Raw genomic sequence first — 57,671 nt, 5'->3', positions numbered from 1 at the left:
TTCCATGGCTTGAAAATCCCCGAGTCATCCTGCTTTTCCTTCGGATCGATGTCCGGCAGTCCGGAACGTTCGTACAATCGGGCATGGATATCGTAATTGTCAGCGATCATCATGCGTCCTTTATTTTCGTCCGACAGCTCGATTAATGTTTCCAATCCTTCATCAAGTGTCATGCCGTGAAGCTCCGCTCCGTGGCGATTACCGCCGGGCAGCGTATCCGCCCCGAAATAGATGCTTTCCTTTGACGGGTCGAACGGCTCAGATAGCTTGGCCTGTAAATACAGGTAGCCTTCGTCATGCGTGGCCCAAATCTCCTCAAAGCCAGGAGCTTGCACATCAAGCTTCGTCTTATCCTTCAGCTTGTTCCAATCCGAGGCATCCCCATCGATGAAGAGTTTATTGTCTTTACTCGGGAACATCCCGAGTACCCCGAAAAAGGACTCGTTCGTCAGCGTGTTATACCAATACGCCCGGCGATCCGCTTCGTCGTAGCGTTGCGTGTTCCACGTCTTTTTGAACCATTCGTCCTGCCACGTGAATAAAATCGCCCCAGCATAGCCAGACCCATGAATCTGCTGCAGTAAATCTGCATCAATCTCTCCCTGCTGCTTCTCGCTATGACCGCCTTGATCGCGGCCGAGTGTGCCCAAATGGGCTACGCCTACGGATGCCGGCACACCATATTCCGTAACCATGACCGGCAGATTGGGATGTGCTGCTTTTAACTTATTCAGGTAGGTGAGGTAACTATCTGGTTCTCCTCTGCTGTTGGTCATTTCCTGGAATGACTTATCAAAGGCAAAGAAATCCGGATAATACGGGTACACATGATACGAGGCAAAGTAGCCCGCCTCCCAATTCACTGCCTCAATATGCGTTGGATCGACACTAACCATGTCCTCTTCAACCAACGGCTCGCCTGGATGCGCAATCGGATCCGTCGTCACCCAATTGGCAAAAGCCATCGGATGCTGCCAGCCATACTGAATTTCTGTTTGCGCCGCTGTGTCGACCATCAGGGCCAGCCACTTTTCAAAAGCGTTCGCCCCCGGCTTATTGCGGAAATATTTCCCCACATAGTCTGGGGTATCCTTGTGCAAATCATTGGTCCCCTTCACCATCTTCGGATCCCATTCCGTCCCGACGATCCAGCCCATCAGATACGGACCTGCATTATATTTGTAGGTACCTCCTGCTTTACCCGAGTGAGGCTCGGGTGTGAGCGTCGTCTGGCCATAAACCGCCGCAACCGCGTCTTTAATCTCTTGCTCGAATTTCTCCTTAATCTTGGGATCATAGGCATCTTGCCCTTCAATCAGCTGTTCCTCGGGACTCCATATGCCCTGAAGGAAGAAAAGCGGATTTTCCTGATGCTTCATATTGTATTTGTTGAGCGCCTCGTAAAACTCGGGCATCATGATCGTATACACCCGGATCACATTCGCTCCCATGTCCTGAATCATGCCGAACCATCTCTCATATTCGTCCTCCGAAACGGCCAGTTCACCAGGAAAATGTCCAGGGATCGTCGCCCCCATATTAATCCCCTTGGCAAAATAGGGCTGCCAGGCTTCATTCGTGTATTCTTCGACATTCATTCCTTGTGTCCTAAACTTCACATGTATGCCGTCAGCCAACGTCGTGCTTTCAATTCTGACCAACAACGGCCGCAGCCAATAATAAAAAGCACCGGCTACAATTGCGATGATAAGTCCTATCTTTATCAATAATTTCGGCCATGAGCGCATCCTATTCACCTTCGATAATTTGCTAAGTTCTGCTGTCTATTGCCATGGTACGACAGGAAAGTGCAATTGTCTGTTTTCAAAGTGTTAAACATTGTGAGCAAATTAAGGGCATTGTGTTCGATATTTGAAATGTGTTATCGGTTGTTTAGAAGATTGTGAGAGGATTGTTAACAGGGGTTGAGATTGTGTAAATTGGGGCTAAAAAGTAAAAAGCACCTGATTTGGGCATCAGGTGTTCTTCGAACTAAACTATTCATTTCGTATTTAATGAAGCAACTCTCCGTACCCGCTCCGTGCTACCTTTCCCCCACATCATGATTTGAGGAAATTAATTGGAATGCAAAGTGGCGCTGAGTAGATCGGCTTGCAGCTGCAACTCGTTGAGCTTGTGCTCGAGGATCCCCTTTTCGAACCTGACGTGGAGCAGCTCCGTGTCTAGATCCTGTGCCATCGTGTGGATTGTCGTGACGATATCCTCGGCAGTGAGGATGTGAATAGAATCGGCGTGACGGGAGATATATTCAAGTAGGATGTCGATGCAATCTTTGCAGAGAGAGATTCTTTGCGTGAGCGTGGCTTCTTCTTGGATGATGTTTTGGAGTTGGGTTTGGATGGGGTGCATGGGATCGCCTCCGGGTACTTATTAGATAATGTTTAATTTACTTCATTTGTGTACACCATAAAAGGTGTATTGTTAACACATTTAACTTATAAGTGTAATTATGAATATTATACACTCAAGTAGGTCTGTTTGCTATATGAATTAAAACCTACTCTATTAATGAGGTGGTTAGTTTGGGGAACTTACGGAGCTTGGTCGGTAAACAAATTAGAATGATACGAAAACAAAGAGGACTTTCTCAAGAGAAACTCGGAGAATTGGCACAATTAAAGAATTCGTATATTGGGGATGTCGAAAGGGGCGCCCGAAACATCTCTCTTGATTCATTGGAGAAGATAGTTGCTGCACTTGATACAGATCTCGGGGCTTTCTTCAAATTTAACGAGATTGATATTACATCGGATGATATCGATAAAATGGAAGCTTTAGAAGTTCATAAACAATTTCTTGAGGATCGAACAATTGATGAGATTAAACTTATACATAAGATAACAAAAGATATTCTCCAGAAAAAATAAAGAACGACTTCGGAGATTTCGAGGTCGTTCTTTATTTTTTCCAATTAATTAAATTACACATGTACTGTATGCGGAAACATAGGCTATTTGGTTTATATCTGCCACTGTACCCCAAAGTCTTGATTTATAAGGGTTTTCTCGAATCGAGTATGGTTTTGTTTGTTTGCCGTTCGATAGAAAATGACTGCCTTCGTCCCCATTCCGTCCCCAAATAATCAATCTGTTTATTCTTTTATAAATCTAAATAAGTTGGGTTTGGAATATAACCGATTGTAGTGAACATCTGAAACGCTGTTTCGTATATTTTATGATCGTAGTTGAGAACTTTCACAGAATTATTAATAAACTCACCTAAACCTTGCAAGGTGATACCCTTGATCTTTATCGCTGGGGTATCACCTTGCAAAGAATACTATGATCGTTCCTGTTGCTCCTAGACTTCTTCGTCCTTACAATTTTTAATTTCCTCGATAGTTTGTTCTACTACTTCCTCGACTATGCTCATGTCCCACCGATCAATGAATGGTGTTTCAAAATATTCCTTCATGTTACTTAGCAGGCGATTTTCAATTTCTTCAGGACTAATGTGCGTTAAAATCTTTTCTATTTGGTTTACGCATGTTTCATAAAAGGCTACCGGAAATTGTAAGTAAACTTCGTCCTGTTCGCATATATTTTCGATAATATCTATTTCCGACATAATGTCATGATAATCTCTAAGTTGCAGGGAAATCTCCGATGGATCCTTTCCAAGGGTGTCCGTCATAGAATATATTCCACAATATGCCGAGCTCGTCAGAAGATAAGAATCCCTTATATATTTTTTCAGTCTTTCCAGTGGGTGAAGATTTTCATATTTCTCCGTATGAAGAACGATCTGCTTTCCACAGTTACAATTGTTTCGTGGACATTTTATGCCAACTAGGTATTCCGACATAAGAGAACCTCCATTTATAATTTATATTGCGTCCTATAGTGGGAATTTTAGATTTTGATGATAATATTAATGAAAACGCTTCTGTGATCCATTATCCTACTCTGTGAACGGCAATGGACTAGTTGGCCTAATTAAATCAATCACATTTACTGCATAATTAACAATGTCGTCCGCATAATACAGACCAGGTTGTTCTCCCCTATCATTTTTAAATTGTTCAAATTGCTCCGTTATCTTTCCATCTATAGTAAATGGCACAGGGATCAGAAGTTCCTTATATCCCTCATCCTCACGGATTACACAAGTAATGTACAAAATTCTGTTGAACCCTTCCCTTTGAAATACCTCTGACAGAGTAAGATACATCCCTTCGATCTCTTTTATTTCATTGGAAATATTCGTTACCAGTAACCCCTCCGGTATAGAGATGTAGATACAATTTGGGTCCAGGTTAATATTTCGACTTTTCACATCACGCGCATGCTTTATCAACACTGCTTTTGCTATATCGGACGAGCATTCTACTGAAAACTTGCCTTTTTGATAATAAGAAACCGTAACAAAAATTGACATAACTTTCACATGATTATCCAGAATTTTTTGTATTTCCATTCTCTTTTCAGCAACATTCGTTAAATTTAATATTCTTTCTTTAAAGTAATCAACATTGCTCGTCTTACGGGGATCAAGACGATTTATTAAGGTTTCGTAAAAATCCACCCCAAATAAATCGTCCAGGTTACGTTTAAGAAAATCAAAGTGTCTGCTACTGTTTTGGGCTTTAAAGAGATTTTTATTCTTTAATTGAAACTCCTGAAGAGTTAAGCCCTTGAAACGAGTGTCGGCGTTCATCAAATTACCTTTGGATACTGCCACATTTATGGCTTTTTCGCTGGCTTCCCACACACGATATCCCCATAAAACCTCATCTTTTTCAACAAAACGGAATAAATAGCTAAAGCTTTTGGTGGCAGTGGTAGTTATATTTTCAATTTGATGGCCCTTTTTGGAGACAATTGCACTCCATGCCCTATTTTCTTCTTTTAAAAAAAGATCAGTTACTTGATCTCCAACATAAAATTCAAAAATAAAATGCGTTTTGAGTTCAATAACATGATTTAGTTTCACCGTGCCCACTCCCTTTTGTAAAATTAGATATTACACATAAACATGTTTCTCAAGAATCATTTCTATTTTATTAGCCCATTCCACCAGTACCATCTTGCCATGTAGGTGGGAGGATAAAGTAATTCGGTTTTTTAGGTTCGTTACGGCACATAATCTGGTTGTGACCGCTGTGTATCTTCTACAGTTTACAGTATTCTATCAAGAACACGTCCAGGTATGCTAAAAGCGGCTTTACATGGAGGGGGTGCATAATAGGCTGATTTGCCTTAGCAATGACCCGAATTACGGGAATAGCCGATCAATATGCCCGTAGAGCTCCACTTACAGCCGCGCATCAAAGTTTGATAGATCCATTTTGAGAGTTTACATAAAATTCTTGACGACTCTAAATTATTTCAAATTGCTTCTGACGAGTAACCATGCTCTTGATGGACTAAAAAGAGCCACTCCTCGAACTACTAAATCCAATCCGGGGTATAATGCTTTCTAAATTTCTTGGGTAAGTATTAGCCCAGTAATATAGGGTAATCTTTGTTTTTTAGCATACTTTGCTATTTCTGTTTGATTTACAACTCCAACTATATCTTGAACATTACCAACATTAAAGGAGTGGTCAAAATCACACTTAGCTTTCCAGACATTTGTCCAGACGTTATTTTGACCTGACCTACCAATTAAATATACTGTGTTACTAGCGAGTTCCTTTTCAGCATAAATGACTTCGTGATCCATTTACATTCCTCCTCATAATTGCCAAATTTTAATCTTGGAAAAAAGCTGGTCTCCAATTAAATTAGAAGGCCACAACCTGGGCTTCAGTTTTCCATGTATTCGATAACATGATGATTATCAATTTTTACTGCTATATTGTACTCCACATCATTTTTGATATTATAGCTATCATAACTTCTATAAAAAAATTTAACATTTTGATTTATTATATCCTCCCCCCACTTAAGAGGGATTAGTATCTGATTAATAAACGGCCTAATGTATCCCTCCATATAGTTCGGAACATATCTTTTATTTGGCTTAATATCTTCAAATAGCACAACTTTGTAAACAGGGTCAAATTCTCCTTTTTCGTATAATTCTACCCAGCAGTTCACCACAGCTCGATCAATTACTGTAGAGAATATGAGCCCCTTTGAAACATCAAAATTACCTCTACCGTGTCTAAATGCTTCGAATAATTCTTTTTTATTAACTATAGCTGAACTCAAAGGATTCCACTCCCTTAGTATAATTGGATAGGTCGAATTAGAAGCAAATCAGCCTGTTTAATTCGTACTAGCAGTACCTGTCCTACAAGATTATATGATCATACTTTATTTTTATGTCTGCTATATCACACATCAATTTTCAATGAAAATTAGTTGATACATATAACTTAGAAGTTTCAAAACGCAATAAAGAGCAGGAATTCATCCTGCTCCTAGATCTTTTAAATGACCTCATTTAGTCATATTTAATTAAATTATCGACTCTTTTTCGTTTAATTTTAGCTGTTACCTTTCTTTTGAACTCTTCGGTTCTATATCCAAACACGGATTTATCACTATATACTTCTTTATTATTTGATACATATTTTTTCTTGCATAGTTCAGAATTCAATTTATCTTTTGTTCTATTATTGTTGTCAATGATATACAACACGTCTACACCATAATCAAAAAAAATACTTTCAAGTTGTTCAAAAGATAGTGTATTATTATCGCTAATGTGAAAGGCAACTCGCTCTGTTTCATAATCATTGATGTAGTAAAGGTTTAATTCTTTATTGTAATGTACCTGATAATCATTAAGTCTATATGCTTCGAGTTCTTCTGGTAAATTTTCAGTTTCAAATTCGGAGCTCTCACGCATTTTTTTTTCATTGTCACTTTTACAAGTTTTGAAAAAAGAACATGCATATTTACAATAATTTTCCTGCCATTCTTGTCTTGGAATGATATTTTCTTCAACGTTCCGAATTAGAGTTGCAAGTTTGTTTAAGACAATATCTTTTTCTTTGCTCTCAACCCTAAAGGGAACATGCCTCATATCTCCTTTAGGATTTTTCCCCTCCTTCTCCATTGATTCAAAAGTTAGTATAATATCATCTAAACCGAACACTAGACTATATCCCACCATTTGTGGAAGCGCTTTTTCTATTTCACTTTTCAATTCAGATCCTGTTAATTTTTCTTGTTTAAATTTGCTCTTTAAATCCCAAACCACTTCTCCCAGGCTCACTCCATCACGATCGAAGAACTGCACAATAGCATCAACTTTTCCTCTAATATCAAAATTGAACCCTTCATAAGAAAAAGATTTTTTATCCTCATATTCAATCGAAGGTACACCATCAAACTCCTTAACTTTGATGTAATAATATTGATCATCGTCGTCGTTTATCAGTTCAATTCCCTCTAATTTTTTCAGTAACTTTTGCCGACTTTTATGGATTATTTTTTCAGTATCAGACATGCGGTTAATAATTGCACTACTTTCTTTCGGAATATCCTTTTGAGTATTTTTTATTGTATAATACATTTCTCGTTGGCATTTCCCTAGGTCTGATGCATTAAAGCTATAAGTTCCTTCTTTAAGATATGAAATTTCTCTGTTTTTTTGTAGGTTTAAATAATATTGGTTAATAATATTTTCAAGTATCTCTTCATTTTTCATATTATGCCTCCTAATGTGTATTATTTATTTTGAATTCAAGATAATTCATGCTTCTTTCTGGTTAAATGGTTGTTGCTGCTTTTCGACTTCGACTGCTAAGAATAAGACTCAAATTGGTATCATCCAATGTCTTAAGATGTATGGCTTATACGACTACTTAATTTTTTCCATATTTTCACCATAGCATATGTATCAAGTTTGCAATAAGCAAGCAAGTCCTCTCTAATGGATGGGATTTTCTCCGAGTCTTGTTTATGTAGTGACCTATAAACTTCCATTGCCCTCGAGCCGTTTTGAATATTAAGTTTGCTATATCTCATGCTTTCATCATCAGGAAACAGAGCTGGTAATACTGCTTTTATTGAGTAACTCCCCTTCATGTCATTCAAATAGTACCAATTCTTTTGGAATGGAACCATTAAATCAAGCATGTTATCATGTATATCAATTAAATGATCCGCTAAATGAGGGAACTGCCCGCTTAAAGTTTTTAGAATTCCTTTTTCAAAGCCCATGTTGTACGCGACCGTACAGACACCCTGAGGAATGTGAGTAACAATGCTTTCCGCAATTGCTCTCCTCGGATCTGTTCCTTCTTTAGCCAAAAATTCTTTATGAATAGGTTCTGTATTATTCGATTCCAATATATGAAGTGAATATTGGAATGGAATTTGTTGATATGGTTTTACATCATCATATTGTGGAATTATTTGTTGGTAAGATTCGAAATCTAAAAAATAAAGTGGATATGAAAAGCTTGATACAAAACTGATAATTTGTTCTTTATCAAAAATAGCTATTTTCTCCTTGTAAACCTTTACTTGAGATAATTGTGATTCACTCAACTTAATATCATCCGATACTTGATCTATATTAATAACACCTTTGTAATACAAATCAAATGCCTTATTCCCAATCCGGGTAATATCAAATACTGAATACTTTGGAATATGTGACCAACATTGCTCTTTAAAGTTACACTGGAAATCATCAGATCCATACATATTACAGTACTTACCAATATCTTGATTAACTTCACTCTTTTGAACAAGGACATTGATTGAGGCAAGATCTAATGGAATAGATTCTACCTTCTGGGGTAATTCCCCCGATATTTCCTCAATTATAAACAAATCATTGATGCAGAGGTCACCATTACGAATATACGAGCTATTGAGATAAATAGCATATGTAGAAATGACGGGAATATGATGACTTACTACGTATAACTGAAATGCCATCTCATCGATATAACGCTCTTTTAGGGAAGTCGACGACTTTACCCCATAGATCTTCCATCCTTCCTCGTCGCGGTGCAATATATCACAAATAACAAGTGCATTTTCGTAAACAAAAGCAGCTCCATAAATTGTTGTTATCCCTTGAGATAACAGATGTTTCGTTTGTTCTAATAGGCTTGTCATTTCTTTTGAAAAACTCACCAAAACCCCACCGGGAAATAGGCCTCTAGCAATCTCACTAATTTCATTTCCCTTATCTAGTTCTTTGTGATGATCAAATTGATTCACTAGTTCGTGATTCTTCACAAGTAACCAAAGAGACTTTTGACACTGTTTAAAGAGAAGATAATCCGATTTTGTGATATACATAGTCTCTCCTTTGTTATAATGAAATTTTCGAATTAGTTCTGATCACATCTCAATCCAAAATATTTAAAAGTCATTAAACTAGCGTTAACTCTAAGATCTAGAGCATGTACATTAAGACGATTGTTTGCACATAATTGGTGTAACTTTAGAATTTATGAATAAATTAATTTCTCCAAAAAAATATATGCAGGTTGTATACTTTTATGTGTTTAACTCACCAATTCTTTTAAAAACACTATTCACTAAAAAGCAAGAAACTTTACCTGAATTCTTTTTGAAACCACTCTACTTGATTCAACAATCATACTCCTTTATTTTCGTCAAAGATAATTGTGGGCCTCTCTCATTTCAACGTAAAAAGGCCTAGACTTCTACAAATGTGAACTGTAGAAAATCAAAGCCTTTTCAGTTATTTTTGTCTTTAGAAATAGTATTTTGATATCTTACATTTATATAATGAAGACGAATAATTAACTCAAATAATTTTCTGCTGAATTAGTCAAAATAAATTGATATTTCTTATGGCTTTCTTCGTAAAGTAGATCCGTTGATCGGTCAATAATATGATTTACGACGATTTTAAGTTTATTTTTGAAATTACTTGAAGTTACTACTTCTTTTTGGTTCTCTGGAAAATCATCATGGCTAAAGTCTGTCATGATAAGAGCAAAAGTGCCTTCTTTTGTAGATTCTTTGGCATTTGTTGATATCTCTATATCCAAGAAAATTGTATCTTCACTTGAAGGTATTACATGGAATGAGGCCCTTAAATCACTTGATGAGTTAATTCCATATTTGAAAACAAAACTTGAAGTACCATTATTTCCATTAACCGCAATAGTTACGAATTCGAACCCAAGTTCATTTAATTGCTCGATATCTAGGTACATATGCTCACCCCTAATTTTACTAATAAGTTAATTCATAATAAATCTTGCTGAGATTCAGCTAACTTGTTTTTTAGGTGATTAACACAGTTAATTAAAACCATCTAATTTCTTTTAGAACTATTTCTTTTTCTTCCACATTAACTTTATCTATAGTGTTGTTTCTTTCAAACGATACCTCCGTCTTCAAAATGAATAGGATTGTACACACTAATTACATTATTTCGTTAGTTCCTTATATATTCCGTATTGAGGTCTCTTTATTTACTGATGGCAAACTATCGTATTCGGACGATAGAAAAAGGAGCCCTAGCAGCTCCTGTACAGTTCTAAAGAGGATTTAAGTATATACCAAGTGCCTTTGTTGTACTTAGCGATTAATTTGCCTGATTTGCACATATGCTGAATCATTCGTGCATCGAGACCGCTCATCTGTACGGCCTCCGCAACAGTGATGAGTTCGATAATTATTTCATTCGCTCTCTGATCTTCAAACACCGCATTGAAGTCATAAGTTAATGTAATAGACTCAACCTTTCCAACTTGTGCTTGACTACGCTCTTGCTGCGCTACATCGGATTGTCTAGCATTTTCCTCGTCAACCTGAGCTTTTAATTCAGTCTCTTGTTGTTCCAATACCACAATCTTGTCGTTGTCTCTCTGAGATCCTAAACTTCTTTCATTTCAGCTTCAAGGTTCTGTTGTACCTCCGCAAGCCGTTCTTGTAAAGTCATTTCAATCCTCCTTTTTATGTTTCCGTTACTTTACAATAGCCTCCGAAATCTAAAAAAAACAAACTTCCGATAATATAAACATTAACGGAAGTTTGTTTTTTGGCTCATTCTTTTTCTACTTGAAGCAATGTAATGGTCTTAACCGAAAACGTTTCTTTAATCGCAAAATCCGAAATGACGTTAAGTTTGAGCAAACTTGTAATTTTAGAGGGGTCAGATTTAGACAGCATGCGCCAGATATCCGGATCGGGCAGGGCATCGTAAAGCTTTTTATCGTCGTATTCCTTTCTGTTTTGGTATACAATCTTCACTTTATAGCTGCCAATAAGCAGTTCTGTAACATCCTTTTCTGCACAATAGGTTGTAATTTCATTGCGCAACTCCGTCAATTCTTGCTCTATCTCTTTTTGCTTTTGCTTTAATTGAAAGTATCGTTTCACCTTTTTGTCCATTGTATTCACGCTCCTCTTATAATACATATGTATGCCGAGAGAGCCGTTTTAGGACAGACTTGATAATCTCCTTGCTTTCAACTGTTATTAATTAAATAATCTATACTTCTTTGGATTATGTTTAACTTTAAGTTAATAGAGTAAATGCAATTTTCTATGGTCCTCAATTATTTTCATTTGCAAATTGAATTATTTCTTTATCTTAATTGAATATATCCATTGAGATCAATTTCCATCGTTCTGATTACTTCCTCTGCTTCCAATATTGACTCCACATAGCCTTTTCAGATGGATTGGATTCATGTTATCACCTCTTATTTCAAGAAGTATGTTTGTTGCCTTTATCCAACCACAGAAGATATTCTGTACCGGAGAGATTACTTGTAACAAAGGTTTCTAACGAAATAAAGATACTTCCACTAGTACCATCGAGGAACGCGGTAAGAGATATAGCAATACGGGATCTTTAGGTTCGTTACGACCTTGATCTGCTTATGGTTACCGTGTGCAGACCGTTCCCACTTAGAATCTATTCCCTTTCCAAAGGGATTTGGGATCAGGTAATTAACTTGTACATCTCAGCATATAATTTTCTCAGAGTAAAATTTGGGGAGGATTCTATGGGTAGAGAAATCAAGACTCTTTTTAATGATAATCTTGAAGGAAAATTAGTTTTGCCGGACTTTCAACGTGATTTTGAATGGACCCTTGAAATGCAAAAAAAATTTATCGCTTCAGTTTTAACAATGATACCAATTGGAAGTCTGTTAATCTTAGCAGGCAAAAAAGGTAGCTTCGCCACAAAACAAATGTGTTTTAACCTCGATGTAACAAATCAAAAAGATGATTGTTTATATTTACTTGATGGGCAACAAAGAATATCTTGCCTCAAAAGCGTTTTTGATGACCTTTTTGAATCTGCAGTTAAATGGACAGATAATTATGAACGTTTATACAGAGGATTAAGAAACCGATGGTTTATAAAAATCCAATACAATGAAGATGAAAACGATACGAATAATGATATATTCGGTATTAGGAATTTAAATTTTAGATCGTTAAATACATTTGAACCAGATCAGCTGTTAGGATTAATAGAAATTAAAAAAATAACAAAGAGCAACAAAACAGCGTGGTTTCATCCTGCATTTATACCAAAGGGGCTTGAAGAAGAACCAGCGATGAGTAATAAATTAAATTTTACGATAGCAAGGGAGGCAGCGAAAGAAGGATTAGTACCATTATACTCAATTTATGGCTCACTACTTTCAAATAGTAGTATTGTTCGTAGAATTGTTCCTCAACATGAATATGCATTGAAGGAAATTGCAGATGAACGAGTTAAACACTTAAAGGTAGATGTCGCTGATGGAAGAAGAAAAATTGATGATATTTTAGGTTCTATTAATCCTTTAATTTCCACCATAGAAAATGCAGAAGATGAAGAAAGTAAAAAGATATTGGAAGCGGCCTGGGCAAGTTTAATAAGTAATTGGGTAAAAGAAATAAGTGCTTTCCTAGAGGGATTACTAAGAAATACTATATACGACATTGAACTACCTTCTGATGAAATAGGTAGGGCAAACGCAATATTCGAAAGTGTTAACAAGGGAGGGACCCCCTTAAGTACATTTGATTTAATTGTAGCTAAAGCTGCACGAGACCAGTCACTAAACGATAGACCGCTAACTCAAAGAATAATTGACATGATCAATACACCTCTTGAATTAGAACCTATAGATTCTCCAAATAAAGAAATGAATCAACTCTCTCCCGAATTACTAGACCAAGTATTGGGATTAAAGCCTCAAAAATGGTTATGTAGCAATATGGGGGATTCCGATGATAACAAGAGCAAGTTACCTGGATTTTTTAAAGATCAATTTCTCAATTTGTTATCTATATTCTCCTTTTCGGCATTCGGGAAATTTGATGCACTAAAGGTGGAGCTAATAAAGAAAAATAAACACTTATCACTTACTTGTGAACAAATTAATCAAAACACCATTAAGACGGTCATCTCCCTAAAAAGAGCTTTTGCATTTTTACAATTCAGATGTGGTATCGTTAATTTTAGCAACTTGAACTATAAACTGATGCTTCTCCCTATTGCTTATATTTTAAGTGACAATAGTAATTGGAGAGATCGAAATAAACTTAGTAAGATTGAGTACTGGTATTGGGTATCCTTATTTAGTGGTGCATATAATACTGATCAAAATCAAAGGTGTATAGATGATATTAAATATTTATTTGGTTGGATAAGCGGCAGGGAAAACAAGTTTAAATTGTTTCGATCAGAAGATGTCCTAAATTTAAAAGGATACTCTGATAAAAAAGTACTAATGTTTGAGAATGAAGATAGAGAAAAAAGTGTTCCCAAAGCAATTGATTCAGGTATTCTTCAGTACATACTTAGTAAACAACCACACGACTTTCTGCCAGAGATGGAATTACGATTAAATGCTTGGGATATTGCAAATGAAGTGGAAAGAACCTACCCTAACAATAAAATTAAGACCTTAAAAATACAAGATCATCATATAATTCCTCTTGGGTCTTGTACAAAATTAGGTGAATCATCAAAGAGCATAAGAGATAACAACTCGCATATATTAAATAGCCCGCTTAATAGGACTTACATATCAGATTATTCAAACAACACAATCAAAGATAAGTCCCCTGACAACTATTTTACGGAAATATCATCTATTTCCAGATACGGGCATTGCATACCAACTAAATTGGAAAGAGTTGAAGATGAGAAAGATGAAGTATACTATAAGAGGATACTTGAACAAAGGTACGATGAACTTTTAAAAGAAATTATAACAGAACTTAAAGAATTAGAAGATCGGTAGAATCAACCGGGGACTCATCCGGGTCTCCATCTCCTCACACCACTGTAAGTACAATCCCATATACGGCGATTCGTCCAACTTGCCCCTCTGACTACATGGTTTATTAAATGAATGGCGGTTCATTACGAAGTTGATTAAGCTTGCTGGAGCTGTTCGTGCTTCACCCGTCTTTTACTTACACGTGTTCCAATTAGGAATTCTGCTATGAGTACGTATTCCGGGAAATGTTTAGCTAGTCATTCCGAAAAATATTTGTCACTCATTTCGGATATGTAAGATACTTTTCTCTTCTAGTATCCCTCTTAAAATGCTTTGCTTCAAGGAGTGATTGTCTTACGAGACATAGAAAAACGGAGAAATATATCAATGCCTAAACGGAGGGGCTAACCTTGCCACGTTCTAGAAGCTCTACGCTTTCATGCCGAATCAGGATTAAGTAAAAAAGAGCCATCGCCCGCAGTTTAACAGATGGGTTTAACTCTTTCTTGAACAGCAAGTTACCACTATTCATAACAAAAGAGCACCGACCTCTTGCAATCGGTGCCCTAGTGGAGCCGAGGGAAGATGAATATCTCTCCAACCAATTAAGCAAATTTAATACTGTCAACAGAAGTACCAACCTTAAAAAGGGGCAACAACAAAGCTAATCTTTGACGGTTTACTTCAATCTTTTATTTTTGATTGTATGGTCAAAAAACCTTTTTCCGCTAACGCTGCGCTTTTATCAATATAGCGTCCAACTAGTCGTGCTGTAGAAATGTACAGAAAATAATAATTTTCTTCTTTGCACGGGAAATTGCTACATTAAGTAAATGAGGATTTAGTAACAACTTATCATTGATCCAAATATATTGATGAGTTAAGTAGGGTATCCTTTATTGTCTTGTTAAATGTGGCGGCAAGGATTACTTGAATGGGGAATTATCTCAATACCAGATTATAGACAAGTACAAGATTACAATCCGGACGCAGCTTTCCGATTGGGTAAGGAAGTATAATAGTCATAGCAGCTTAAATGCCTACAATGAGGGAGCAAAGGCTATGACGAAGAGACGTTCAACAACTTGGCAGGAACGACTGGAGATTGTTCAATACTGACTTACACATAACCAGGACTACAGGAAGTCAGCGGAGCAACATCATGTCTCCTACCAGCAAATTTACCAGTGGGTTAAGAAATACCAGGACGGTGGACAAGATGCCCTACAGGATGGTCGAGGACGAAAAAAAGAAGATGAAGAGTTAGCCGACGCAGACCGCCAAAAGCTTGCAATGAAGAAGCTGAAGGCTGAATATGAGCGTCTACGCACAGAGATTGCATTCTTAAAAAAGTTAGACGAACTCGAAAGAAGGCGACGCTAAGTTCAATCCAACAGGAGAATATCTATCTTGCCATTCAAGACTTTCTGCGGGAAACCCAAGCCAGCGTGAAGACGCTATTTGCGTCGTAATTACCCTACTTTTGAAGAACTTCATAAGGACATAGATGCCTACATTTATTTTTACAATAACGAGCGATTGCAGGCAAAACTAAACGGCCTTAGTCCAGTGGAATTCAGGACCAAGGCCGTGTAACCGTTTTTATTATTTGTATTGTCTACTTGACGGGGTGCAGTTCACATTTAGGATAGTCCTTCATTTAAATTGGGTTGTTAGATGTTCTAATCAATAGAGTTTTAGGATTTTCCAAACGGAATCCCTCGTTTCTCATAAGATATGTATTATCCTCTCTTCCAATATGTTACTCTAGCCTTTATTTGTACCTTCTACCGCCATTCAGCAACGTAAATTTAACCGTTTATGTACTACGGTTAGCCCCACCTTATTCTAAAGCAAAAGAACCTGGCATCCACCCACTAGGTTCTTTTCAAACTTATTCCCCTGTTTCATAACCTACTCGATGACCCGCTCAACCTCATTCGTATCTAGCCCTCCTCGTTCATCGTCCATTGTAACTAACAAATTTTTATCACGTATATCCGTTATGTCTGTACCAAGCTATTCCCTTCCTACCGCGGCGAATATTTTTCCGGAAATCAAGTCGCGCTGCACGGTGACAGATCCGGACATTTTTCTAGACCTCCGTATTCGCTGAGAAGCTGGGCGAGATTTCTAATTCTCCTCTGTTCTGATGAGAAATCCCCTCCTAGTCAACCAAGATAAGTCCATCTTTCAAGATGTCCTTTTCTCGTGTCTACCAAAAGGGGATAATTCCACTTATTTCTTCATGTAAGACTTAGAAGTGCTCTTAAACTACTTTAGTTTTATTCTTTTAAAAATAAATAACCATTATCAATTTGTACAATCCCCATTCTCATTAAATGATTTACCATCTCATCTTTTCTACTACTCTCTACACCTTCAATTGCTTCGTTTATGGGAATACTCCCTCTTTCTAGGCGCTTAAGAATAAGTAGATGTGGATAGGCAAGTGTCTTAATTAAAGTTAAAGGATGATGTGTATTGCTAAAAAAAGCATCAAATAAGTCAAGCCCTGATATAGTCTCATCATTACCCTGAAATCCTGTTATTTTTCTTATTTCTTTAATTTTTTCAGACTCAGAGCCATTTCCATGCAAAATTTTTGTCTCAAGTGTTCCTTTTACAGAATCCGGGTAATCCGAGGGAAACTGAGATGATAACCACAAGGCTAGCCCATAAGCTCGACATTCACGAGCTAGATCAATCAATCTCTCTTCACCTAACACTCTGTGTGCCTCATCAAACACAAATACATTTCTTATTTCTTGAGTATGATCAAGTGTATTTAAGTATTGATGCGAATTTATGATTACCATCTTTGTGACAGCATTCTTTATCACATCATGCTCGATTGAACTCAAATTAAGTATATATGAGTCTTGAAGAAGGTCTGTCAAAGAAATGTCTTTAGATTCATTACTGAACAACCCTAAGCTAAATATAGGCTCCATTCTGTTATAGGCAGTTTCATTCTCTACAAGCAATAAATCCTCAAGCTGGTCGAGTACAGGAAATTTGATATTAGGATCAAACGCCAAATCTCTTTCTAAAGGCACTCCATTGCCCTCCAACAAGTTGCGTAAAGATCTACGTAACGCAGATGCTTGTTGAGTCCCTAACCCATAAACATTAGATAAGACTCCATCAATCGCAAATACATGCGCTTGAACATTATAATATGATTCACCATTGTCCTTCTTGATAGGTGGGATTAGAGGATTATACGGCAAGCCTTTTCTCTCTAAATTAATATATTTAAATCCACCCGCATTGATAAATTCAGGACTAGAGAAATCGTTCTTAAAATCAAATACCAAAAAATTAACGTTTTTCTCTCGTAGTTGAAGCATCATTGATTTTAATAACTGTGTTTTCCCTCTCCCCGGTGAACCAGTAATCATAATATTCATGTTTGATAAATTATGGTTTTTTCTTTTTGGATCATAATAAATTTGTTGATTTGAAGATGTTACGGTTTTACCCATTAAGATTTTGTAATCTGGGGTTTCTGAAGTTACTAGATTGTTGATACCACTTAATTCTGTATCTACTGCCTCTTCGTTTTCCACCTCATGATCCTCTACATCTGGCATAATTGGTGAATTCACCTCTGGTAAATCCCCATTTCCATTGGTATCATAAATTAGCTGTTGATTAGCATCTTGTGTTTGGTTTTCATCTGTAGCTTTCAAAGTACTAGTACACAAATTTAAATAATTACTAAATAAATCATATAATTTCTTATTAAATACAGCATTTTCAAACAACGAATGATTATAATCTTCTTCTTTAACATGAATATATTTAGCACCAAGATCAAGTTCTAATCTATCCGCAGAAATGGTTGAATTATTAATATTTATTAACACACCATCTGATATTTTAATGCTAATTTTATTATCATTTATTTTAGTGATTAGATGTTTCAAATCAATATCAAACAAACTTTCATATTCGGTTGAAATCCCTAAATATTCTGGGTCGAATACAAGATACTTATTCCGATGATATATAAGCCAAGATATTAGATCCTGTGACTTGAATAACTTTGTTACTTTTGAATCACTTGCATATTGCTGCTCTAAATATTTTATTGTTCCTTTTAATTGGTCGATACCCTTTTTAACATAATCCACAGAAGAGGAATTTTTTATTTCTGCTGTAGTTATGGTTATACATAATTGTTTGTAATTATCCACATTCTTTGGAAATGAAATGATTGCTAAATCATCACAATAAACACCTTCATTTTGACCTTCATTTTGACCTTCATTATCCTCATTTTTTTGTTGGCTTTTCTTTCCAATTATTTCTTCTGTACTAAAAACAAAATTCCAATAATCAGTCCTATTTCCTAAAGTATTCTTTAATATCCGCGCTGCGGCAACTGTTCCTAATATCCCTTTAATTTTATTGTCGTTTCCGCTTTTTAATATATCAAGGACCCAAAAACCGTTTAATAAGTTAATTTCTTTAAATAAACGATCAATAGAAGTAATACTAACTGTTTTATTTATAACTGAACCTAACAATTGATTAAAAAGTTCCTCAAATGGTCCTTTTTGAGTAGTTATACTTAAAAATTTTTGACTTGATACACCTGGATTAGATCCAAAATCTGAGTAATCTAACAAAAATGGTCTTTCTACATCTTTAATTTTACGTTTATTAAATAAATCGATATCAATCTCCCTATCCAAAAATATAACAATAAATGCCTTTTTAAAAAGTAGCTGAGGTATATCTTTTGTTGTGACCCTAACAGTTCGAATTGGGTGCTGGTTTTCCTCAACATGTGATTGAAAAGCTTGTACAAAATACATATTCATCGTTGATAATAGTTTTCTGTAAAACCCTTCACCTACAGTTACATAATTATTATATGAAACGTATGATATTTGAGTATCCGAATCATAGATTGTATTTTTTAATGGACGACTTACTAATCCTTGTGAGAAAAAAGTATCAAAATATTTATCTTGTTGCCCTTGCATACTCTTATCATTCTTAGTAACTTTAAAAATATCTTTCACAAAAAACAAATGGTAAAAGACGTTAATGTTATTCTCAATTTCAGTAGCCTTTAATTTTGTAAAAGACAAGCTTTTTATTAACGCATCATTCTCTCGTTCGTTTTCAAATAATGTATCCAAAGCAGTATAATTAGTTTTCTCTTTATCATCATCATATAATAAAGAAACATGGATTCTTGGAAAATAAATATCATCTGATATTTTCTTGAAATTATGGATATACTTTTTTAATCCTTCAACTAGAAATTTAGCATTACCCGGATTTAATACTGCAATATGAAGTGTTTGATCTTTCTTTCTATATAAAGGGTAATACAATGATTCTATTTGCTTTAACTTAGTAAATACTAATTCACTCAAATACTTCTCTGAGGTTAATAGGCTATGATCATCCTCTCGAACGTATAGAAGCCAAGCAAATACAGGAGACTCCCTTGATATATACCACCCATGTTCCGCACGTACATATTTGAAAATTTCTGAATTATCTATTTGGTTTTCCAAATACTTATTAAATACTGTGTACTCATCTTTTTCTAGAGTAGATATTAACTGAATCAGCTGTAGATAAAAGCCCAAATTTACTGGAGCTAACATACTAAAAACTCGCAAATTGCCTAATTCGATGCAATCTAATTTCACCATATTCGGGTATCTTGGTAGTATTTCAGTGTAATAACTTAAATAAAGTTCTATGCATCTACTGAGTTCTTGAATTAAATCAATTTTTTTGGTTTTTATATCCGCATACAAATTTTTATACTTTTGTATTACATCCCTTCTAAGTTTAAGAAGATATTCTTCCTCGCTTGTATTTTGTATAATATTTATAGCTTCGTGGTCACCGTTATCCTTTATTTTGAAATAGTTTGCCTCTTCACTTAAAATAAATTCCAAAAAACTATTGAAACTCTCAAAACCATAGGTCCTTATCCAAGTTAAAAATTCAGGACTGACTCTCTGATAAATGGTTTCGTTTCTATAAACAAATTTATCGTATTCATTAGAATTAAGTTGAACATTATCTAGTATTTGATCAATGCTTTCTCCAAGCGAGGCTTGTTCTATTACAAAATGAAATAGATGTTCTTTAGTTATTGGAATTAATCCTTTTATTTTTTCTGCAACATAAGTTCTTGTAATAAATTTATCATTGTAATAAACATCATATTTAATCTTTGCTTGCGTTTCTTCTCTTCCTTTTAGTAAGCATTGTATAGCTTTACATTCATCATTTGAAACAACCTTATAAGATACATCCAAGTTTTCCTCGTCACCTTCGCATTCCAGGGTAATCGTTGGATAGATATCATTATTCCATTCAATTCCTTTATTAGAAATGTCAGGTGCGAATACTGTATGATTCGTTATATTCTGAATTGAAATTTTAGCAGTATATATCGGACTATTAATTTTCGTTTGATTATTATTAATAACAATTGTAATAGCTTGATATTGATTATTTAGTGATATATCAATAATACCACCGTTTAAAGATGTAGTAGTCTTGAGATCTTGTAAGTCATTGTAATAGTAATGAAAAAAACACCCAGGAATATTAAGGATTGCCCCTCCTAATTTCACCCTAAGTATAGTTGCTTGATTTTTATTTATATAAATGATATCGGATTTTTTACTTTTAGAGATGATCTCCACTTTAGTGTTATTATCCAAACTATAGTCGATTATGAACTCAGAATATTGACCTTTTTCTAGAATAGATTGAATTGTTTTAAATGTAAGTTCATGATATTGATATAAATCAGAATGATGAAGACTCTCGGTTTTTAAAAGTTTAAAGAAATTTTCTTCTCCTATACTTCTAGGTATTGCATCATAAATAACATTTTGCCTTACTTCTTTGTAAAAATTCATTACTTTTCTTTCTAGTTTCTTATTATTTACGTAGTTAAAAAATTTATAGTTTTCATCCAAATCAACTTCTTCGTCATCTAAAAAAAATAATGGTAACCGATATTTTTGTATCATTTTTTCTAGAAAAGAAACCATTGATAACGGCGGCGCCACTAAGTTTAACTCGTTATTCAATGAAATTAGTATATTTAGCCTATCAAGTATATTTAATGAATGTGGATGATTTCGATCGTCTAAAATACTTCTTCCAAATTTCTCGTACCAATCAGGCATATCATTAGTAAATAAAGATTTCTTAATTCTGTCTTTATCCAATATATTATTTAAAATCTCCGTATCAGAAGCTGAACTTAACGTTGCTATTGGCCTATTATCAAATATGATAATTACATTATCCTGACGCCATTCTATATTATCTCGAAGCCTGCCAGCAAAGCCTCTATTTCCAGAGTTAGGTAAATTAGTTCCAGAATCCTCCATAACATAATAAGGATAAATGAATTTATTGTTCAGAGTAGGAATTTTATATTTGTAACCAATTTCAACCGGTATTTTTTCTAAATCTTTGTTATTGATGAGAGAATTGAAAACACCAAATATAAAATCTTCTTCTTTCATTTCTAAAAATTCATTTTTTTCATAACTATACAATGTTAATGAATTTTCAACTTCTAATTTATTGAATACGTTAGAAAAGACTAAAAATTGATCAGGATCGTCAACAGTTGAGAGCAAATATTCACATTTTTTGATAATCGATTGAGCTATATATTCATAAAGATTTTCGTACATCCAAAACACCCCCTATTAACTAATAGTCTTTTTCACAAATTCGCTTTCTCCAGCGTCCGATTTTCTCTGTAAATGTCCGAGTGAATGTAATTGTTTTTCGATATTATCTTTTTCTCTTTGTGAGATAAAAGCAAACCCTTTCTCTGCGAGCTTTTCCCAATAGTCAGCTAGCAATAATTGCTTTCCTTTGCCTAAAGTAACATTTGTAATAAAAGAAAGGAATTCAGAATCAAAACGGAAATAGTGATTTTGATTTTTTGATAAGTGTAGATATTTACATCCCATTTTGTCACCAGCGAGCTTGTTAAAAACACCACGAGTACTGTTCTCAGGACTTTTCAAACCACTAATTTCATAATATTCATTAAAAATATTATATAAATGAACTACATAATTATCATTCTTATTTAACACAACACTTGTATTTGTGTAATCCTTAACTTTGGGATAAACCGTCGATTGGAGATAATTATTTAACGTTTCAAGAAAATTATCTCTATGATTAATACCAAAAATAACTTCCTTAAGTTCCGAAAATGTAGTAACACTACTTCCTAGAACTACTTGTGCAATATTAATCAATGTTGTAATTGCAATTAATCTACTATAGCCCCTAATAAGAGTGTGATTCATAATATTATTATATTGTTCCGCGAGTAATTGTGTTTCCTTATTGTTTCCACTTAGGGAAGACTTCACTAAAATTGTTCCTTTAAATATACATTTTTCTAAACCTGTACATTCTGAGCATAGGTTCCCCATTTGTTTAAAATTATTGAATTCATGTTCCACAACAGTAAATAGCCTTAACATAAGTGTGGATAAGTGGAAATATATTAAATTTTCAATCCACTTGATTTTTTCCACTCTGCCAATGTCTAAACTTAAAATATATTCCAAATCCTTCTGAAACTGCAATGGTTGATGTTTACAAACGAAACTCGCTAGATCCCATGAATTCCGAGTTATAATTTCGTTGATTTTAGCTTCAGATCGAAGCTCTGCCTTTATATCAGTTAGTTTATTAATTCTTTCAATAATAAAACTTTCATAATAATTTAACCCTTTTTTGGATTCGAATGTGTCCCATAGCATTTTTATTAATTCGTAATTTACCTTACCATCCTTTACGAATAAGAGTATTAAAAACCTGTTACCAAACCCTTTGTTTTCCATTTCCCTGTCATTAATTGTAAATGGTATGAAAGTAACAGGAATTTGAACATGAAAAGGGACCGGCAGTGATGATTGATATGACCCTTCATTTCCTTCCTGAAGTAGTACAGTGTAATATTCCTTGAATTTTTTCCAACCGTTTTTATTACTCTGACTCTTTTCAATATCTTGAAAAATGGTATCCCACTCACTACGTTCCTCATTTTTCCAGAATTTTTTATTGTCTTTTTTTTCAGATAATAAATCTCTAAAAAAGAAGTATAGTATTTTTTCTGGTGCATCAGCTTGAGTATTAGCAGGCCAGTATAGGTTGTTTATATATCTATTCCAATTTGTTGCGACTGGACTCATTAGTTTCCTCCCGTTAATTGCTTAAACTCTGTTACGTATAAATCTTCATTATTAAAAAACCTATAAATTTGGTTTTCTAATTCAAAAAGAATTTCATTATCTTCATCCCTGTCTACCACTTGTTTACTTAGTCCTTGGAGATGATAGAATTTATCGAGGTCTAAACTTGTTATATTATACCCCCGGCTACTCAGAACAATTAATTCATATAACTCATAATCAACTTCAATTATTTGATTGTTTACTCTTATAGTAATATTATTTGGGAAGAAATTTAACTTCTTTAGAGATTCTTTCTTAATAAGATAATTTTCCCCGCTGGTTTCCTTAGGTATCCTAAAGTTTGATTTCTTTAAGAGCCTTCCTTTGCCTCGAGATGAAAGTGTTTCAATATTAAAATATGTGTTACCCTCTGATGATTTTTCCCCAAACGTTGAGATAATGCATTCCCTGACGTTTTTTAATAAATTAATATCTAAATCTGCACTTACTGAATTAACTATCTGTTCATATTCACTTTTCAATGAATTAATAAATTCTCTGAAATTGTTTTGTGTAAATACTTGCGATGTATCACTGTATATCATGTCAGGCAGTTTATTAGAATCATTCGAATGGAAATAAGTAAATCTTGTTACGGATTCAAGTAACTTCATATTATTAATGTTAGTTTCATTTTCAAATTGCAATTTAATTAAGTCATTTTTTAGCCATTCACTAAATTTTTTTGTATTAATTAATGATTCTATAAATCTATCAGGATTTGCAACAAGAAAGATCTTTTGTAATTCTAGCTCTCTATTGTTTAAATAAAATGGGTCGAATTTACTTGCATTGTCTGAAATAAACTTCAATATTACATTATTTGAATTAGACTCAAAAAGATTATTATAAAACACAAAATTCCTAAACTCATCGTCAGGTATTTTTCGTATTAACTCACATGGGTCACAATCTCCAATTGCATACTTATCTTTTAATTCTAAAAATTTATTAGTGCCCCCCACTAATATATTAAATAAAAAATCCCATAAATTTCTTGGGGTTAAATGCACTTTATTATATAAGTATGTTTTAAATAACAAATTTTCAATTTTAGAAGAAATTACAGGGTCACTTATTGCATTTAAATTATAGTTAGTAGGACACTTTGATTTAGCATCACAGTTATTGCACTTCTGATAATCAACTAACTTATCTAACTTATTAATCATTTTTCTAAAAAAAGATTCGTCAACTAATTCTCCCTGCTGATTCTCGTAAAACTGAACTAACGCTCTATGATCAAAATTAATTATTTCGACCTGTTTTGAAATGTAACTTAATTCTGATATATTTTCTACGGGCACTAAGTTCAAATCGTTTTCTAATAATTCCTTTAATTTATTATGCTCATTTGCGTTGATTGAGTTTGTAACAAGTTGATTATACGTACTACTGTTAAATAATTTTATTGCGATACCTATGTTCATAGCAATAATATGGATACCTGCAATATTTTCTTTCAGCTGACTTATGAACGTGTCGTAAAAGGCAAAAAGTGTAGTTATTAAGTCCTCTGTCGGAGTTATTGTCTGGGTTGCATCCGCATTAATCTTTAGTAGATCCTCAGAAATAACGCACTCTAAATTATCTCTTAACTTTCTTAATACTGCTGACTTACCATCGCCTGCATTTCCTGTTAGGATTATTAATTTTGTTTGTTTATTTTTAATAGCTTCTATACTAAGATCATACAGATATTTATCCAAATCGGTTTCAATATATAGGTCTTTTTGAATATTACTTAATGATGCCTCAGACACAACAGAATGCTTTGAGGTGGCTTGCAATAGGAACAACTTACTAATATTATCTAGCATCATTTATCACCTCTATTTATTGTAAGATTAATATGATAATTCGATATTAAATTGATATTTCCTTTGTTTTTTCAGAATTCAGCAAAAAGAGGGTATCCCAAAAGTCATATAAATGACTGAGGGGCACCCTCTCTTTGGTAAAATGGAGGTACCACCCCACCACTTTTAAAGGAGACGGTTTCTTCGTATATTCAATATACCGTGAGTCAACTTTGCCTTCCAATGGGATTTAGAGGACGACATTCCCCACAATCACCTCGTTCGAGTTGTTAATACAGCAGTAAACCGTCTAGACGATGCCATCTTCGACGCTGCTTATCCTGGCGACAGACGAGACAGCTACCTTCCTAAGATGTTATCATTTACGCTTAAAGCGCTTGTACTCTTCCGCCAAATTGCAAAAGCTGTTCGCGAAAAAATATCATATTCATGTGGATCGCAGGCAGACAGCTCCTAGACTTCCATACCATCAATCGGTTTCGTTCCGAACGAATGAAAGCTGTGCTAGAGACCGTGTTCACCGCGGTTCTACAGTTTTTAGAGGATGAGAAATACGTTCAACTTGAGCACTACTTTGTTGACGGGACCAAAATTGAAGCGAATGCCAATCGGTATATGGAAAAAATACAGACGCTGTTTGCCACCATTGAAGAAGCCGAAAACCAAGAAGAGCGGGCACATTCTGGCCGGGTGGCTTTCCCTTCCCCACTATCTGCTGAAGAAAGCAGCATTGGATGCCAAAAGCAAAGGAGCTAAACACGAACAAGCCGCTTAGCTCCCTTTTTCATTCGAATATTCACTTTTTTAACGATGGGATCTTTTCAACACATCTAATATTGTTACTTTTGAGACAGCCTCTTTGCTACTATTGTGTGGATATCTCTTATGAAAACTTAAATTTAATTATGAATACACACACACACATGGCACATCATCGTCTTCTTTAGGTATTTCTATGGAGTAAGCCGCCGCGGCAACTTCTCGATTAATACCGTGATTGATTGCATCAAGGTATTCCCGGTATTCCTTAAGTGTGTAGGGCTTACCATTATCTCTTACCTTCAGTATGCTTACATCACCCAGCATACTTCTCATTTTTTCTTCCATTTCTTCTTGCTCTTTATATTGATGTGGCCAGATCCGGTATAGATCCGCATAGTGCTTGAATCCCCCCCTAACGCATCTGCCTCCACAATTGGCATGAGCAAATCCTAATTTATACATCCTTGGAAGCTTTATTCCCCACTGTTCTTCTATTATTTCTTTTGCATTTATATCTTTAATGTTCGATTCTAATAAAGGAAATCTTGTTTCCACCGGCTCTAATGCTTGATGTTCATAGAAGGCTCGAATACTTTCTGCGCGATGGTTTTCATGTGCACCTATACCAAAATATAGTGTTGGCTCTAGACCCTGATCGCGTAATTCTTCAATAAAATAAACGGTTTGCCTTACCTTTAACTCGGAGGAACATTTAGCTAATCTTGAGTTCCCTAAGAACCTCGTCTCTATGAACACTTCTTCTGGGGTCCGACCATCTTCGTATTCAGTAATCGGAATTCCTATATAATCAGCAATTTCATACATGAACCTAATATTATCTTCATCTTCCCACAATGTATTTGTGAAAAATAAATAGCAGTTTTCTTTACCATATGTTTGTACCATCTGATATGCCACATAAGCACTAGCAGCTCCACCGCTAAACATTGAAACATGGACAGGCTTCCTAGTCATGTATACGCCTCCTCACTTCACCTTTTCTTGACGATCCGCAAGATCTTCTACAGTTGAGACTTCTTGCATTATTCGCCAAAGGACTACTAACAATTCATCTTTCGTTACTGTTCTACCAGTATACTTCAGCTTTCTACTTATATCATCATAAATCAAACGAGACTTTGTCGAAAGCTCTAACTTTGGAATAACAATTGAATCGCTATCAAAGTTTACTTCTATATAATCCTTTTCTCGTTCCTGATTTTTGATTAATGACAATTCATTCATAAGTTCTGTTTGAAATACCTCATCTGTTGCATCGGACCAATCGTTTCTATTTACACCAACCAAAGCATGAGTAATTTTATCAATATAATTGACAGACTCTGCATTTAATAGTGTAAATAGCAATTTTGATTTCTTCTTGTCTATTATCGAATGTTCTCCTGCCCACTTTTTTAAATCATCAAAACTATGAATATCCACAGTATTAAAAATAATTTTTTCTATAACATTTTTATGCTCTTCAATATATTGCTCACTTTCTATTCGAGCCGCAACTAGTGCATATTCATCTGTTTTTTTATTTATCAATTCATACAACTGTTCTATAGCTTCAAGGGGGCGCACTTCACTTACCCTGACAATCTCTCTTAACAAATTAGATGAAGCACTTTGTTTATTAGTTATACGAGCCAATCTTGGAAGTGATTGATACCAGCGTACTAGAGTCTTACTTAAGTAAACTGATGTTTGATGCCCCTTATCTTCCTCATTTATATAAGCTCCGAAAGATTTTTCAATCATTTCAACAAGTGTGTTGTATTTCCCTTCGATTGATTGATAAGCGAAACTATAGTTCCCTGGCTCTTGAACCATTCTCCATAGTCCTTCACCGGTAATAGATTGTATAAACATTCCATTGTTATAGAAAAGCAGATATTTCCATTCCTTACCTAGCAAAGCCGGTAATAATAGAGGAATTAGTGGTTTTCGGATCGCAAAGGGTTTCTGCAGAAATACAGCAATTAAATCTGTGAAAGAACCTCTTTCTTTTTTTAATACATTCAACAAATATTTGCGTAGTTGAAGCAATGACTCATCTAAAATAAGCTCTGGTTTTAGCGGATTAATATTTTGATTTTTCAAGATTGTTGCATTAATTAAATAATCTGGTCCAAATCCACTTATCCCAATATCTTCTTCTTTATTATTGGTTTTAATCTTAGAGAGAATTTTATCGATTACCTTATACGCATTTTTTTCTTGAACTTTGGCAATATTTCTCCTGTTAAATGCTTCATTTCGGAATTCTGGTGTATAGGGATACAACTCAAACATTATGTTTGAAAGTTTATTACTTAAAGCTCGCTCATCTGAAACATTAAACTTTTCCCCTTTGAAAATCCACTCGCAGTTACTTGAGAACTCTAGATATGGTTCTAGCTCCATTCGAATGTTAAATAGTATTCCGCGTTTTATATATTGCAACTCATCAAATATAAAATGGTCCTGTAGTAGAAAAACCTTGTCCTGTTCAAGTTTTTCTACTACATGCAATTTCTCTAGGTTACTGAGCAAGTTACTTATGGCCTGATTCGAAATCACAAACACTTCATCATGATATTTAGATGACTGCAAATAGGTTTGCGTTTTAGTTCTTTCAAGCTCACTATCATTATCTGTTATTATATATAGAATATGAAAGTCTGCTTCAACAACGCTTATTCTATCCATAAACTTTTCGTCGTGTATTTCTGTATAATGAACGATCGAAACTTTTGCAAACCTTGTAATACTTTTTTCATCGTTGTATAACTTCGGCAAATAGTATTTATTGTCTAATAACTTTTCTGCTAATTCGAGCTTCTGCGTCAAAGTAGAACTAGAAGACTTCAATCTATTTTCTATTTCCTGAGTAACATCAATGATACTTCCTTCAAACAGAATGAAACGGCTCTCATCATTTAAATATCGAAGAACCTTTAATTTATGTAACTCCTCCAACCTTGCTTGTACCTCTTCTTGATTTAACATTAAGGAAAAGGAGATGAGCTCAAGATTAGGAGTAATACGTAAATTCAGATTAGAAATGTCCCATAATGTCAACAGTTTCAAGATTTTCAACTGATCTCCAAGATAGTTCGTAGGGAGTAAACGCTTTTGCAATCTTTTAAACAGAAGATAGCTCTTTTTAACAATAGAATCATGTTCAAATTCATCAAAAGAAGGCTCGAAGTAATCAAATAGCATGTCAGGTGTGTACCAAGTATTAAATTTTTCAAAGTGATTCTTTAGACCACTTGTTTCGCTGCTTTCTAAAAAAGTGAATAAGGTTCGCTCATTCTGAGCAACAATATTAGCTAATTTGGGCATACAATACAAAGTAATTGGATGCACTGGATAACACCCATCAATAATAAGAGACGTTGTTTCAAATTGTGATAATTCTGGAAAAAGGTCAAACCTTGTTATTCCATCCCAAAGATAAGCACTGTGTTCTTTACTGCTCCATTTCTCACGAAAATTTTGAGTAACTAGATTAGAGATTCTTACAAATGTAGCCTGATCACTTTCCACATTATACAATGAAAATCTTTTCTCGATTCGTTGAAACTCTTTTTGCAACTCATCGGTAAACCGATGCGCATATTGTCTTAAATTTTTATGAGTAATAAACAAAAAACTCACATTCCCAATTGAATTGTGATCCGCAATTTCGGCGAGTCTTTGGAGATCTTGCATTGCATTATGGACATCCTTACTATTTATCGCCTGTAAAAATCTTCCGAATTCATCATGAACAATAAATAGACCTTTTCCAATCTTATTTAGTTCAGCCAATATAAAGTTCATTTGGGAAACTAGTTCCCCTGAAAATCGGGGTATAAAAGTTGCTCCGGACGTCAAACTTGGATATTTCTCAACAAACCATTCTATAGCTTCTTCATTATAGTTCTCCACTTGGTGAATCCATTGAGCAAATTCTACTTTACTTTGATCCAGTAGCCTTTGGAATTGAGAATAAGTCTCTGGAAATTCAATTTCCCATATCTTCACCATTTCTAAGATCTCAGTAGTCATTCCTGGCAAAATAATGTGAATTCCATCTTGCTTCAGTGCTTTGTTAATAGCAGAAAGCAATGCAATACGAAGGTTACTAACATCTCCCTCTAATATTACAGGGATGTAATCAATACTACTATTAGCAGCATCGTCTATTAATTTACCAATCTTATCATCAACTGACTCAAACTTTTTTATTAGCAACTTAAATATCTGATCATCAAACCTCTTCGAAACAATTCCAGTGAGAATTGTTCCTATAAGGGATTTGCCTGATCCATATGGTCCAGACAAAATATGAGCTTTTTTTTCACCTTTCAGCCCTTGCAGCACTCCTTGAAAAGGTACTACATGGGAATGAGTCGGAAAAAACCTGTTAACAAATTCTTCATTACCTAAATCAAAACGAATATTAATGCTTGATTGAAATTTAGACTCTTTTTTGATCATTTGTCACACTCCGACCTTTCTTGCATACTCTTCCTGAAGAAAATCAATTGCTTTTATTTTTGGGAGTAACACCGTATTTAATCTATTTGTCCGTTGAAACTGAATAGGATGATAAACATGTTCCGACAATTTTTCAAGCGCATTTATGATTTCTGATCGTTGTAAATTATAGAGTTTCCCCCACAAATCTGTCTTGTTCTCAATTTCCCCTATGGAAACATTATCCGTCTCATGTTTCTCACCATACTTCAACAAATTATACATTAATGCAATGAGCCCAATGCTTTTATACTGTAAGTTATTTTTAAAAATGATATTTTGATTTTCTTCAGAGATGGAAATTAAGCCTAATTTCCCAAATGGGCTATGGGTTACATCCTCAGGATCTTTAGGACTATTCTCTTTAAAATATAATCTAATAAGGCAATCCACATCTCTCTTAAGAGATTTTTCGGAAGTATTCTCCCCTTCGCGTGCAGCCCAATTTGCAACTTCAATAGTAATTTCATCTTTTTTCAAAGAGGATCTTGAGATTTCATTAAAAAAACCATGCCAAATATATAACTTATCTTCGGTTTTCTCTTTAGCGACTAAAGAATAATGTAAAATTGCAAGGGAGTCTGTAAGTTCCAAGTAGGGATCGTAAGCATTTATTATTTCCCCTAAGCCTGAGAGAATATGGATACTCTTATTGTCTTCATTTCGCGTTTCCGTAGCTATTTCGGTAGCAGTCATCCAAAAACGCAAAGATTGAACCATGTTTTTACCAAGCCCAATCGTTTCAGCGGCATTTTTATCGAAAAAGAATCTAGGATTCTCTTTGAGCATTTTGATGCCTTTTCTCAACCAATTTAATCTCAAATGGAATGTTTCATGTTGCCCATATTTCATAGTTATACCTCCTAATGCATCAACACCAATAAAATAAGAATATACATTCGGTCTCTTCTATTTAGTATAACACAAAAAAGTTCCTGGACAAAAGCATCCAGGAACTTTTTTGTGTTTTTAACTCTGTTTACTTGTGTTAAAAAAGTATTGTTTTAGATGCTAACCTCTCATCACATAATACTTTCGACATTATATCGTATTCCCCCTATTTAAGGTATCCTCATTTAAGGTTGTATTCCCCCTGTAGTCACCCTTTTGCTGATTATTGAAAACAAATATTCTGCTTCTCGCAGATTTTGGTGTAATGCTAAAATTATCCAACATCTATAAATTTAATTTTGTGTTCACGTGGTATTTGGGTGCCTCCTATTTATTTAATCTTTAATGCCGGTTTTTCTTTCTTTTTTATCAGTGGGTTTGGGATCTGGATATCCAAGTTTTCTGCGTATTGTTATATGTATAACATTAATAATAAAACCAAGGATGACTGCCATGATGAAAGACTTAGTAAACGACATTGAATAATGCATTTCTTTCATGATAGCTGATGAAAATAATACAAATACGCCCATTATGAAATAAATGTAAATCGGCATTTGATATCTCCCAATATTTTACTATTAAAATACCAACTTCATTTTCATTGTGCCCACAGAAAACTAAAAGAGGGTTACGCTCCCCATATGAGTCGCACTTACACTCTAGCTACAACCTTTCTGCTATACTACGTGATATATTATCTCTTTCAGAATCCTTTGCGATTTCCAATACTTGTACAATTGTGATAAACACTTTTTATCGTGCTTGCGTCCCGACTATCGCCAAACAAAGTAAAAATTCGTTTGACTTATTACCCAACATCGTCTTCTTTCATAAGAGTTTGAACAAGTTTTATATTAACGTGCAAGTTTCTTTCTTGAGGTGACCTTTGAACTCCTTCAATGGAAGGAGTTTAAAAAATTGCGTCATTTGGTGATAAGGTTCACCTTAACGCCGCTACCGACGAATCTTAATACAAAATGCCAGCAGGTGGGCTGAAAGTTCCAACATCACAAATGGCAATCTAATAATAAAAAGAAGGAATTTCATTTTTAGATAGAAGTTAGTAAAAGAATGATTGTATGGACTTAAAATAAGAAGATTGAACTCCATTCAGGTGGTAGGAACTGTCGCTGATCGACGATAACGGTAATCTCGTATTCAAAGAAATTTCGCACAACACAAACGCGATATTCACCTTGTGGCGTAGTTAGGTTACAGTGATATAAATCCGATTGACGACTGACAACATTCCGAACACTATAACACTATAAGAGCACCTTAACCGATGCTAACGACGCGTTATAACCTCTGGGCACGCGCAGCGCGAAAAAAAATCCCCCTGTTTCCAGGAGGACTTTGCATAAAAAGAGGATCAAACAAAATGACTTCATGATTATATCAACGTTAGACCGCGCTATACAACAGCAAATATTTGGCAACTTTTTTTGATCCTGTACTTGTTAAAATGAATCCATTAATTGTTTAGTAAAGGACGGGATGATCCCTGTGAAGCACTTGAAATTCCCCTAAGAATCCGAGTTCGATATTTTGAATATAATCCGGTCGTTGATCTGTTTGATAAATATGTTAATAATCGTTTTGCAGGAGGTAATGAGGAACGGAGCTTTCTAGAGGCCTTAGTCGCTGTTCAGACTGAAATGCTGAAAAAGTATGCGAAGGAAGAAGTAAAGGTCAAATGGCTATTTAAGATGTTGGGCGATAAGAATTTGAAGCCTAATCTCGAAATGGAATATGCTAAACAATTACCTAAGAAAATACGGAGTATGCACTAAACAAGAGGGTATACGACTTAATTATTGAAATTACAAACGGCATTGTAAAAACGCCTGATTTTTTCCAACATCCTCAATCAAAGATACTAATCTTGCAGGAGTATAAATAGTGTATATCACTCCGAAGGATTCTACAAATGCATCAAGTTCAGCTTCCATTTTTTCTGTCAGCCCGTAGTTGAATACGACATGCCAGTGAACAAATTCATAGTTAAACCCACACTGTAGAACTTTGCCTCATCTAGATCCCGCTGTAATTTTAAAATTTCTCTTTGGGATCCGTACCTTTCTCGGGGCATGATTACTCGAGGTTCGAGTGACAATAAAAAACTGGGGACGCAATGACTTACGTTCCCAGCCCAATTAATCTCTCACTTAAACCCCTTATATATCAATAGACATACAGATTCGATATGTGTCGTCCACGGGAACATATCCACCGGCGTCACCTCCGCGACGCCGTAGCCGCCATCAACCAGCACGCGCAGGTCGCGCGCGAGTGTCGATGCGGAGCACGACACGTACACCACGCGCCGCGGCCGCAGCTCAAGGATGGTCGCCAGCAGCGCCGGGTCGCAGCCCTTGCGCGGCGGGTCGACCACGATGACGTCAGGACGGACGCCCTGACGTGTCCACTCCGGCAGGACGACCTCGGCGGGTCCTGCCTCGAAGTGCACGTTCGTCATGCCGTTTAACTCGGCATTCTTACGTGCATCCGAGATCGCCTCTTCGACGATCTCTACGCCGTACACCTGTCCCGCGCGCTGCGCTAGGAACAGGGAGATCGTGCCGATGCCGCAGTAGGCATCGACAACCGTTTCGCCGCCTGTCAACGCGGCGTACTCAAGTGCCTTCCCGTACAAGACTTCCGTCTGGACGGGGTTCACTTGAAAGAAGGATCGCGCGGAAATTGCAAATTTCACTTCGCCGATATAGTCATAGATGACCTCGCTGCCCCACAGGACGCGCGTCTCATCCCCAAAAATAACATTAGTCTGTCTCACATTAATGTTATGACAAATGCTCTTCACCGCAGGCAGAGCCTCGCGAATGCCAGCAATCCATTCGTCCACACGCGGAATCTCCGTCCCATTGGTCACCAACACGACCATGACTTCCCCCGTGCGGAAGCCGACTTTGACGACGACATGGCGCAGCAGTCCAGTCCCTGTCTCTTCGCTATAAGCGCGAATTCCTAAGCGCGAGCCGATCTCTTTTACCCGTGCAACGACCTCGTCGTTCGCCTCGTGTTGGATAAGACAAGCCTCCATATCAATAATGCGATGGCTGCCCTGCGCATAGAATCCGCCGATGAGGCCGCCTTGCTCTTCCCCAAAAGGAACCTGAGCCTTGTTCCGATATCTCCACGGATCGGTCATCCCCAACGTGGGATGAACAACGATTCCTTCGCTGTTTTCCCCCGCAACAGCCAACTTCCCAATCCGCACCAAATTATCCACGACCTGCTGCCGCTTCACTTTCAGCTGCGCCTCATAACTCAAATGCTGCAGCTGACAGCCGCCGCACTCATCATAAATCACACAGTCGGGAGCAATGCGATCCGCACTCACTGCAAGAAGTTCCACCAAAGTAGCATACCCATACTGCTTTTTCAGATGTCCTACTCTGACAAGCGCACGCTCACCCGGCAGCGCCCCCGCGACAAAAAGGGTAAAGCCGTTCACACGGCCCACCCCTTCGCCATCATGGCTGATCCCAATGATCTCAGCCTCGTATTGCTGCCCGACCTGCACAGGCAAGCCTGCCATCCAAGCTGGCACTTCTTTTTTTCCTCTGTTATTTGTCGAGTTCCCCGGTCTTCCCGCCGAACCCGACCTGCCACTACCTCTATGTTTACCTGGCGCCGAGCCAGATTGCCCTTTTGTTTTCATAATAACCTCACTTCATCTTTTAACCTTCCAAGTGAGAGAACTGGCTTTTAGCTCCAATCCTACTCACCCTCATCATGCCCATTCCCATGCCCTTTCAAATGAAACGGCGTGGTCAAAGCCTCAAGAAACTTCTTTTTATAAATCGACTGACCCGACTCATCCACAATCACCTGCAAATGGCTCTGCAAATTCGTCATCACGCAAGGCAATGTCCCGCCGAACTCCCCATCCAGATTCAACTGAACGTAGTCAGGGGAATTAATTTCGATATGATTCGTCTGAAAATAAATCAAGTTCGGATCACTCAAATGCTCGCCGCGGAGCGCGAGTGTAACGATACGAATGAACTCTGCGAGGTTGCATTTTTTCAAAATAATAACATCAAACATGCCATCATTAATGTTGGCTTCCGGAGCCAACTTCTCGAAGCCGCCAACGGAGTTGGTGTTGCCCACGAGGAAGAGCATGACTTCTTCATGCATCTCGCGATCGCCTGCTTTGATATAGAGCTCGATTGGCTTCAGCCTAGGCAGCTTCTCGAGTCCCTTCATATAATAGGCCAACTGGCCGATCATGGTTTTGAGCTTGCTTGGGACTTCATATGTCAGCTCGGTCATCGAGCCGCCGCCGGCGATATTGATGAAGTAGCGGTTGTTGATTTTGCCTACATCGATAGCGGTTGTATACTGCTGAATGATGAGGTCGCAGGCATATTCCAAGTTCTTGGGGATCCCAAGCGCACGCGCAAAATCATTCGTCGTCCCGAGCGGCAAAATACCCAGCGGCGGCCTGCCTTCTCTTTCGGCCATGCCGTTGACGACTTCACAGATCGTGCCATCGCCGCCAGCCGCGATAATTAAATCGAAGCCGCGACTCACGGCCTCGGCCGCTGCGAGTGTGGCATCTCCTTCACCGATCGTCGCGTGAGCGGATGTTTCGAACCCGCCGCGCTCTAAGCGCTGGAGGATTTCGGGCAATCTTTTTTTCATTTCTTCCCGGCCTGAAGTCGGATTATAGATCAATCGTGCTCGTTTGACCACTCAGTTCATCCCCTGTTCACTTTATGGGAATACGGAGGCAATCTGCCCCTCAATCCATTTGGAAATTTGCGGACTAGGCAAGAGCGCCTGTCCATGATAACGATAATCGAACCCTTCCAGACGGGAAGGAATCACTTTATGTGTAAAATACCCTTCACTTAAAAAAAGCGGTGCAACAATCACTTTATACGACGGCTTTTCGCGTGCCCACCAAGCCATCTTCTCCGCCAGTTCATCCGGTAAAAGCATCGCTGTATCCGCCTCCGCAAAGCCGCCCAGCGTCTTCACCCGCTCCGCGAGCTGTTCCAGACCTTGGCGCCACTTCTGGTGGAAGCCGTCTTCCTTACTTCCGTGTCCGACTACTAGGAGAATCTCCTGATCAGGCGACACGGAAAGCTCTTTGATTTTGCCATAAAGAATAGCTGCAATATCCGGATGATCATCAATCGGTGACGTGAAGTGGATTCGCGCGCGAATATCCATCAGCTCCATGTCGGTCTCAAGCAGCGGCTCTGCAATAACTCCTAGCGCATAACTGATCTCATCAATATGTGTACTTCCAGAAGACACGAACAGCGGAACGACGATGATATCGGTCACGCCCTGCTCCTCTAAGCTGGTTATCCCATCTTGTATCAATTTACCCTCGACAAGCTCCAGATATGACGCATAAATGGGCATGTTCTCAGGCATCCGAACCGCATTCACGGCATCCTCCACCAGCTGAACCCAACCCGCATCACGGGATCCATGGCTAATGACAAGCACACCATACTGACTCATACCTTTTTTCCCCCACCCGTACGAACTAAGCCTATCTTCCTATGCTACAGAATGTGTTCCTCTATGTCAATTTGAAGCCCGTTTAAATAGGAAAAACCCCGCATTACACGAGGTAATACAGGATTTTGCAGGCAAATATTTAACGACCTAAACGATCCAATGTCAGCACGTAACCATCGTTCCCATAATTCAGGCATCTTTTGACCCGAGAAATGGTTGCAGTAGAAGCTCCTGTTTCTGCTTCGATCTGGTTATACGTACATCCCTTGCGCAGCATACGAGCTACCTCAAGGCGTTGCGAAAGCGACTGAATTTCATTCACGGTACACAAGTCGTCAAAAAAGACGTAACACTCTTCAATATCCTTCAAGGTTAGTACAGCTTCAAAAAGCTGGTCTATGGCTTTATCATTTAATTTTTTTAATTGCATCTGCTGTCAACTCCCGATCAAAAAGCGTGTTAGCTCATAGGTTCTCTAAGCCCCTGTGTATCATTCGACACGACCAAAGCAATTCCTGCCTTTAGGATTGCAGAACGTTAAAATTTCTATGCGTTAATTGACTAAATAGTAACAAAATACGGGCACCCGTGACATTCGTCCATACCAAAGGTAGGCAAGTGACATATCCTGTAGGAGACAAATCTGATAAAAAGGATCGTGAATCCTAGTGACCAACCCAAGACAACAAATTATTGGTAATGGCGGAAATCGTCCTGAAGTGGAAACAAGAGCCTTAACTCTTCCCGGTGAAGGCTTCGGTCAATACCCTGGCTTAGGCGGTGGCAATCCCTTCGGTGGCGGCGGCTTTGAAGGAGGCGGCGGTGGTTTCTTCGGCGGCCCTCCTGCTGGCGGTAATGCCGGTGGTGGATTTTTTGGCGGCGGCGGTGGCGGTGCAGGCGGTGGTTTATTTGGCGGTGGCGGCGGCAATGCCGGTGGTGGTGGTGGCGGCAACTTCCTCAGCAATCTCCTTGGCGGCGGCGGCGGTGGTGCTGGAGGCAGCTCCAATCCACTTAGCGGCTTAAATATGAAGCAAATTTCCGGCTTCGTCGAGCGGATGGGTGGTATTGACGGCATCATCGGCACGATGGGCAAGGTTCAGAAGTTCATGTCTACTTTTCAACAAATGGCACCTATGGTCAAAACACTCATAGGCTCCATTGGCAAAGGCAAAGTAGCCTCGGACGAGGTAGAAGTCTTCCGTCCGAAACGCAAACGCCGTAAGAAATCCGGCACAGGCAAAAGACGCAAAGGCGGCTCGAAGTCCGGCACAGCTAGGCGGAAGCGCAGGTAACAGACCGTTCCCTGCCTCCCAGACATGATAAATTAGCGGGAGAACCTACCTCCCGCTAATTAGTCTATTTTCATATGCTGCGCGATATAACTACTCCACCTTCAACTTCGTGCCCTCCGGCACGATCTGCACCCACGTGTTGCCCGGCAGCAGCGGCACTTCCTTGCCATCGCTGGCGTAGGCGCGGAGCATGCCGTTTTTGCGTTCCCATGTGATCGCTTGGGACAGGCCTTCTTGGAAGATCATGCCCTTGTTCGGCCCGAACACATCGACGATGCGACGTCCCTCTTTATCAATGATCTGATGCTTGCTCTCTAGGACAAGCAAATTTTTCGTCTGCAGCTGTTTACCAGTTTCCTTGTCGAGATGCGGTTTACCTTCCATCAAGCGCATGTAGACACCTTTTGCAGCATCGTAGTCATAGGAAGCAAAATACCCCATGAGGTAGGGGATTTGAATATAATGCACGGCTGCGCCCGTGAGTTTGCTTTGACCTGCCTTGGCGAACGTGAGCAAAGGCCCGTTCCACTCGGTGCGGAACTTGCGCGCCTCGGCACCTTTTTTCATTTTATCCACAGAGGTATATAGGTTGTGCGGTGCCTTACGGTCGGTGGAGCGCCAATAGTAGGCGCCGTCGCCATACACTTCATCGAGATGGGCCAGATTGCGGCCGGCCATCATATCCATCGCATCCTGACTCCAGCCAGCATGTACGATAATCGCATCCAACGCGTCGCCAATCTCCACAAAATAAGGCCGAATGCTACGCACAGGGCCAATCGCTCCAGCAGCTTGGCTCTGAAACACGGAAACGAATCTAGTAATCTCGCCCTCGGCTAGGATCTCATAGACGATGTCTGCCTGGTCGAGGCCGGTTTGGGGCCGGGCTTGCGGGGCATTTTCGACCATGACCATGTAGGGACGAGTCTTCACCTCGTGATCGGTGGGCAAGCCGGTTAACGGGAATTTATAAGGAAGCTGCGCTTCCACCGTTGGCGTTGCAGGCTGTGTCGCAGGCGTTGTTGTGGCCGAAGCAGTCACAGGGACGGTTTCCGGGCTAGCAGTTACTATAACGGACGTTGTATCACTGCAACCTGCAAGGGTCAGGACAGAGCATCCAAGTATGAGCCATGTGGTAAGCGACTTTTTACGAATTAACGGCAATGTTTTCAAGGGGGCTGCACCTCTTCTTCTCGTGGACTATCGAACTATGAAATGTATATGCTAGAGGCATGAAATGTAGAAGTCTAAGAGGAAATGGGCAGTATCTACACCCATTGTAAGACCAATTGAGGCTGTGACCGGGGGCAAAGATGCGAAAGAGCATCCTTTTTTAGCGAAATGGGCTGAATTTAGCTAAATTAGTGCAAAAGAGCATCCTTTTGGGCCGAAAAGGTACCATATGCGGAATACCAGCCGAAATTGTTGCACTTTTGCACGCATTTCAGATCGAGAGGTCAACTCGATATCAAAGGTTGTACATTTGCACTTTTGCATTCCCGCACCCCGCACACCACCCTCTCCCACGAGGCAAAAAAGAGCGCCCCCCGCCATCTACATGGCTTTTCGGACACCCTCTTTTCGCAACCACTTATTGCGTTTGCTTCCCTCTCCAGCTCATGATGCCGCCCTTCAGATGGGACAGCTCGCCAAAGCCGTTTCTCCGGAGAACTCTCGCCGCCTGCTTGCTCCTCATGCCACTTCGGCAATATAGATAAATCTGACGATCCTTCGGAATCTCGCTCAATCGTTTCCCCATCGAGGACAAAGGAATATTCACCGCACCCGGAATGTAGCCTTGCTTCAATTCACCAGGCTCGCGCACATCAATAAGCACATGCTTGTCCGCTGCCATGCCTTCCTGAAATTGCTCTGAGGTCAGATTGCGCAGCCCCTTCACACCTGCAAAACGGGAATAGAAAAACCAAACGATAAAACCAAGTGCCACGATATTAAAAATCATATTACTATCCATGAGTTGCCTCTTTTCTGAGCTGAATCGCTTACATATTCACTTTATCCTCATATTGTAGCACCAACACCCTAACTTGGAAAACTACATTGAGGTATACTTAAAATAGAGTAATAGCACGCAGCACGGAGGAGAATCTTATGCCCAAAACGACCGAACATCACGCTGTCATTTTATTCGATGGTGTTTGCCTGCTCTGCAGTAGCAGCGTGCAGTTCATCCTGCGAAACGACCCGAAGGGCTTCTTTCACTTCGCTACTCTCCAGTCCGAAACTGGACAGCGACTGCTTGCCCAGCACAAAATGCCCCTAGATCGATTAAGCACCATTGTGCTAATCGAAGGGGATCGCGCTTATACGCGCAGCTCGGCTGCCCTGCGTATTGCACGGCGTTTGCGGGGCGCTTGGCCACTCGCCTATGCGGCCATCGTGATCCCGGCTCCGCTCCGCAACCTCGGATACAGCTTCGTTGCGCGCAACCGCTATCGCTGGTTCGGCAAGACCGAGCATTGCATGCTGCCTAAGCCGGAGCATAAGGGACGGTTCCTGGATTGAGTGGCCACCGCCTCAGCCTAAATATCCTTCTTGCGCAAGCTTACGCCGCCGAACATCCAACAGCACAAGCTCAGGCTGCCCATCTGAAAGCTATGGTGCAGCAGCTTCGCGCTCCGTGTAGCATCGCCCGCTCCGAGCGCGATCAACAACGGCGCAAAATGCTCCGGCGTCGGCACCGCCTCCCGCGCATGCGGCGCTCTTTCGTCGTAGCGAATCAGAGCCTCCAAATTCCACGTTTCTAGCTGCTCCGCCAGCCACTCGTCAAACTCCACGGCCCACAGCTGCGGCACTGGATTGTTATGGTCTAATTTCTGCAGATTGTGCACCGTTCCGCCGCTGCCAATGATTAGCACCTGCTCTTCCCGCAAGGGGCTTAGCGCAGCGCCAATCCGATAATGCTCCTCCGGTGTTAGCCGCGGGTTAACCGACAGCGTCACGACTGGAATCTGCGCATCGGGATACATAATGGAGAGAGGCGCCCAGGCGCCATGATCCAAGCCGCGCCTATCATTGAGCTCACAGCGTATCCCCTCTTGCTGAAAAAGCTGCTGTATATGCAAGCTTAGGGGAAGATCCCCTTTTGCCGGATAGTTAATGTCATAAAGTTCTTCCGAGAAGCCTGAGAAATCATACATCATCTCCGGTTCGATGGCTGAGCTAATCTTCTGCACGGGGCTTTCCCAATGGGCACTAAACAAAACAATGGCCTTAGGCGTCGGTATCGACATCGCAAGTCTCTGCAAAAACTCCGTATACGCATGCTGCTCAATCGCCAAGCTCGGTGAGCCATGCGCAATAAAAAATGCCGGCAACATAGCAACACCTCCTCCCACACAATGCAATGCCAATTATCTACATTATTCTCGAATCTGTGAAAATAAAACCTTCGGCGCCTCGTCTCTATCCCTTACCGTTCAAAAACTGCTCAATCCCATCCGCGATCCCTGCCGCCAGCTTCTGTTGATAAGCCGCCTCTGACATGAGCTCGTCCTCTTCGGGATTGGTCATAAACCCTAGCTCAACAAGTGCCACGGGCACCTTTGACCAGTTAAAGCCGCTAAGGTCGTCGCGTGCCGACAGACCTCGACCCTTCGAGCCTGTTGCTTGCTGCAAGCCAGCTAATAAATACCCAGCCGCTTGCTTGCTTTCAGCAGCAATGGGCTTAACAGCCGGTTGTCCCGCTGACGGATACAACACCGAAAACCCCTTCGTACTCGCCGAGGCATCGCCATCCGCGTGAATCCTTACAACCAATGCTGCACCGGCCTCATTCGCCATATCTGCACGCTGCTTGTTGCTGATATCCACGTCATGCGTCTCACGCGTCATCACAACATTGATCCCCCGCCGAGCTAGCTCTGCTTTCAGCAGCATGGATACCTCCAGATTAAGCACATACTCTGGTTTCTTCGTTCGTACGCCGACAGTTCCTGAGCTAACCTTCGCTTTCGTTTCTCGCGTATCCGGCCCGACCTGCTCAGGCGCGTTATTACCAACACGTTGATGCCCGGGATCGATCATCACGAGCTTGTTGCTCTGGTTTTTCCTAGGAGCCACGGTTGGTTCAGCCGCCTTAGGCTGCGTTACTACCGGTGTTGGAGTCACCACCGGTGTCGGTGTCGGCATAGGTGTTGGAGCAGCCGTAGCTATCGCTTGAACTACTGGTGTCGCAGCCGAAACCTCAACTGTTACAGGGGGCGTGACCTCCGCCGTAGGCGAAGCCGCAGCCTCCTGCTGCTTCTCCCCACATCCAGCCAATACACCAACTAGCGTTATGACCACAGCGAGTTGCAGCATTCTTTTAAAACACATCCAACGATTCCCCTTTTCTCTCTATTTCGTATAAAAACGCCAAACTTTCACGAAACTAACACTACCATGCTTCTCCACATTTGGGAGGTCCCGCTATGCAGACATTTTGGCAATATATCACGGATCATTGGTTGTCCATATCCTTAGTCGTTCTCGCCTTACTGGCGTGCTTTTTCGTCTATAAGGGCAGAAGCAAGTATATTCGGGGTTGGGATAAGAAGTAACTGGAAAACCTCCAGCTATTTCTGCACCTTTTCTCTTATTATCGGACTTAGATGGAAAATATACAGCTATTTCTGCCCATTTTCTTCATTCTGCAAGTAATCCCTTAAATTAACTGGAAGAAATCCATCTAGTCACCGAAAATGAGCGAATTTCACTACATTACCTGTAGAAAATCCATTTATTCGCCAACACTGACGCATTCCCTTTCGGGTATACGCTCCACAACTCAATCTCTCCCTTACCGCTATGAAAAAAACACAGCCCCCTACGCAAGCCCCCAATTGGGTAATCGCTTCTAAGAGGACTGTGTTTTTTGTTGTTCTTACAAACCTATCTCAATGCCTTCATTGCAATATCCGTCCGGTAATGCTTACCCTCAAAATGAATCCGATCCGCATCCGCATAAGCCTTCTGACGAGCTTCTACGATGTCCTTGCCGAGGCCCGTGATCCCAAGCACACGTCCACCGTTGGTAACGATTTGCCCGTTCTCATCAACTGCTGTACCCGCGTGGAACACAAGGGCATCCTGCACTTGATCTAAGCCAGTAATCGGCAATCCTTTCGGATACGGTCCAGGGTATCCTGGTGAAGCAACGATGACGCATACTGCGGCTTGTTCGCTCCACTCAATCGGCTGCTCAGCCAACGTACCGTTGTTGATCGCGAGGAAAATATCCAGCAAATCCGTTTTCAATCGCGGCAAAATCACCTGCGTCTCCGGATCACCGAAGCGCGCATTGAACTCAATCGTTTTCACACCGTTCGGAGTCAAAATCAGACCCGCATACAGCACGCCTTTGAACGGACGGCCTTCTGCCACCATCGCATCTGCCGTTGGCTGAACGATGTTCACAAGTGCTTCTTGAACGATGGACTCTGGAATATGTGGAAGTGGGGAATACGTTCCCATACCGCCTGTATTCGGTCCTTTATCGTTATCAAAAACCGGCTTATGATCCTGAGAAGGCACCATCAAACGCACTGTCGAACCATCAACGAATGCCAGCAAGGACATTTCTTGTCCTGTCAGGAACTCCTCGATCACGACGCTTGCGCCTGCCGATGCCCCAAACACCTGACCCACCATGATGTCTTTCAGCGCAGCTTCCGCTTCTTCCATCGTTTGAGCTACCGTAACACCTTTACCAGCGGCTAAGCCATCAGCTTTGATAACGATTGGCGCTGTTTGCGAGCGCAAGTAAGCAAGTGCCGGCTCGTACGCGTCGAATGACTCGTAAGCTGCCGTAGGGATGCTGTATTTTTTAAGCAGCTGCTTCATAAACACCTTGCTGCCTTCAATTATCGCTGCATTGGCACGAGGGCCAAATGCTGCGATCCCTTTTGACTCCAAATGATCAACCAAACCTGCCGCTAACGGATCATCAGGCGCAACCATAACCAAGTCAATCGCTTGCTCCTTCGCAAATGTGCTGATTTCTTCGAACTGAAGCTCCGTGATCGGCACGCATTCAGCTAAGCCAGCAATACCGCCGTTTCCTGGTGCGCAGAACAGTTTGCTGATTTTCGGGCTTTTGCTCAATGCCCATACAATGGCATGCTCGCGTCCGCCACGTCCAATAACTAATACACGCATTTGTGGAAACCCCTCTCATGGGGAATGCCCACGGTCCACTTACGAAACGTGAGCATTCTCAATTGTTTTAGTGTTTAAAGTGACGAACGCCTGTCATGACCATCGCAATGCCATTTTCGTTCGCAACACGAATGGATTCTTCGTCTTTGATGGAGCCGCCTGGCTGAATCACCGCAGTGATGCCTGCTTTTGCTGCCATTTCGAGTGTATCGCCCATCGGGAAGAACGCATCGGACGAAAGAACGGAGCCTTTCGACTTCTCGCCAGCTTGCTCGATCGCGATTTTCGCTGCGCCAACACGGTTCATTTGACCCGCGCCTACGCCCACAGTCATATCATCAGCTACAAGTACGATAGCGTTAGATTTAACGTGCTTAACTACTTTCCATGCGAAAAGAAGTTGCTTCATCTCTTCCGCTGTCGGTTGACGCTCGGAAACGACTTTCAGATCTGCTTCTGTCAGTTGGTAAGCGTCGCTTGCTTGCACCAGCATGCCGCCTTCAACTGTTGTAATCACTGGCTGGGACTCGCGTCCAGCAATGGTATCCAAACCGGCTACTTTGAGTAGGCGGATGTTTTTCTTTTTAGCCAGAATCTCAAGTGCTTCTGGTGTAAAGTCTGGCGCGATGACGATTTCCAAGAAAATCTCATGCAGCAATTGTGCTGTCGCTTCGTCAATCGCACGGTTCGCAGCTACGATCCCACCGAAGATGGAAGTCGGGTCAGCATTGTACGCTTTGGTGTAAGCTTCCAGCACGTTCCTACCGATACCTACGCCGCAAGGGTTCATGTGCTTCACGGCAACAACCGCAGGCTCACTGAACTCTTTTACGATTTGAAGCGCTGTGTTCGCGTCATTAATATTGTTGTACGATAATTCCTTACCGTGTAATTGTTCAGCCGTTGTGATGTTGCCAGCAGCTGCATTCGGCGTACGGTAGAAAGCTGCGCTTTGGTGCGGGTTCTCGCCGTAGCGAAGCTCTTGCATTTTTTCATACGTTACGGTGTAACGCTCTGGGTAAGGCTCGCCTTGGAGGCCAGTCAAATAATCGCCGATCAAAGCATCGTAAGCGCCTGTGTGACGGAACACTTTTGCTGCAAGACGTTTACGCGTCGCAAGTGTAGTGTCGCCAGTCTCTTGCACTTCTTCCAACACTTTCGCATAGTCGTTCGTGTCCACGATAACGGAAACGAAAGCATGGTTTTTCGCTGCGGAACGAAGCATGGTAGGTCCACCGATATCGATGTTCTCGATCGCATCTTCGTAAGTCACGTCAGGCTTAGCAATCGTCTCTGCAAAAGGATACAAATTCACAACAACCAGGTCGATGTACTCAAGGCCAAGCTCTTTCATGCTTGCTTGGTGCTCCTCGTTGTCGCGAACAGCCAGAAGTCCGCCATGTACGTTCGGGTGAAGTGTTTTCACACGGCCGTCCATGATTTCTGGGAACCCTGTAACCTCGGAAATACCGATAACCGGTACCCCTTTATCCTTTAACAAACTAAGCGTACCGCCTGTGGAAATGATCTCGACGCCTAGCTTCGACAGCTCGCTCGCGAATTCAACGATGCCCGTTTTATCGAAAACGGAGATCAGTGCTCTTTTGATTGCCACTATGCTTCCTCCTTAGGGAATGGGATTGTATATGAATCAGAAAATAAATAAGTGCGTTACAAATGCGCGCAAAACACGCGCAAACGAAACTTTAAACCCTACTTCCGCACGCTAACCCTGCGGCCGTCCAGGCTCACGCGGCCCTCGCGCAGCCACCGCACAACCTGCGGCAGCAGCACGTGCTCAGCCGCATGGATTCGCTCCGTGAGCGAATCGGCCGTCTCGTGCTCGTGGATCTCCACGGCACGCTGCGCAATGATCGGGCCGGAGTCCAGCCCGCCATCGACAAAATGCACCGTGACGCCCGTCTGCTTCACGCCGTACTCGACAGCCTGTTCCACTGCGCGCACGCCGGGAAACGACGGTAACAACGATGGATGAATATTAATCATCCGCCCAAAAAACGGCTCAACCAGCACATTCGTAATAATTCGCATGTACCCTGCCATTACAACCAGATCGACCTTACGATCCTGCAGCTCTTTCAGCACAAGCGTCTCATACGCCTCACGGCTTTCGTATTCCTTCGGGTTGAAGGCAAAGACAGGCACCTTCGCTTCCTTAGCTCGTTCAACGACGAACGCCTGTGGGCGATCACAGACAAGAAGCTCGATGCTAACATCAAGCTTCCCCTTCTGTACCTGATCCACAATAGCCTGGAAATTCGAGCCGCTGCCTGAAGCCATCACCGCAATGCGATAAGGCTGCATTACACGTCAGCTCCTTGGAACGTAACTACACGCTCGCCTTCTGTTACAACGCCTAAACGATATGCTTTTTCGCCTTGCGCTTCCGCTGCAGCAATAGCTTTCTCTGCATCGTCAGCAGCCACGATCACAACCATTCCGATACCCATATTGAACGTACGGAACATATCATTGTTCGTGATGTTGCCCACACGCTGCATCAAGGAGAAAATCGGAAGGATCGGCCATGATCCGTATTGAATGTCCACGTTCACGCCATCAGGCAGAACCCGCGGAATATTTTCGATGAAACCGCCGCCTGTAATGTGCGCCATCCCTTTGATCGCTACGTCTTCCAACATAGCCAAAACTGGCTTCACATACAGCTTCGTTGGCTCAAGCAACACGTTACCAAGCTTGTCGCCAAGCTCATCAACATGCCCTTGAAGCGTATATCCGTTATCTTCTAGCAAAAGCTTACGCACAAGCGAGAACCCGTTGCTGTGTACGCCGCTTGAAGCTAGTCCCAGCACGACATCTCCAGGACGGATCGTTGTTCCGTCGATGATCTTTTTCTTGTCGACGATTCCAACCGTAAAGCCAGCAATGTCATACTCCCCTTCAGCATACATGCCCGGCATTTCCGCCGTTTCGCCACCGATCAATGAGCAGCCAGACTGCGCACAACCGTCAGCGATCCCTTTAATAATCGCTTCAATTTTTTCTGGAATGACTTTGTCACAAGCTAGATAGTCTAGGAAGAACAATGGCTCCGCGCCTTGAACGATAATATCGTTCACGCACATTGCGACCGCGTCGATCCCAATCGTATCATGCTTGTCCATGGCAAAAGCAATCTTCAGCTTCGTGCCCACGCCGTCCGTACCCGATACGAGTACAGGCTCCTCATACTTGTCTTTGTTCAAGCTGAACAGCCCGCCGAAGCCTCCGAGATCCGTTAACACTTCAGGACGGTAAGTCCGTTTCACGTGCTTTTTCATACGTTCTACTGCTTCGTTCCCCGCCGCGATATCGACGCCAGCCTTTTTATAAGCATCCGACACTGACCAACACTCCTTAGTTTGTCTATATATGGGGGAGGTCGCTAGACCCCCGTTTTCTCTCTATCTTTCAATCAATCACACGCACAGCCAACCTTAGTCACATCAACAATCTCAGTTGGATAGCTGTTATCGAAACAAGCTGTACAATATCCGCTTTCCTTGCCTGCGGAGCCTTGACCGATTGAATCTAACAGTCCATCCTTGGTTAAAAAATGAAGCGAATCCGCATTGATCGCCTTGCGAATCTCTTCGATCGAATTCATCGCCGCGATAAGCTCTTTGCGGTCCGGTGTATCAATTCCGTAGTAGCACGGGTTCATAAATGGCGGCGAAGAAATCCGCACATGAACTTCCGTTGCCCCTGCTTCACGAAGCAGGTTGACGATGCGTAGTGACGTTGTTCCACGAACGATGGAGTCATCGATCATGACGACACGCTTGCCTTCGACCACCTTGCGAACGGCGCTCAGCTTCATTTTAACCCCTTGCTCACGAAGCTCTTGGCTTGGAATGATGAACGTACGGCCTGTATAGCGGTTCTTGATCAGCCCCAGCTCATAAGGAATACCCGTTTGCTCTGCAAAGCCAATCGCTGCCGAAATACTGGAATCCGGTACGCCTGTCACCACATCTGCATCGACGAAAGCTTCCATCGCCAGACGTTTACCCATCCGTTTACGAGCGGAGTGAATATTGACGGTATCGATGTCGCTGTCCGGACGAGCGAAGTAGATGTATTCCATCGCACAGATCGCGCGCTTGCCGCCCTCTGTAAACTGCTCAGAACGGAATCCATCACGATCGATGACAATGATTTCACCTGGCTGCACATCACGGAAATACGTTGCGCCAACGGCATCAAACGCACAGCTCTCTGATGCGAACAAGTAAGCTTCACCGAGACGACCGATCATGAATGGACGCAAGCCGTTTGGATCAAGCGCTGCAATCAATTTATCTTTGGTGATAATGAGGAAAGCGAAGCCGCCGATGACTTGATTCATCGCATCTTTCACGGCATCAACGATATCATCATGCTCAGAACGAGCAATCAGATGCGCCATAACTTCGGTATCACTTGTCGTTTGGAAAATGGAACCCTTACGCTCCAACTCACGCTTGATAATATTTGCATTATCAAGGTTCCCATTCGTCGCGATCGCGAGATCGCCCTCACGGTATTTGAAAACAAGCGGCTGTGCATTCGCCAGCTTGCTCTCACCTGCTGTGGAATAACGCACGTGCGCGATAGCTGTTGAGCCCGTAAGAGGATGCAAATTCTCGTTCGTAAATACCTCTTTAGCCAGTCCCATACCGCGATAATAATTAAACTTGCCACCATCCACCGTACAGATGCCGGCACTTTCCTGTCCACGATGCTGAAGGGCATGCAGCCCGTAGTAGCACAGGGAGGAAGCGTCGAGATGACCGTACACCCCGAACACCCCGCACTCTTCATTCAGCTTATCGAACAATCCGCCTTGGCCGCCAATACCTTCGTTGTAGTAGTCACCTGTCCAAAGCTCGTGCTGACCTCCATCAAGTTGTACAAGTGGAGCCTCAGGAAGCTTCAGGGCCTTGGATTGCTTTATGCCATTAGACATGGAATCGCATCCTTCCAGACCTTCGCCAGCTCGCTTACAGGAGACTGGAGACGCTGTTCGTCATTGATTTTCACAGTTAGATAAGAACCTGTTACTTTTCCGATTTCTTGATAAGGAACGCCTTGGGAAGCGATCCAGTGTTTCAGAGCATCCGCTTTTTCTGGTGTAGCACTCAGAATGATACGGGATTGCGTTTCGCTGAACAAAGCGAAGTCAGGACGTAGATCAGAAGCTACATTAACTTCTGCGCCGATGTTTCCGCTGATGCAGCTTTCTGCTAATGCTACAGCCAAACCGCCTTCAGACAAGTCATGCGCAGAAGCAACAAGACCTTCTTGAATCGCTTTTAACACTGCGTTTTGCAGGCGTTTCTCAGTAGCCAAGTCCAACTCAGGAGGACGGCCTTCTGTAACACCGTGAATCACGTATTGGAATTCGCTGCCGCCGAGCTCAGCTTTCGTCTCGCCTAGCAGGATAATGATGTCGCCTTCGTTTTTGAAGTGTTGCGTCGTGATGTGGTCCGTGTCATGAACAAGACCAACCATCCCGATAACCGGCGTCGGGTAAATCGCGCCTTTAGCGTTCTCGTTGTACAACGAAACGTTACCGCCGATAACCGGCGTATCCAAGAAGCGGCAAGCTTCTGCCATACCGTCCGTGGATTTCTCCAACTGCCAGAAGATTTCAGGCTTGTCCGGGGAACCGAAGTTCAAGTTATCCGTCACGGCAAGCGGCTCAGCACCGGAACAAACGATGTTACGCGCTGCTTCGGAAACTGCGATACGTCCGCCCACTTCTGGGTCTAGGTATACATAGCGTCCGTTACAATCCGTTGTCATCGCAAGACCTTTGCGCGTGCCGCGGATCGTTACAACAGCTGCGTCGGAACCTGGACGCACAGCTGTTTCAGTACGAACCATGTAGTCGTACTGGTTGTAAACCCACTCTTTGCTCGCTACCGTCGGGGACGCGAGTACGGATTTCAGCGCATCCGTCAACTTCACGACTTCCTCGTAACGAGTCGTATCTACCGCTGCGCCTGCTTCGTAGTAAGCCGGCACTTTGCTCGGCTTATTGTAAACCGGGCACTCGTCCACGAGTGCGCCTACAGGCATGTTCCCCACGACTTCACCGTGGTGGATCAATTTCAGGTAACCATCGTCGGTTACCTTACCGACTTTCGCGCAGTGCAAGCCCCAGCGCTCGAAAATGCCTTTAGCTTGCGCCTCATGCTTCGGCTCAACAACGAAAAGCATACGCTCTTGGGACTCGGACAGCATCATTTCATACGCTGTCATGCCTTCTTCGCGTTGTGGTACTTCATCCAGGTACAGCTCCATGCCGTTACCTGCTTTACTTGCCATCTCCGCGGAGGAACATGTAAGTCCCGCTGCGCCCATATCTTGAATTCCGAGCACGATGCCGGAATTGATTAACTCTAAGCAAGCTTCTAGCACTAGCTTTTCCATGAACGGATCGCCAACTTGTACCGCTGGACGCTTCGCTTCGGATTCAGCTGTCAGCTCCTCGGATGCGAATGTCGCACCGTGGATACCGTCGCGGCCTGTTGCCGGGCCTACGTAGAAGACTGGGTTGCCAACACCTTTGGCAACACCGCGTTGGATCATGTCGTGGTCGATAAGACCCACGCACATTGCGTTAACGAGCGGGTTCCCCTCGTAGCTCTCGTCGAACATCACTTCGCCGCCGACTGTCGGAATCCCGATACAGTTACCGTATCCTGCGATACCGGAGACAACGTGCTCGAACAAGTACTTAACGCGGTCGTTTTGCAGCTTACCGAAGCGCAAAGAGTTCAATAGCGCTACTGGGCGTGCGCCCATGGAGAAAATATCACGAATAATACCGCCCACACCTGTCGCCGCGCCTTGGTAAGGCTCGATTGCGGAAGGGTGGTTATGACTTTCAATTTTGAAAACAACCGCTTGGTTGTCCCCGATATCTACAATCCCTGCACCTTCACCAGGTCCCATTAGAACGCGAGGTCCTGTTACTGGGAATTTACGAAGAACAGGTTTGGAATTTTTATAAGAACAATGCTCGGACCACATTACGCTGAATACGCCGATCTCCACATAGTTCGGATTACGTCCTAGGAAGCCACAAATTTTCGCAAACTCCTCGTCGGTTACGCCCATTTGCTTGTAGATTTTCTGTTCCGCGATTTGTTCTGCTGATGGTTCCTTAGCGGATAGCTGCTGCGTCATGTTTTTCCCTCCAAGCACTTAGAATTGATGTGAACATTTTCTTACCGTCTGCGGAGCCTAGAATCTCATGAATGGCGCGCTCTGGATGGGGCATCATACCCACAACGTTCCCTGCTTTGTTACTGATTCCTGCGATATCATCAAGTGATCCGTTCGGGTTGTTGCCCGCTTCATAACGGAACACGATTTGGTTGTTTTCTTGCAATTCTTTTAGTGTAGCTTCGTCACAGTAGTAGTTGCCTTCACCGTGCGCGATCGGAATGTTGATCAATTCACCTTCGGCATAATCACGTGTGAACGCCGTTGTGTTGTTCTCAACTTTTAGAACCGCTTGGTGACAGCGGAATTTCATGCCGTTATTGCGCAGCAATGCGCCTGGCAGCAAACGAGCTTCCGTCAACACTTGGAATCCGTTACAAATACCTAGAATGTACTTGCCTTCTTCCGCAGCCTTCACGACAGCCTTCATTACATTCGTAAACTGAGCAATCGCTCCACAACGCAGGTAATCCCCGTAAGAGAATCCTCCTGGTACTAGGATACAATCATATTTGGACAAGTCGCCGTCCGTATGCCATACATAGTCAACTGGTTGACCAATTGTATCTTCAATCGCTTTGTACAAGTCGATATCGCAATTCGATCCCGGGAACACAAGAACCGCAAAATTCATGACTTCTTCCTCCTCAAAATGCTTTAGCAGAACTTACTTCGTCTATTATGCCAACTCGTAGCGGTAGTCTTCGATTACTGTGTTTGCAAGCAGCTTCTCGCACATTGCTTTAACGCGTGCTTCTGCTTCTGCTCTGTCTGTTGTGCCAAGCTCAAGCTCCAAATATTTACCGATGCGCACTTTGCCAACTTCTTCGAAGCCCATGGAGTGAAGTGCTCCTTGGACTGCAGTTCCTTGCACGTCCAATACGTTCTGTTTAATCGTTACATAGACAGTTGCTTTCATTGTAAAATCGCTCCTCAGCGTTATTTTTAATCAACCAAGCGGTTCAAAATTTCTTTATATCGGTTCGAAGTCTCTTCCACAACGGAGGCTGGAAGTTCGTCCGGCTCACTATTTTTATCCCAACCTGATCCCGCTAAGTACGTGCGAACAGGCTCTTTGTCCATGGAATCGATCTCGATATCCAGGGCATATTTCTCTTGTGACCAATAACGGGAAGAATCCGGTGTAAAGATCTCATCAATGATAATAAGTTCACCTGCATAGATGCCGAATTCAAACTTTGTATCAGCTAAAATGATGCCTTTTTGCTCGCAGATGCTATGCGCCAGCACATACAGCATAATGCTACGCTCTTGCAGCGCGTACGTTAGCTCTTCACCAACAAGCTCGATCATTTGGTCAATGGAGATGTCTTCATCGTGACCTACATCATTTTTCGCTGCTGGTGTGAAAATCGGATCGCTCAGACGCTCGTTTTTACGCAAGCCTTCTGGTAATTTAATGCCGTTAATTTCACCGGTTTTCTCGTACTGTCTCCAGCCATTCCCCGTGATGTAACCGCGAACCACGCACTCGATGGAGATGCGCTCCGCTTTTTTCGCCACAATGATACGCTCTTTCAGTACTTCACGATCCTCAGCGCTAGGAATGATCGCTTGCAGCTTCTCAACGTCCGTATGGATGATGTGATTTTTCATATAACCGCTTGTAATCCCGAACCAGTACTTACTCAACGCATTCAAAACATATCCTTTATCCGGAACGCCAGGCTTCAGAATATAATCGAAAGCCGAAATGCGATCCGTCACCACGATCAAAAAGCTATCGCCAAGATCATACAGCTCACGTACTTTACCTTTATGCACTAGAGGTGCATTAATCATCTCTTCTGCTGTATCCAAGATTACGTTTGCGTTTGCCACGAATTCCACACCCTTTCCCCTTCAAAATATGTGCTAGTTCAATCCAAGACGGTCAAAAATCGTGCTTACATGTTTCAAATGCCAGCTAGGATCGAAGCAATCTGCGATTTCTTCTGGGCTTAACACTTCTGTGATCACCGATGTGTTCTCAACGATTTCGCGGAAGGAGCGTTGCTCTTCCCATGCTTGCATCGCTCTCGGCTGTACTGTATCGTACGCTTGCTCACGCGCAAAGCCTTTGTCGATCAGCTTCGTCATCACGCGGCCGGAGAATGGAACATCGTAAGTGCTGCGCATGTTGCGTTTCATATTTTCAGGGAACACCGTCAAATTCTTGATGATGTTGCCAAGACGATTCAGCATGTAGTTCAACAATTGCGTCGAATCCGGAAGGATAATACGCTCAACGGAGGAGTGCGAAATGTCGCGCTCATGCCATAGCGTCACGTTCTCGTAAGCGGAAACCATGTGTCCACGAATGACGCGGGACAGACCGGAAATGCTCTCGCAACCGATCGGGTTACGTTTGTGCGGCATTGCGGAGGAACCTTTTTGACCTTTCGCAAACGGCTCTTCCACCTCGCGGAACTCACTCTTTTGAAGCGCGCGAATTTCTGTCGCGAATTTATCCAAGGACGTAGCTACTAGTGCCAGCGTCGCCATGTAATCCGCGTGACGATCACGTTGCAAAGTTTGCGTGGAGATCGGAGCTGGCGATGTGCCCAGCTTTTCGCACACATATTGCTCAACGAACGGATCGATGTTCGCGTAAGTACCTACGGCTCCTGAGATTTTACCGAATTGCACGCCATTAGCGGCTGTACGGAAACGCTCCAGGTTACGCTTCATTTCTTCGTACCATAGCGCCATTTTCAAACCAAACGTCGTTGGCTCTGCATGAACACCATGCGTTCTACCCATCATGGCTGTATCTCTATGTTCAATCGCTTTGTTGCGAAGGATTTCAATAAAGTTCTGGATGTCTTTGTCCAAAATTTCGTTAGCTTGTCTTAGCAAGTAGCCCATTGCTGTATCAACAACGTCTGTCGAAGTTAAGCCGTAGTGAACCCATTTGCGCTCAGGCCCTAGTGTCTCGGATACAGCGCGTGTGAAAGCAATAACGTCATGGCGAGTCTCTTGCTCAATTTCGTAGATGCGGTCGATGTTGAAGCTTGCATTTTCGCGGATGACCTTAACATCTTCCTTCGGGATAACGCCTAGCTCTGACCAAGCCTCGCAAGAAAGAATTTCAACTTCCAAGTACGCTTGAAACTTATTCTGTTCTGTCCAAATGCTTGCCATCTCAGGGCGTGTATAACGATCAATCATGTTCCGTTCCTCCAATGAGTTTCTTTTACTTACTTTCCCAAATGCCTACCTGTTCTATCCAAGTCAATGCTTTCTCAACATCGTCAGTCAAAAGATTGATATGACCCATTTTGCGTTTTTCTTTCGCTTCTTTCTTACCGTACAGATGAAGCTTCGCGCTGACGCCTAATGCTTCCTCTAAGAAGCCTGGCTCCGCTAGTCGATCATGCAGCGGCGCAATGTGCTCACCTAGCAAATTGACCATGACCACCGGCGTCAACAGCTCCGTGGAGCCGAGCGGCAGGTTGCAGATCGCGCGAACGTGCTGCTCGAACTGCGAGGTGCGGCAAGCTTCCATCGTGTAATGCCCCGAATTGTGCGGGCGTGGTGCAAGCTCATTGACGTATAGCTGACCGTCCTTCGTCAGGAACAGCTCAACCGCAATCAGCCCGATCACACCAAGGGATTCCGCGATGCGGATCGCTAGTTCTTCGGCTGCCTTCTGCACTGGCACTGGAATGCGTGCCGGTACGATGGACTCGTGCAAAATATTATGAACATGTATATTTTCAGCAGCAGGAAATGCCTTTACCTCGCCGCGTGGACTTCTAGCTGCAATGACGGATAATTCCTTGTCAAAATGAATGAATTGTTCGAGCACCAGCTCGGTTTTGGCGCGGCTTAACGTTTCGTAGGCTTCGGCGACTTCATCTAAGGAGCGAAGCACCCATTGCCCTTTGCCGTCATAACCGCCTGTTGCGGTTTTGAGCACGCACGGTATACCGAAGCGCTCTGCTGCTTCTCTAAGGTCCGCCTCGCTCGTGATTTCCGCGTATGGCGCAACTGGCACGCCTGCCGCTTCAATCGCTCTCTTTTCACGAAGACGGTGCTGTGTCGTGTATAAAAGATGACTGCCTTGTGGAACATAGGACTCTTCCATCAAGATGTTGGTGACGTGCGCGTCGACATTCTCGAACTCGTACGTGATCACGTCGGAAAGTGCCGCAAGCCTTCTGGCTGCCTCCACGTCGTCGAAGTTCGCTTGAATCTGCGTCGCGACTTGTCCGCAAGGCGCGTCCTCCGTCGGATCGAGCGTCACGAAGCGATACCCCATGTTGCGTCCGGCTAGTGTAAGCATACGTCCTAATTGCCCGCCGCCTAGGATTCCGATTGTGCCTCCTGGCTGAATCACCTTACCGCTGGAAGTGTCACTCATAGATTGTCACTGCTTTCTAGCACCGTTTGCGTGATGCGCGCGCGGCGTGCTTTCACTTTCGCTTGAATCTCCGGATCAAAAGCGCCCAGAATTTGCGCAGCGAGCAAGCCTGCGTTCGTTGCACCTGCATGGCCGATGGCCACCGTAGCAACCGGAATGCCACCTGGCATTTGTACAATAGAGAGCAAAGAGTCCATGCCATTCAATGTAGACGTTTTAACTGGAACACCAATAACCGGAAGCTCTGTTTTGGCCGCTACCATTCCTGGTAAATGCGCCGCCCCGCCTGCTCCGGCAATAATTACTTGTAGGCCACGTTCGATGGCTGATGCTGCATATTCAAACATCAGATCCGGTGTTCGATGCGCGGAGACGACCTTCTTCTCATACGCTACACCCAGTTCGTCCAACATATCACAAGCATGCTTCATCGTTTCCCAATCCGACTGGCTTCCCATAATAACACCAACACGTACCGTCATCACAAACCTCTTTCTAAAGCCGACTTTTAAAATCTTCATATAACTAAATAATTAAACCCTTAAAAATAAAAATGCCCAGAGCTAGAATTCACGATTCTATACGCTGGACAGCAAAAGAACCGAATGCAAAAAGACCATCATTTCCTATGGTTCCCCTCATTCGCTTCCTCGTAGTCCAAAAATTCATGGTTTTTGGGTAGATACTTCCAGGCCTTATTCCTGATTTTATACGAGTTGATTCGACATTTTCAATTAGTGCGGATTCATTTCCCGCTTTCCTAGTTTACTACCAACTGACGTGCCATGTCAATTTGAAAAAACGAACATTTATCAGTTTATTGTTTTAAATAGTTCGCTTTTTCGGCACATTTTCTATGATTTACCTGTTTATGAACCAAGACGCGTTTATCAAGATCTCTATATGCAGTCTTAGACTCAAAAATCACAGGTGTAGCGGACACTTAATATTTTTCGACACGGCCTTGATATAACAACAAAACACACTGACATATAGCTGTCAGTGTGTTTTGTTATAATGGTAATAAAACCTTGGAGGAATCCCGAATGATCATAGATAAAATCGTACACGTTCACACGCGGCAAGAGTGGCGCGATTGGCTCAGCGAGTTTCACCGCATGGAAGACTATTGCTGGGTAGTTCCTATAGAACGTCAAGGGGATAGTTACTTAGACTATGTGGAAGAAGCCTTGTGTTTTGGCTGGATTGATAGCACGGTTAAAAAATTCAATGAAACGCAAACCGCTCAGCGATTTTCGCCCAGGAAAAAGAAGAGTAACTGGACAGAGCTCAATAAAGAGCGCGTCCGCAGGTTAGATCAATTAGGCCTTATGACAGAAGCAGGCTATCAAGTATTGCCCGATATGACTATCGAATCTTTTATCATCGATGAAGAGATCATAGCGCAATTACGTCAGGACGAAGCGCTTTATCGCCATTTTCAAGGCTTGCCTGCCCTCTACGTGAGAATTAAGCTCGACAACATTCAATCCGTGCGGAACGATGAAACGTTATATCAGAACCGACTAACCAAGTTTATTGAACATACCCGTGCTAATAAAATGTATGGACAATGGCATGATAACGGTCGTCTTGCACCTAGAATAAAAAGTGGACGTCTCTTAGTGTAGAATTAATAATAATCTTAACTATTAACTAAGAGGTGTTTGTCCATGAGTGAATCAAGACAAAGATATAATGAAA

The 57,671-nt window shown here is 41.4% G+C and carries 46 protein-coding genes, 3 pseudogenes and 1 riboswitch (1 of these 50 running past the window's edge); of the genes and pseudogenes, 10 read left to right on the top strand and 39 right to left on the bottom strand.

Annotation, left to right across the window (positions count from 1 at the left end):
- Nucleotides 1-1,748: the 5' portion of a hypothetical protein gene (locus AC58UX_RS30785; RefSeq protein ID WP_497259895.1), read on the bottom strand. Its footprint begins 490 nt before the window's first position; only the first 1,748 of its 2,238 coding nucleotides appear in the window; its start codon is at nucleotides 1,746-1,748; its stop codon lies beyond the left edge, outside the window.
- Between the two features lie 328 nt (nucleotides 1,749-2,076).
- Nucleotides 2,077-2,370, bottom strand: coding sequence for a hypothetical protein (locus AC58UX_RS30780; protein ID WP_497259894.1), 294 nt, complete (start codon nucleotides 2,368-2,370; stop codon nucleotides 2,077-2,079).
- Between the two features lie 191 nt (nucleotides 2,371-2,561).
- On the opposite strand from AC58UX_RS30780, the gene AC58UX_RS30775 reads away from it, so the two are divergent.
- The gene (locus tag AC58UX_RS30775; protein WP_497259893.1) at nucleotides 2,562-2,888 is read left to right on the top strand and encodes a helix-turn-helix domain-containing protein; all 327 of its coding nucleotides are present in this window, start codon (nucleotides 2,562-2,564) and stop codon (nucleotides 2,886-2,888) included.
- Nucleotides 2,889-3,321: 433 nt separating this feature from the next.
- Here the strand turns inward: AC58UX_RS30775 and AC58UX_RS30770 are convergent, their stop codons facing one another.
- From AC58UX_RS30770 to AC58UX_RS30730, 9 genes are all read right to left on the bottom strand, one after another.
- Nucleotides 3,322-3,825: a hypothetical protein gene (locus tag AC58UX_RS30770; RefSeq protein ID WP_497259892.1), complete on the bottom strand. Its 504-nt coding sequence runs from the start codon at nucleotides 3,823-3,825 to the stop codon at nucleotides 3,322-3,324.
- Nucleotides 3,826-3,921: 96 nt separating this feature from the next.
- Nucleotides 3,922-4,953 carry a hypothetical protein gene (locus tag AC58UX_RS30765; protein ID WP_497259891.1) on the bottom strand — a complete coding sequence of 344 codons (1,032 nt, stop codon included), beginning with the start codon at nucleotides 4,951-4,953 and terminating at the stop codon, nucleotides 3,922-3,924.
- A 486-nt stretch (nucleotides 4,954-5,439) separates the two neighbouring features.
- Nucleotides 5,440-5,685 (bottom strand): hypothetical protein, encoded by a 246-nt coding sequence (locus tag AC58UX_RS30760; RefSeq protein ID WP_497259890.1) that lies wholly within the window; start codon nucleotides 5,683-5,685, stop codon nucleotides 5,440-5,442.
- 83 nt (nucleotides 5,686-5,768) lie between these two features.
- A complete protein-coding gene (locus AC58UX_RS30755) occupies nucleotides 5,769-6,176 on the bottom strand; it encodes a hypothetical protein (protein WP_497259889.1) in 408 nt (135 codons plus the stop codon).
- 235 nt (nucleotides 6,177-6,411) lie between these two features.
- Entirely contained in the window at nucleotides 6,412-7,623 is a 1,212-nt protein-coding gene (locus tag AC58UX_RS30750) for a hypothetical protein (protein ID WP_497259888.1), read from the bottom strand.
- Nucleotides 7,624-7,754: 131 nt separating this feature from the next.
- Entirely contained in the window at nucleotides 7,755-9,152 is a 1,398-nt protein-coding gene (locus tag AC58UX_RS30745; RefSeq protein ID WP_497259887.1) for a DUF2779 domain-containing protein, read from the bottom strand.
- Between the two features lie 551 nt (nucleotides 9,153-9,703).
- Entirely contained in the window at nucleotides 9,704-10,123 is a 420-nt protein-coding gene (locus AC58UX_RS30740) for a hypothetical protein (protein WP_497259886.1), read from the bottom strand.
- A 306-nt stretch (nucleotides 10,124-10,429) separates the two neighbouring features.
- Nucleotides 10,430-10,762, bottom strand: coding sequence for a helix-turn-helix domain-containing protein (locus tag AC58UX_RS30735; RefSeq protein WP_497259885.1), 333 nt, complete (start codon nucleotides 10,760-10,762; stop codon nucleotides 10,430-10,432).
- Nucleotides 10,763-10,958: 196 nt separating this feature from the next.
- Nucleotides 10,959-11,306 (bottom strand): hypothetical protein, encoded by a 348-nt coding sequence (locus AC58UX_RS30730; RefSeq protein WP_497259884.1) that lies wholly within the window; start codon nucleotides 11,304-11,306, stop codon nucleotides 10,959-10,961.
- A 620-nt stretch (nucleotides 11,307-11,926) separates the two neighbouring features.
- Here AC58UX_RS30730 and AC58UX_RS30725 point away from each other — a divergent pair.
- Complete coding sequence (locus AC58UX_RS30725; RefSeq protein ID WP_497259883.1) at nucleotides 11,927-14,167, top strand: DUF262 domain-containing protein; 2,241 nt, start codon at nucleotides 11,927-11,929, stop codon at nucleotides 14,165-14,167.
- Between the two features lie 370 nt (nucleotides 14,168-14,537).
- On the opposite strand, the gene AC58UX_RS30720 is transcribed toward AC58UX_RS30725, so the two are convergent.
- A complete protein-coding gene (locus AC58UX_RS30720; protein WP_497259882.1) occupies nucleotides 14,538-14,678 on the bottom strand; it encodes a hypothetical protein in 141 nt (46 codons plus the stop codon).
- Nucleotides 14,679-15,295: 617 nt separating this feature from the next.
- Between AC58UX_RS30720 and AC58UX_RS30715 the strand changes: the two are divergent.
- A pseudogene (locus AC58UX_RS30715) lies at nucleotides 15,296-15,529 on the top strand (helix-turn-helix domain-containing protein); the annotation flags it as partial.
- A gap of 90 nt (nucleotides 15,530-15,619) precedes the next feature.
- Nucleotides 15,620-15,742, top strand: a pseudogene (locus AC58UX_RS30710) (IS3 family transposase); the annotation flags it as partial.
- Nucleotides 15,743-16,431: 689 nt separating this feature from the next.
- On the opposite strand, the gene AC58UX_RS30705 reads toward AC58UX_RS30710, so the two are convergent.
- The 3 genes from AC58UX_RS30705 to AC58UX_RS30695 are packed head-to-tail and all read right to left on the bottom strand — an operon-like array spanning nucleotide 16,432 to nucleotide 25,238.
- Nucleotides 16,432-21,849, bottom strand: a complete 5,418-nt coding sequence (locus tag AC58UX_RS30705) for an ATP-binding protein (protein ID WP_497259881.1) — start codon at nucleotides 21,847-21,849, stop codon at nucleotides 16,432-16,434.
- 15 nt (nucleotides 21,850-21,864) lie between these two features.
- Entirely contained in the window at nucleotides 21,865-23,376 is a 1,512-nt protein-coding gene (dptG, locus tag AC58UX_RS30700; RefSeq protein ID WP_497259880.1) for a DNA phosphorothioation-dependent restriction protein DptG, read from the bottom strand.
- Entirely contained in the window at nucleotides 23,376-25,238 is a 1,863-nt protein-coding gene (locus tag AC58UX_RS30695) for a hypothetical protein (RefSeq protein ID WP_497259879.1), read from the bottom strand. Before AC58UX_RS30695 ends, dptG begins: the two co-directional genes overlap by 1 nt.
- Before the next feature lie 222 nt (nucleotides 25,239-25,460).
- Here AC58UX_RS30695 and AC58UX_RS30690 point away from each other — a divergent pair.
- A pseudogene (locus tag AC58UX_RS30690) lies at nucleotides 25,461-25,928 on the top strand (transposase); the annotation flags it as partial.
- Between the two features lie 213 nt (nucleotides 25,929-26,141).
- On the opposite strand, the gene AC58UX_RS30685 reads toward AC58UX_RS30690, so the two are convergent.
- The 4 genes from AC58UX_RS30685 to AC58UX_RS30670 all read right to left on the bottom strand — a co-directional run bounded on the left by AC58UX_RS30685 (nucleotide 26,142) and on the right by AC58UX_RS30670 (nucleotide 31,960).
- Complete coding sequence (locus AC58UX_RS30685) at nucleotides 26,142-26,975, bottom strand: hypothetical protein (RefSeq protein WP_497259878.1); 834 nt, start codon at nucleotides 26,973-26,975, stop codon at nucleotides 26,142-26,144.
- 12 nt (nucleotides 26,976-26,987) lie between these two features.
- On the bottom strand, nucleotides 26,988-30,473 hold the full coding sequence (locus tag AC58UX_RS30680; RefSeq protein WP_497259877.1) for a hypothetical protein: 3,486 nt from the start codon (nucleotides 30,471-30,473) through the stop codon (nucleotides 26,988-26,990).
- A 3-nt stretch (nucleotides 30,474-30,476) separates the two neighbouring features.
- Nucleotides 30,477-31,364, bottom strand: coding sequence for a DUF4007 family protein (locus tag AC58UX_RS30675; protein ID WP_497259876.1), 888 nt, complete (start codon nucleotides 31,362-31,364; stop codon nucleotides 30,477-30,479).
- A 374-nt stretch (nucleotides 31,365-31,738) separates the two neighbouring features.
- Nucleotides 31,739-31,960 (bottom strand): hypothetical protein, encoded by a 222-nt coding sequence (locus AC58UX_RS30670; RefSeq protein ID WP_497259875.1) that lies wholly within the window; start codon nucleotides 31,958-31,960, stop codon nucleotides 31,739-31,741.
- A 924-nt stretch (nucleotides 31,961-32,884) separates the two neighbouring features.
- Here AC58UX_RS30670 and AC58UX_RS30665 point away from each other — a divergent pair.
- Nucleotides 32,885-33,199: a hypothetical protein gene (locus AC58UX_RS30665; protein WP_497259874.1), complete on the top strand. Its 315-nt coding sequence runs from the start codon at nucleotides 32,885-32,887 to the stop codon at nucleotides 33,197-33,199.
- A 371-nt stretch (nucleotides 33,200-33,570) separates the two neighbouring features.
- On the opposite strand, the gene rlmD is transcribed toward AC58UX_RS30665, so the two are convergent.
- The 4 genes from rlmD to AC58UX_RS30645 form a co-directional block, all read right to left on the bottom strand.
- A complete protein-coding gene (gene rlmD / locus AC58UX_RS30660) occupies nucleotides 33,571-34,968 on the bottom strand; it encodes a 23S rRNA (uracil(1939)-C(5))-methyltransferase RlmD (RefSeq protein ID WP_497259873.1) in 1,398 nt (465 codons plus the stop codon).
- A gap of 182 nt (nucleotides 34,969-35,150) precedes the next feature.
- The gene (locus AC58UX_RS30655) at nucleotides 35,151-36,080 is read right to left on the bottom strand and encodes a diacylglycerol kinase (RefSeq protein ID WP_497259920.1); all 930 of its coding nucleotides are present in this window, start codon (nucleotides 36,078-36,080) and stop codon (nucleotides 35,151-35,153) included.
- A 72-nt stretch (nucleotides 36,081-36,152) separates the two neighbouring features.
- The gene (locus AC58UX_RS30650) at nucleotides 36,153-36,914 is read right to left on the bottom strand and encodes a sirohydrochlorin chelatase (protein WP_497259872.1); all 762 of its coding nucleotides are present in this window, start codon (nucleotides 36,912-36,914) and stop codon (nucleotides 36,153-36,155) included.
- A 139-nt stretch (nucleotides 36,915-37,053) separates the two neighbouring features.
- The gene (locus tag AC58UX_RS30645) at nucleotides 37,054-37,344 is read right to left on the bottom strand and encodes a YerC/YecD family TrpR-related protein (protein WP_029198698.1); all 291 of its coding nucleotides are present in this window, start codon (nucleotides 37,342-37,344) and stop codon (nucleotides 37,054-37,056) included.
- Between the two features lie 238 nt (nucleotides 37,345-37,582).
- On the opposite strand from AC58UX_RS30645, the gene AC58UX_RS30640 reads away from it, so the two are divergent.
- Nucleotides 37,583-38,206 carry an aminotransferase gene (locus AC58UX_RS30640; RefSeq protein WP_497259871.1) on the top strand — a complete coding sequence of 208 codons (624 nt, stop codon included), beginning with the start codon at nucleotides 37,583-37,585 and terminating at the stop codon, nucleotides 38,204-38,206.
- 90 nt (nucleotides 38,207-38,296) lie between these two features.
- Here AC58UX_RS30640 and AC58UX_RS30635 read toward each other — a convergent pair whose 3' ends face one another.
- Together AC58UX_RS30635 and AC58UX_RS30630 are read right to left on the bottom strand one after the other, a co-directional pair.
- Nucleotides 38,297-39,379 (bottom strand): DUF3048 domain-containing protein, encoded by a 1,083-nt coding sequence (locus tag AC58UX_RS30635; protein WP_497259870.1) that lies wholly within the window; start codon nucleotides 39,377-39,379, stop codon nucleotides 38,297-38,299.
- Between the two features lie 418 nt (nucleotides 39,380-39,797).
- Nucleotides 39,798-40,181 carry a rhodanese-like domain-containing protein gene (locus tag AC58UX_RS30630; protein WP_497259869.1) on the bottom strand — a complete coding sequence of 128 codons (384 nt, stop codon included), beginning with the start codon at nucleotides 40,179-40,181 and terminating at the stop codon, nucleotides 39,798-39,800.
- Between the two features lie 137 nt (nucleotides 40,182-40,318).
- On the opposite strand from AC58UX_RS30630, the gene AC58UX_RS30625 reads away from it, so the two are divergent.
- Nucleotides 40,319-40,732, top strand: coding sequence for a thiol-disulfide oxidoreductase DCC family protein (locus AC58UX_RS30625; RefSeq protein ID WP_497259868.1), 414 nt, complete (start codon nucleotides 40,319-40,321; stop codon nucleotides 40,730-40,732).
- 17 nt (nucleotides 40,733-40,749) lie between these two features.
- Here the strand turns inward: AC58UX_RS30625 and AC58UX_RS30620 are convergent, their stop codons facing one another.
- Both AC58UX_RS30620 and AC58UX_RS30615 read right to left on the bottom strand, forming a co-directional pair.
- Nucleotides 40,750-41,547: a DODA-type extradiol aromatic ring-opening family dioxygenase gene (locus AC58UX_RS30620; protein ID WP_497259867.1), complete on the bottom strand. Its 798-nt coding sequence runs from the start codon at nucleotides 41,545-41,547 to the stop codon at nucleotides 40,750-40,752.
- 85 nt (nucleotides 41,548-41,632) lie between these two features.
- A complete protein-coding gene (locus AC58UX_RS30615; protein WP_497259866.1) occupies nucleotides 41,633-42,544 on the bottom strand; it encodes an N-acetylmuramoyl-L-alanine amidase family protein in 912 nt (303 codons plus the stop codon).
- Between the two features lie 95 nt (nucleotides 42,545-42,639).
- On the opposite strand from AC58UX_RS30615, the gene AC58UX_RS30610 reads away from it, so the two are divergent.
- Complete coding sequence (locus tag AC58UX_RS30610) at nucleotides 42,640-42,768, top strand: hypothetical protein (protein WP_497259865.1); 129 nt, start codon at nucleotides 42,640-42,642, stop codon at nucleotides 42,766-42,768.
- Nucleotides 42,769-43,099: 331 nt separating this feature from the next.
- Here AC58UX_RS30610 and purD read toward each other — a convergent pair whose 3' ends face one another.
- The 12 genes from purD to purE form a co-directional block, all read right to left on the bottom strand.
- A complete protein-coding gene (gene purD, locus AC58UX_RS30605) occupies nucleotides 43,100-44,365 on the bottom strand; it encodes a phosphoribosylamine--glycine ligase (RefSeq protein ID WP_497259864.1) in 1,266 nt (421 codons plus the stop codon).
- A 67-nt stretch (nucleotides 44,366-44,432) separates the two neighbouring features.
- The gene (purH, locus tag AC58UX_RS30600) at nucleotides 44,433-45,980 is read right to left on the bottom strand and encodes a bifunctional phosphoribosylaminoimidazolecarboxamide formyltransferase/IMP cyclohydrolase (protein WP_497259863.1); all 1,548 of its coding nucleotides are present in this window, start codon (nucleotides 45,978-45,980) and stop codon (nucleotides 44,433-44,435) included.
- Nucleotides 45,981-46,078: 98 nt separating this feature from the next.
- Nucleotides 46,079-46,690, bottom strand: coding sequence for a phosphoribosylglycinamide formyltransferase (purN, locus tag AC58UX_RS30595; protein ID WP_497259862.1), 612 nt, complete (start codon nucleotides 46,688-46,690; stop codon nucleotides 46,079-46,081).
- The gene (gene purM, locus AC58UX_RS30590) at nucleotides 46,690-47,730 is read right to left on the bottom strand and encodes a phosphoribosylformylglycinamidine cyclo-ligase (RefSeq protein ID WP_497259861.1); all 1,041 of its coding nucleotides are present in this window, start codon (nucleotides 47,728-47,730) and stop codon (nucleotides 46,690-46,692) included. Before purM ends, purN begins: the two co-directional genes overlap by 1 nt.
- 71 nt (nucleotides 47,731-47,801) lie before the next feature.
- On the bottom strand, nucleotides 47,802-49,334 hold the full coding sequence (purF, locus tag AC58UX_RS30585) for an amidophosphoribosyltransferase (RefSeq protein WP_497259860.1): 1,533 nt from the start codon (nucleotides 49,332-49,334) through the stop codon (nucleotides 47,802-47,804).
- Nucleotides 49,319-51,562 carry a phosphoribosylformylglycinamidine synthase subunit PurL gene (purL, locus tag AC58UX_RS30580; protein ID WP_497259859.1) on the bottom strand — a complete coding sequence of 748 codons (2,244 nt, stop codon included), beginning with the start codon at nucleotides 51,560-51,562 and terminating at the stop codon, nucleotides 49,319-49,321. Before purL ends, purF begins: the two co-directional genes overlap by 16 nt.
- Nucleotides 51,540-52,235, bottom strand: a complete 696-nt coding sequence (gene purQ, locus AC58UX_RS30575; RefSeq protein ID WP_028556673.1) for a phosphoribosylformylglycinamidine synthase subunit PurQ — start codon at nucleotides 52,233-52,235, stop codon at nucleotides 51,540-51,542. The genes purL and purQ overlap by 23 nt, the downstream gene beginning before the upstream one ends.
- Before the next feature lie 45 nt (nucleotides 52,236-52,280).
- Complete coding sequence (purS, locus tag AC58UX_RS30570; protein ID WP_497259858.1) at nucleotides 52,281-52,520, bottom strand: phosphoribosylformylglycinamidine synthase subunit PurS; 240 nt, start codon at nucleotides 52,518-52,520, stop codon at nucleotides 52,281-52,283.
- A gap of 26 nt (nucleotides 52,521-52,546) precedes the next feature.
- A complete protein-coding gene (locus AC58UX_RS30565) occupies nucleotides 52,547-53,404 on the bottom strand; it encodes a phosphoribosylaminoimidazolesuccinocarboxamide synthase (protein WP_497259919.1) in 858 nt (285 codons plus the stop codon).
- Between the two features lie 72 nt (nucleotides 53,405-53,476).
- Nucleotides 53,477-54,772 carry an adenylosuccinate lyase gene (gene purB / locus AC58UX_RS30560; protein ID WP_497259857.1) on the bottom strand — a complete coding sequence of 432 codons (1,296 nt, stop codon included), beginning with the start codon at nucleotides 54,770-54,772 and terminating at the stop codon, nucleotides 53,477-53,479.
- A gap of 25 nt (nucleotides 54,773-54,797) precedes the next feature.
- Complete coding sequence (purK, locus tag AC58UX_RS30555) at nucleotides 54,798-55,967, bottom strand: 5-(carboxyamino)imidazole ribonucleotide synthase (RefSeq protein ID WP_497259856.1); 1,170 nt, start codon at nucleotides 55,965-55,967, stop codon at nucleotides 54,798-54,800.
- Nucleotides 55,964-56,449, bottom strand: coding sequence for a 5-(carboxyamino)imidazole ribonucleotide mutase (gene purE / locus AC58UX_RS30550; protein ID WP_497259855.1), 486 nt, complete (start codon nucleotides 56,447-56,449; stop codon nucleotides 55,964-55,966). The genes purK and purE overlap by 4 nt, the downstream gene beginning before the upstream one ends.
- A gap of 151 nt (nucleotides 56,450-56,600) precedes the next feature.
- Nucleotides 56,601-56,702, bottom strand: a riboswitch (purine riboswitch).
- 311 nt (nucleotides 56,703-57,013) lie between these two features.
- Here purE and AC58UX_RS30545 point away from each other — a divergent pair.
- The gene (locus tag AC58UX_RS30545; RefSeq protein WP_497259854.1) at nucleotides 57,014-57,598 is read left to right on the top strand and encodes a YdeI/OmpD-associated family protein; all 585 of its coding nucleotides are present in this window, start codon (nucleotides 57,014-57,016) and stop codon (nucleotides 57,596-57,598) included.
- Nucleotides 57,599-57,671 lie beyond the last annotated feature (73 nt).

The organism is Paenibacillus sp. J22P90 (genome assembly GCF_059692195.1).
Note: the sequence above shows the minus strand (reverse complement) of the source record. Positions and strands in the feature narration are given on the sequence as shown.

Bases quoted from the DNA above. Each gene is read 5' to 3' on its own strand.
- AC58UX_RS30770 (WP_497259892.1), bottom strand. From the start codon at position 3,825: ATGTCGGAATACCTAGTTGGCATAAAATGTCCACGAAACAATTGTAAC.
- AC58UX_RS30705 (WP_497259881.1), bottom strand. From the start codon at position 21,849: ATGTACGAAAATCTTTATGAATATATAGCTCAATCGATTATCAAAAAA.
- AC58UX_RS30695 (WP_497259879.1), bottom strand. From the start codon at position 25,238: ATGCTAGATAATATTAGTAAGTTGTTCCTATTGCAAGCCACCTCAAAG.
- AC58UX_RS30620 (WP_497259867.1), bottom strand. From the start codon at position 41,547: ATGTTGCCGGCATTTTTTATTGCGCATGGCTCACCGAGCTTGGCGATT.
- AC58UX_RS30720 (WP_497259882.1), bottom strand. From the start codon at position 14,678: ATGAATAGTGGTAACTTGCTGTTCAAGAAAGAGTTAAACCCATCTGTT.
- AC58UX_RS30655 (WP_497259920.1), bottom strand. From the start codon at position 36,080: ATGAAAAAAAGATTGCCCGAAATCCTCCAGCGCTTAGAGCGCGGCGGG.
- purQ (WP_028556673.1), bottom strand. From the start codon at position 52,235: ATGAATTTTGCGGTTCTTGTGTTCCCGGGATCGAATTGCGATATCGAC.
- AC58UX_RS30565 (WP_497259919.1), bottom strand. From the start codon at position 53,404: ATGATTAATGCACCTCTAGTGCATAAAGGTAAAGTACGTGAGCTGTAT.
- AC58UX_RS30685 (WP_497259878.1), bottom strand. From the start codon at position 26,975: ATGACTAGGAAGCCTGTCCATGTTTCAATGTTTAGCGGTGGAGCTGCT.
- purF (WP_497259860.1), bottom strand. From the start codon at position 49,334: ATGTCTAATGGCATAAAGCAATCCAAGGCCCTGAAGCTTCCTGAGGCT.
- purB (WP_497259857.1), bottom strand. From the start codon at position 54,772: ATGATTGATCGTTATACACGCCCTGAGATGGCAAGCATTTGGACAGAA.
- AC58UX_RS30625 (WP_497259868.1), top strand. From the start codon at position 40,319: ATGCCCAAAACGACCGAACATCACGCTGTCATTTTATTCGATGGTGTT.
- dptG (WP_497259880.1), bottom strand. From the start codon at position 23,376: ATGAGTCCAGTCGCAACAAATTGGAATAGATATATAAACAACCTATAC.
- AC58UX_RS30615 (WP_497259866.1), bottom strand. From the start codon at position 42,544: ATGTGTTTTAAAAGAATGCTGCAACTCGCTGTGGTCATAACGCTAGTT.
- purE (WP_497259855.1), bottom strand. From the start codon at position 56,449: ATGACGGTACGTGTTGGTGTTATTATGGGAAGCCAGTCGGATTGGGAA.
- AC58UX_RS30725 (WP_497259883.1), top strand. From the start codon at position 11,927: ATGGGTAGAGAAATCAAGACTCTTTTTAATGATAATCTTGAAGGAAAA.
- purS (WP_497259858.1), bottom strand. From the start codon at position 52,520: ATGAAAGCAACTGTCTATGTAACGATTAAACAGAACGTATTGGACGTG.
- AC58UX_RS30610 (WP_497259865.1), top strand. From the start codon at position 42,640: ATGCAGACATTTTGGCAATATATCACGGATCATTGGTTGTCCATATCC.
- AC58UX_RS30650 (WP_497259872.1), bottom strand. From the start codon at position 36,914: ATGAGTCAGTATGGTGTGCTTGTCATTAGCCATGGATCCCGTGATGCG.
- AC58UX_RS30760 (WP_497259890.1), bottom strand. From the start codon at position 5,685: ATGGATCACGAAGTCATTTATGCTGAAAAGGAACTCGCTAGTAACACA.
- rlmD (WP_497259873.1), bottom strand. From the start codon at position 34,968: ATGGCAGGCTTGCCTGTGCAGGTCGGGCAGCAATACGAGGCTGAGATC.
- AC58UX_RS30780 (WP_497259894.1), bottom strand. From the start codon at position 2,370: ATGCACCCCATCCAAACCCAACTCCAAAACATCATCCAAGAAGAAGCC.
- AC58UX_RS30750 (WP_497259888.1), bottom strand. From the start codon at position 7,623: ATGAAAAATGAAGAGATACTTGAAAATATTATTAACCAATATTATTTA.
- AC58UX_RS30740 (WP_497259886.1), bottom strand. From the start codon at position 10,123: ATGTACCTAGATATCGAGCAATTAAATGAACTTGGGTTCGAATTCGTA.
- AC58UX_RS30680 (WP_497259877.1), bottom strand. From the start codon at position 30,473: ATGATCAAAAAAGAGTCTAAATTTCAATCAAGCATTAATATTCGTTTT.
- AC58UX_RS30670 (WP_497259875.1), bottom strand. From the start codon at position 31,960: ATGCCGATTTACATTTATTTCATAATGGGCGTATTTGTATTATTTTCA.
- purL (WP_497259859.1), bottom strand. From the start codon at position 51,562: ATGACGCAGCAGCTATCCGCTAAGGAACCATCAGCAGAACAAATCGCG.
- AC58UX_RS30545 (WP_497259854.1), top strand. From the start codon at position 57,014: ATGATCATAGATAAAATCGTACACGTTCACACGCGGCAAGAGTGGCGC.
- purN (WP_497259862.1), bottom strand. From the start codon at position 46,690: ATGCAGCCTTATCGCATTGCGGTGATGGCTTCAGGCAGCGGCTCGAAT.
- AC58UX_RS30630 (WP_497259869.1), bottom strand. From the start codon at position 40,181: ATGGATAGTAATATGATTTTTAATATCGTGGCACTTGGTTTTATCGTT.
- AC58UX_RS30730 (WP_497259884.1), bottom strand. From the start codon at position 11,306: ATGGACAAAAAGGTGAAACGATACTTTCAATTAAAGCAAAAGCAAAAA.
- AC58UX_RS30645 (WP_029198698.1), bottom strand. From the start codon at position 37,344: ATGCAATTAAAAAAATTAAATGATAAAGCCATAGACCAGCTTTTTGAA.
- purD (WP_497259864.1), bottom strand. From the start codon at position 44,365: ATGCGTGTATTAGTTATTGGACGTGGCGGACGCGAGCATGCCATTGTA.
- purK (WP_497259856.1), bottom strand. From the start codon at position 55,967: ATGAGTGACACTTCCAGCGGTAAGGTGATTCAGCCAGGAGGCACAATC.
- AC58UX_RS30675 (WP_497259876.1), bottom strand. From the start codon at position 31,364: ATGAAATATGGGCAACATGAAACATTCCATTTGAGATTAAATTGGTTG.